General features: G+C 47.8%; 50 protein-coding genes and 2 pseudogenes (1 of these 52 running past the window's edge). 28 read left to right on the top strand and 24 right to left on the bottom strand.

The genetic code is table 11. From position 1 onward, the window contains the following. Window positions 1-234: 234 nt before the first annotated feature. Together L1285_RS23990 and L1285_RS19225 are read left to right on the top strand one after the other, a co-directional pair. Complete coding sequence (locus L1285_RS23990) at window positions 235-537, top strand: group II intron maturase-specific domain-containing protein (RefSeq protein ID WP_442960523.1); 303 nt, start codon at window positions 235-237, stop codon at window positions 535-537. Window positions 538-619: 82 nt separating this feature from the next. Continuing rightward, window positions 620-823, top strand: a pseudogene (locus L1285_RS19225) (transposase); the annotation flags it as partial. A 75-nt stretch (window positions 824-898) separates the two neighbouring features. Here L1285_RS19225 and L1285_RS19230 read toward each other — a convergent pair. Then, window positions 899-1,723, bottom strand: a complete 825-nt coding sequence (locus L1285_RS19230) for an alpha/beta fold hydrolase (protein WP_235413795.1) — start codon at window positions 1,721-1,723, stop codon at window positions 899-901. Window positions 1,724-2,119: 396 nt separating this feature from the next. Then, window positions 2,120-4,177: a S9 family peptidase gene (locus L1285_RS19235; protein WP_235413796.1), complete on the bottom strand. Its 2,058-nt coding sequence runs from the start codon at window positions 4,175-4,177 to the stop codon at window positions 2,120-2,122. A 352-nt stretch (window positions 4,178-4,529) separates the two neighbouring features. Between L1285_RS19235 and L1285_RS19240 the strand changes: the two genes are divergently transcribed. The 4 genes from L1285_RS19240 (at window position 4,530) to L1285_RS19255 (ending at window position 11,782) form a co-directional block, all read left to right on the top strand. After that, on the top strand, window positions 4,530-5,105 hold the full coding sequence (locus L1285_RS19240) for a hypothetical protein (protein WP_235413798.1): 576 nt from the start codon (window positions 4,530-4,532) through the stop codon (window positions 5,103-5,105). 150 nt (window positions 5,106-5,255) lie between these two features. After that, window positions 5,256-7,157: a S9 family peptidase gene (locus L1285_RS19245; protein ID WP_235413799.1), complete on the top strand. Its 1,902-nt coding sequence runs from the start codon at window positions 5,256-5,258 to the stop codon at window positions 7,155-7,157. Window positions 7,158-7,472: 315 nt separating this feature from the next. After that, entirely contained in the window at window positions 7,473-9,989 is a 2,517-nt protein-coding gene (locus tag L1285_RS19250) for a serine protease (RefSeq protein ID WP_235413801.1), read from the top strand. Between the two features lie 311 nt (window positions 9,990-10,300). Then, window positions 10,301-11,782 (top strand): hypothetical protein, encoded by a 1,482-nt coding sequence (locus L1285_RS19255; protein WP_235413803.1) that lies wholly within the window; start codon window positions 10,301-10,303, stop codon window positions 11,780-11,782. 80 nt (window positions 11,783-11,862) lie between these two features. Here the strand turns inward: L1285_RS19255 and aroQ are convergent, their stop codons facing one another. Next, window positions 11,863-13,101: a gamma subclass chorismate mutase AroQ gene (aroQ, locus tag L1285_RS19260; RefSeq protein ID WP_235413805.1), complete on the bottom strand. Its 1,239-nt coding sequence runs from the start codon at window positions 13,099-13,101 to the stop codon at window positions 11,863-11,865. A 148-nt stretch (window positions 13,102-13,249) separates the two neighbouring features. Here aroQ and L1285_RS19265 point away from each other — a divergent pair, with 148 nt between their 5' ends. Beyond that, on the top strand, window positions 13,250-13,879 hold the full coding sequence (locus tag L1285_RS19265; RefSeq protein WP_235413806.1) for an OmpA family protein: 630 nt from the start codon (window positions 13,250-13,252) through the stop codon (window positions 13,877-13,879). 138 nt (window positions 13,880-14,017) lie between these two features. On the opposite strand, the pseudogene L1285_RS19270 reads toward L1285_RS19265, so the two are convergent. The 5 genes and pseudogenes from L1285_RS19270 to L1285_RS19285 form a co-directional block, all read right to left on the bottom strand. Further along, window positions 14,018-14,554: pseudogene (locus L1285_RS19270) on the bottom strand (DUF21 domain-containing protein); the annotation flags it as partial. 55 nt (window positions 14,555-14,609) lie between these two features. Next, a complete protein-coding gene (locus L1285_RS23700; RefSeq protein ID WP_268836176.1) occupies window positions 14,610-14,741 on the bottom strand; it encodes a hypothetical protein in 132 nt (43 codons plus the stop codon). Window positions 14,742-15,079: 338 nt separating this feature from the next. After that, window positions 15,080-15,472: a calcium-binding protein gene (locus L1285_RS19275; protein ID WP_235413808.1), complete on the bottom strand. Its 393-nt coding sequence runs from the start codon at window positions 15,470-15,472 to the stop codon at window positions 15,080-15,082. Window positions 15,473-15,567: 95 nt separating this feature from the next. Then, window positions 15,568-16,656 carry a hypothetical protein gene (locus tag L1285_RS19280; RefSeq protein ID WP_235413810.1) on the bottom strand — a complete coding sequence of 363 codons (1,089 nt, stop codon included), beginning with the start codon at window positions 16,654-16,656 and terminating at the stop codon, window positions 15,568-15,570. Between the two features lie 346 nt (window positions 16,657-17,002). Then, the gene (locus L1285_RS19285; RefSeq protein ID WP_235413812.1) at window positions 17,003-18,640 is read right to left on the bottom strand and encodes a Na/Pi cotransporter family protein; all 1,638 of its coding nucleotides are present in this window, start codon (window positions 18,638-18,640) and stop codon (window positions 17,003-17,005) included. A gap of 304 nt (window positions 18,641-18,944) precedes the next feature. Between L1285_RS19285 and L1285_RS19290 the strand changes: the two genes are divergently transcribed. The 3 genes from L1285_RS19290 to L1285_RS19300 are packed head-to-tail and all read left to right on the top strand — an operon-like array spanning window position 18,945 to window position 22,050. Further along, window positions 18,945-19,325 (top strand): BlaI/MecI/CopY family transcriptional regulator, encoded by a 381-nt coding sequence (locus L1285_RS19290; protein ID WP_235413813.1) that lies wholly within the window; start codon window positions 18,945-18,947, stop codon window positions 19,323-19,325. A gap of 1 nt (window position 19,326) precedes the next feature. Next, window positions 19,327-20,733 (top strand): M23/M56 family metallopeptidase, encoded by a 1,407-nt coding sequence (locus tag L1285_RS19295; RefSeq protein WP_235413815.1) that lies wholly within the window; start codon window positions 19,327-19,329, stop codon window positions 20,731-20,733. Window positions 20,734-20,736: 3 nt separating this feature from the next. Further along, complete coding sequence (locus L1285_RS19300; RefSeq protein WP_235413817.1) at window positions 20,737-22,050, top strand: M23 family metallopeptidase; 1,314 nt, start codon at window positions 20,737-20,739, stop codon at window positions 22,048-22,050. A gap of 68 nt (window positions 22,051-22,118) precedes the next feature. Here the strand turns inward: L1285_RS19300 and L1285_RS19305 are convergent, their stop codons facing one another. The 6 genes from L1285_RS19305 to L1285_RS19330 all read right to left on the bottom strand — a co-directional run bounded on the left by L1285_RS19305 (window position 22,119) and on the right by L1285_RS19330 (window position 29,010). Beyond that, entirely contained in the window at window positions 22,119-23,291 is a 1,173-nt protein-coding gene (locus L1285_RS19305; protein ID WP_235413818.1) for a right-handed parallel beta-helix repeat-containing protein, read from the bottom strand. A gap of 280 nt (window positions 23,292-23,571) precedes the next feature. Next, entirely contained in the window at window positions 23,572-24,534 is a 963-nt protein-coding gene (locus L1285_RS19310) for an endonuclease/exonuclease/phosphatase family protein (RefSeq protein ID WP_235413820.1), read from the bottom strand. A gap of 166 nt (window positions 24,535-24,700) precedes the next feature. Continuing rightward, window positions 24,701-26,302: a hypothetical protein gene (locus L1285_RS19315; protein WP_235413822.1), complete on the bottom strand. Its 1,602-nt coding sequence runs from the start codon at window positions 26,300-26,302 to the stop codon at window positions 24,701-24,703. Then, window positions 26,299-27,042, bottom strand: coding sequence for a hypothetical protein (locus tag L1285_RS19320; RefSeq protein ID WP_235413824.1), 744 nt, complete (start codon window positions 27,040-27,042; stop codon window positions 26,299-26,301). Before L1285_RS19320 ends, L1285_RS19315 begins: the two co-directional genes overlap by 4 nt. Window positions 27,043-27,138: 96 nt before the next feature. Then, window positions 27,139-28,035 (bottom strand): hypothetical protein, encoded by an 897-nt coding sequence (locus tag L1285_RS19325; protein WP_235413825.1) that lies wholly within the window; start codon window positions 28,033-28,035, stop codon window positions 27,139-27,141. Between the two features lie 18 nt (window positions 28,036-28,053). Continuing rightward, window positions 28,054-29,010 (bottom strand): hypothetical protein, encoded by a 957-nt coding sequence (locus L1285_RS19330; protein ID WP_052713273.1) that lies wholly within the window; start codon window positions 29,008-29,010, stop codon window positions 28,054-28,056. Between the two features lie 677 nt (window positions 29,011-29,687). On the opposite strand from L1285_RS19330, the gene L1285_RS19335 reads away from it, so the two are divergent. The 4 genes from L1285_RS19335 to L1285_RS19350 all read left to right on the top strand — a co-directional run bounded on the left by L1285_RS19335 (window position 29,688) and on the right by L1285_RS19350 (window position 34,001). Continuing rightward, entirely contained in the window at window positions 29,688-30,155 is a 468-nt protein-coding gene (locus L1285_RS19335; protein WP_235413827.1) for a CreA family protein, read from the top strand. Between the two features lie 147 nt (window positions 30,156-30,302). Continuing rightward, a complete protein-coding gene (locus tag L1285_RS19340) occupies window positions 30,303-32,324 on the top strand; it encodes a DUF3857 domain-containing protein (RefSeq protein ID WP_235413829.1) in 2,022 nt (673 codons plus the stop codon). Further along, a complete protein-coding gene (locus L1285_RS19345; RefSeq protein WP_235413830.1) occupies window positions 32,321-33,403 on the top strand; it encodes a hypothetical protein in 1,083 nt (360 codons plus the stop codon). The genes L1285_RS19340 and L1285_RS19345 overlap by 4 nt, the downstream gene beginning before the upstream one ends. A 13-nt stretch (window positions 33,404-33,416) precedes the next feature. After that, a complete protein-coding gene (locus tag L1285_RS19350) occupies window positions 33,417-34,001 on the top strand; it encodes a GNAT family N-acetyltransferase (RefSeq protein ID WP_235413832.1) in 585 nt (194 codons plus the stop codon). Here the strand turns inward: L1285_RS19350 and L1285_RS19355 are convergent. The 4 genes from L1285_RS19355 to L1285_RS19370 all read right to left on the bottom strand — a co-directional run bounded on the left by L1285_RS19355 (window position 33,998) and on the right by L1285_RS19370 (window position 37,477). Further along, a complete protein-coding gene (locus L1285_RS19355; protein ID WP_235413833.1) occupies window positions 33,998-35,701 on the bottom strand; it encodes a DUF4153 domain-containing protein in 1,704 nt (567 codons plus the stop codon). The two genes, L1285_RS19350 and L1285_RS19355, sit on opposite strands and share 4 nt — an antisense overlap. 155 nt (window positions 35,702-35,856) lie before the next feature. Continuing rightward, a complete protein-coding gene (gene yiaA / locus L1285_RS19360; protein WP_235413835.1) occupies window positions 35,857-36,303 on the bottom strand; it encodes an inner membrane protein YiaA in 447 nt (148 codons plus the stop codon). Between the two features lie 11 nt (window positions 36,304-36,314). Further along, the gene (locus L1285_RS19365; RefSeq protein WP_235413837.1) at window positions 36,315-37,124 is read right to left on the bottom strand and encodes a DUF2145 domain-containing protein; all 810 of its coding nucleotides are present in this window, start codon (window positions 37,122-37,124) and stop codon (window positions 36,315-36,317) included. Between the two features lie 2 nt (window positions 37,125-37,126). Next, the gene (locus tag L1285_RS19370) at window positions 37,127-37,477 is read right to left on the bottom strand and encodes a hypothetical protein (RefSeq protein WP_235413838.1); all 351 of its coding nucleotides are present in this window, start codon (window positions 37,475-37,477) and stop codon (window positions 37,127-37,129) included. A gap of 133 nt (window positions 37,478-37,610) precedes the next feature. On the opposite strand from L1285_RS19370, the gene L1285_RS19375 reads away from it, so the two are divergent. From L1285_RS19375 to L1285_RS19410, 8 genes are all read left to right on the top strand, one after another. Continuing rightward, window positions 37,611-38,390 (top strand): helix-turn-helix domain-containing protein, encoded by a 780-nt coding sequence (locus tag L1285_RS19375; RefSeq protein WP_046006528.1) that lies wholly within the window; start codon window positions 37,611-37,613, stop codon window positions 38,388-38,390. Between the two features lie 76 nt (window positions 38,391-38,466). Beyond that, the gene (locus L1285_RS19380) at window positions 38,467-39,123 is read left to right on the top strand and encodes a LysE family translocator (RefSeq protein WP_235413840.1); all 657 of its coding nucleotides are present in this window, start codon (window positions 38,467-38,469) and stop codon (window positions 39,121-39,123) included. Between the two features lie 282 nt (window positions 39,124-39,405). Continuing rightward, on the top strand, window positions 39,406-40,449 hold the full coding sequence (locus L1285_RS19385) for a GGDEF domain-containing protein (RefSeq protein WP_235413842.1): 1,044 nt from the start codon (window positions 39,406-39,408) through the stop codon (window positions 40,447-40,449). Window positions 40,450-40,760: 311 nt separating this feature from the next. Next, a complete protein-coding gene (locus L1285_RS19390) occupies window positions 40,761-41,822 on the top strand; it encodes a hypothetical protein (RefSeq protein WP_235413843.1) in 1,062 nt (353 codons plus the stop codon). A gap of 11 nt (window positions 41,823-41,833) precedes the next feature. Then, window positions 41,834-42,883 carry a hypothetical protein gene (locus tag L1285_RS19395; RefSeq protein ID WP_235413844.1) on the top strand — a complete coding sequence of 350 codons (1,050 nt, stop codon included), beginning with the start codon at window positions 41,834-41,836 and terminating at the stop codon, window positions 42,881-42,883. 313 nt (window positions 42,884-43,196) lie between these two features. Further along, window positions 43,197-43,679 carry a GNAT family N-acetyltransferase gene (locus tag L1285_RS19400; RefSeq protein WP_235413845.1) on the top strand — a complete coding sequence of 161 codons (483 nt, stop codon included), beginning with the start codon at window positions 43,197-43,199 and terminating at the stop codon, window positions 43,677-43,679. A gap of 163 nt (window positions 43,680-43,842) precedes the next feature. Then, window positions 43,843-44,871 (top strand): cytochrome-c peroxidase, encoded by a 1,029-nt coding sequence (locus L1285_RS19405; RefSeq protein ID WP_235413846.1) that lies wholly within the window; start codon window positions 43,843-43,845, stop codon window positions 44,869-44,871. Continuing rightward, on the top strand, window positions 44,868-47,201 hold the full coding sequence (locus tag L1285_RS19410) for a response regulator (RefSeq protein ID WP_235413847.1): 2,334 nt from the start codon (window positions 44,868-44,870) through the stop codon (window positions 47,199-47,201). Before L1285_RS19405 ends, L1285_RS19410 begins: the two co-directional genes overlap by 4 nt. 215 nt (window positions 47,202-47,416) lie before the next feature. Here L1285_RS19410 and L1285_RS19415 read toward each other — a convergent pair whose 3' ends face one another. After that, the gene (locus L1285_RS19415; RefSeq protein WP_235413848.1) at window positions 47,417-47,773 is read right to left on the bottom strand and encodes a DUF2237 family protein; all 357 of its coding nucleotides are present in this window, start codon (window positions 47,771-47,773) and stop codon (window positions 47,417-47,419) included. A gap of 249 nt (window positions 47,774-48,022) precedes the next feature. Between L1285_RS19415 and L1285_RS19420 the strand changes: the two genes are divergently transcribed. Beyond that, on the top strand, window positions 48,023-48,676 hold the full coding sequence (locus tag L1285_RS19420) for a hypothetical protein (protein WP_235413850.1): 654 nt from the start codon (window positions 48,023-48,025) through the stop codon (window positions 48,674-48,676). 87 nt (window positions 48,677-48,763) lie between these two features. Here the strand turns inward: L1285_RS19420 and L1285_RS19425 are convergent, their stop codons facing one another. Continuing rightward, complete coding sequence (locus L1285_RS19425; RefSeq protein ID WP_235413852.1) at window positions 48,764-49,654, bottom strand: DMT family transporter; 891 nt, start codon at window positions 49,652-49,654, stop codon at window positions 48,764-48,766. A gap of 302 nt (window positions 49,655-49,956) precedes the next feature. Then, entirely contained in the window at window positions 49,957-50,571 is a 615-nt protein-coding gene (locus L1285_RS19430) for a flavin reductase family protein (RefSeq protein ID WP_235413854.1), read from the bottom strand. 104 nt (window positions 50,572-50,675) lie between these two features. Between L1285_RS19430 and L1285_RS19435 the strand changes: the two genes are divergently transcribed. The 3 genes from L1285_RS19435 (at window position 50,676) to L1285_RS19445 (ending at window position 52,728) form a co-directional block, all read left to right on the top strand. Further along, window positions 50,676-51,599, top strand: a complete 924-nt coding sequence (locus L1285_RS19435) for a histone deacetylase family protein (RefSeq protein ID WP_235413856.1) — start codon at window positions 50,676-50,678, stop codon at window positions 51,597-51,599. An 81-nt stretch (window positions 51,600-51,680) separates the two neighbouring features. Beyond that, entirely contained in the window at window positions 51,681-52,193 is a 513-nt protein-coding gene (locus tag L1285_RS19440) for a hypothetical protein (protein ID WP_235413857.1), read from the top strand. A gap of 88 nt (window positions 52,194-52,281) precedes the next feature. Beyond that, entirely contained in the window at window positions 52,282-52,728 is a 447-nt protein-coding gene (locus L1285_RS19445) for a hypothetical protein (RefSeq protein WP_235413858.1), read from the top strand. Window positions 52,729-52,884: 156 nt separating this feature from the next. Here the strand turns inward: L1285_RS19445 and L1285_RS19450 are convergent, their stop codons facing one another. Continuing rightward, window positions 52,885-53,868 carry a helix-turn-helix transcriptional regulator gene (locus tag L1285_RS19450; protein ID WP_235413859.1) on the bottom strand — a complete coding sequence of 328 codons (984 nt, stop codon included), beginning with the start codon at window positions 53,866-53,868 and terminating at the stop codon, window positions 52,885-52,887. A gap of 331 nt (window positions 53,869-54,199) precedes the next feature. Then, complete coding sequence (locus L1285_RS19455) at window positions 54,200-56,308, bottom strand: neutral/alkaline non-lysosomal ceramidase N-terminal domain-containing protein (RefSeq protein ID WP_235413860.1); 2,109 nt, start codon at window positions 56,306-56,308, stop codon at window positions 54,200-54,202. Window positions 56,309-56,608: 300 nt separating this feature from the next. Between L1285_RS19455 and L1285_RS19460 the strand changes: the two genes are divergently transcribed. Continuing rightward, complete coding sequence (locus L1285_RS19460; RefSeq protein ID WP_130243789.1) at window positions 56,609-56,839, top strand: DUF6429 family protein; 231 nt, start codon at window positions 56,609-56,611, stop codon at window positions 56,837-56,839. Between the two features lie 298 nt (window positions 56,840-57,137). After that, a complete protein-coding gene (locus L1285_RS19465; protein WP_235413861.1) occupies window positions 57,138-57,506 on the top strand; it encodes a hypothetical protein in 369 nt (122 codons plus the stop codon). A 99-nt stretch (window positions 57,507-57,605) separates the two neighbouring features. Here the strand turns inward: L1285_RS19465 and L1285_RS19470 are convergent, their stop codons facing one another. Next, window positions 57,606-57,671, bottom strand: partial view of a VOC family protein gene (locus L1285_RS19470; protein WP_235413862.1) — the 3' portion only. It continues 342 nt past the right edge of the window; 66 of the gene's 408 nt are visible here — the last part of the coding sequence; the start codon falls outside the window, past its right edge — the gene reads right to left on this strand; the stop codon is at window positions 57,606-57,608.

A 57,671-nucleotide genomic window follows, 5' to 3' on the forward strand; every position in this document is an offset into this window, starting at 1 on the left:
GCACCAATGCAGCGGCTTCCAATTTAAATTCTTGTGTAAAAGTACGACGTTTTCTGGTCATAGACACCTCTCATTGAGTGGTAATAATACCACCTAAAATAGTGTCCGGTTTTATTGAATCACAACAGTGTCTGTGATCCTTTGGACGAGTTCCCCTCCGCACGCCAGTTTGGGGTGGGTGTCTGTGATCCTGTGTGATCCTTGTGATCCTGATGCTAGTCAGCTCAGAAGGCAATGCGATTCAAGATCCGTAAGTTGAAGAGCCGAATGCGAACAGAGCTGAATATCGCGCAGATGGCGGGCAGGCTCAACCCCATGATAAATGGTTGGTTGGGTTACTATGGTCAATTCTGCCGTTCAGAAATGTACAAGGTATTCAGACAACTCAACAAAACACTGGTGCGTTGGGCAAGACGTAAGTTTAAGGCTCTGCGCAGACACAAATCCCGAGCCTCGAAGTTCCTCGAAGGGATAGCAAAGAAGAACCCGAGGTTGTTTGCTCATTGGCGGGCAGGAATGGCAGGAGCGTTTGCTTGATGGGAGCGGTATGAATTGAGAGGTTAACGTACCGTTCTGCGAGAGGCTGCGGGGGAGGTTCCCGCGGCCTACTCACCATAGTCTTCATTGGTGTTTAGATGTTGCTATGAACGAAGATGGTTGTCGCATTCGTCGAGATGGTGGAGCAGAAGTATTCGCTGGTATACGCCATATGGCGTTGAATTTATTGAAAAAAGAAATGACCTTCAAAAAGGGCGTACGCGCCAAACAAATGAAAGCAGCTAGAAGCGAGAGCTACCTTGAAAAGGTACTGAATAGCAAATGATTTTTCATGCTCTTACCCTGGGTAAAGGATAAAGCCACCCGTAATGCAGGGCTTGTTCAACACTCAGAATAGGTGTTATAAGCCATTAACCAAATTAACTGCTTGTTCAATAGCTATATTAACTAAGCTAGGTGAATCAATAGGTATATTGTGACCAGTTGAGTTTGAAACAATATGAATTGAATTAGGGTTATGCCGTATTAATGAAGAATGGAGCTCTCTCCATATTTCTTTTCCTTGCTCACTATGCCCAATCCACCAATCGCTTTCTCCTAATTTACTGGAGGTGACAATGACAGTCGGTATTTTAGTAATAGAGCCTTTATCTTTTAATTTCTCATTTTTATATATCTCTTGCAAAACTTTCCACTCTTGGCTTTTAGCCAAAAGTGAGTTTAGCTTTCTATCATCTTTACTCGCCCAAGCTTTATTTAACTGAGTTAACTTTTTAGAAAATTTCTCGTGACTTGGATCTAGCAGAACTAGGCCTATCACTTGGTCTCGATAAGAAGTGATATATTCACGAACATGAATACCTCCATATGAGTGACCTACTAAAATAATATTTTTATCAATATTTAAAAGCTTCATTAGAGCATGTAGGCGCTTATTGGATTTCTGAATGGAAACATCAGTAGCTGCTGTTGATCTGCCATTGCCAGCACGAGAATAAATAATAACTCGATGTTTAAGTGCTTTTAATTTAGTTAATAGTGGCTTCCAATAATCAACCCCCATCCCTATGCCTGACTCAATAATGATGTTAATATCTCCAGCACCTATATCAATATATTCAAGCTGTATATTTTCAGTCGTAGCAAAACTAACTTTAGAATCGGCAAGGACAGTGAAGTGGGTTAGAAAAATACTTACAAAAAATAAAAATATAGAAGACTTCAATGCTCTACCCTTAGCTTATAACGCTTTAGTATTCATGCGTACGCAGTACGCAAAATCGCTTGTTGAACTGGGCCGCTACCTGCACGCGTTTCCGGCTGGTGTGGTTTATGCTATGGGGATTTGCTTTTGATGAGTAACATTTGATTTGAACCGATTGTGGCTTAAACCGTTACAGCCTGACTCATTCCCTGCCTGAACAACCTTCATTATGGGTATCATTAAACCCATTTTTTCACGCTTTGGCAAGGTTCTGTGGCTCTGGCTCTCAAGCCAAAATAGCGCTTGGTGCAAAGGTGTCTTAGTCACTTTTTGGAGTCTGTGCGCGTAGAGCTCAGGACCTGGCACTACAGTTTGAGGTGATTAAAAGCCACCCGCCATGCGGGTGGCTGCAAAGATTTAGTCTTCTTTAGTATCAGTTCGGTACTTCTCAAACCAGGCCAGGATGTTACCCACTTTACGTGCCAGGTTGGAGGGTTTGGCGGCAATGCCATGGTAGGCGCCCTGAATGCGTACAAAGGCACTGTCTACCCCTTGTAGTTGCAGTGCGCCATAGTACTGCTCACTTTCACTCATTGGGGTGCGCACGTCGAGTTCACCGGTGAGTACCATAGTGGGCGTTTTCACATTACCAACCAGAGACAGAGGCGAGCGGTTCCAGTATTGCTGGTAGTCGTTCCAGGGCAGGTCGCTAAACCAGTATCGCGTCATAAAGGTATAGATGTCGGAAGCACCAATCATGCTGGTCCAGTTGATAACGGGCTTTGCAACCACCGAAGCCTTAAAGCGGTCTGTTTTGCCGATGATCCAAGCGGTTAATGTACCGCCGCCAGAGCCGCCGGTGACAAACAGATTGTCCTGATCTACGTAGCCTTTGGCAATCACACCGTCAACCATGTCCATCAGGTCGTTGTAATCCTCTGACGGGTAGTTTTTATCAATCTCGTTGGCAAAGTCAGCGCCCATCGAGGTGGACCCTCTAGGATTACCATAAACCACGACGTAACCGGCGGCTGCGAACAGCTGGACTTCGGTCGAAAATTCCGGGCCGTACGCGGTATGTGGGCCACCGTGGATCTCCAGGATCAGCGGGTACTTTTTATTTGGGTCAAAGTTAGGCGGGGTCACAATCCAGGCTTGCAGGCGTCTGCCGTCAACACTGCTTTTTACTTCCATCAGCTCAGGCTGGTTCAGTGTTTTATGGTCGAACACATCACTGTTCAAGTCGGTCAGTTGAGAGACTTTTCCACGCTTACTGACCACGGCCAAGTCGGCAGGACGTACGCCAGTAGATTGAGTGTAAACAATCTGACCATTGTCGGTTACATCAAAATGACCCGAGGTATAAGGACGGCCTAAGCTCATGCCACCCAGCGCATTGGTGTGGGTTTTTATCTTGCCAGATAAAGAAACGTAGGCGACGTGTTTCTTCCCTTCGTTGTCATAACTGAAATATAAGCCCTTACTGTTGTCGGCCCATTTTATGTCGCCAACGCTGCGATCCAGCTTAGGTGTCAGTCGTTTAATGTCTGAGCCATCCGGGTTCATCACATAAAGTTCTGTGATCTGGTTCGATTTACCATTGTCTTCAAAGCCAAGAAATGCCAGCTTTTTTCCGTTGGGGCTAAGCTTAGGGCTATACTCAGGGCCAGACATAGCGGTCAGTTCGGTGACTTTGGCAGTGCGTACATCAATGGCCAGTAAATCGCTGTTGAACACATCAAACTGGGCATCATCATGGGTATTGGCGGCGACAATGAGCTGCTTGCCATCGCCTGACCAGGCCAGTGAGCCTGCGTAGTCGTGTTTGCCTGAGGTCATTTGTCGCGGCGAGCCGCCAATGGCGGGCACAACATACATGTGCATATTGCCCGGGCGTTTCATGCCAGCACCATCACGCTGGAACAGGGCTTGATCTATATACTGAGCATTGTCGGCCCACTTTGCGTCTTTGGGTTTAAAGTCGAGGCTGAATAGGGGCTTTGCCTTACCCGGGGTAAACATGGAGAAAGCCAGCTGGCTGCCATCCGGCGAGAAGCTCAGGCTACTGGGTGTCATCGCAACATCTGTTACCCGTGCAGTCAGGCCCGATGCTAAGTCGCGTACGTAGATTTGAACTTTGCCTTCTTTGCTGGAAAGATAGGCCATTTTTGTGCCGTCCGGGGAGAACACCGGGCTGAAATGGTTATGTGTGTCTGACAACAGCGGCAGGTGTGTTTTGCCATCCAGTGATACGGTCCACAGGTTTCTTTTCATGCTGTCTGTCATGATATCCATACTGCGGCGCTCATAGACAACTTGTTTGCCGTTTGGCATAACCACCGGGTTCGCGGCGTATTCAATGTTAAATACATCCTGATAGGTAAGCGTATTGTTGGTGTGCGCAGACTCAGCGGCAATCGCTGAACCAGACAACGTCAGTGCAATACAAGACGTTAAAATAGAAAGTTTTTTCATTGTTTTAGTACTCTATTCATATTAGTGGTTGACCGCTTATACACCAGCACTGGGAATACAAACCGTCACTCAGTACAACCCCTATTTATGATACATTGTAACGCCTTTGGGAATAGATACGCGGTAAGTGGGCGGAATATTCAGATATGTTGCGACGGCCGTCAATCCAGACGTTTTGGTCCTGCAAGGTTATCTTTTTAAAGCAATTAATGTTGAAAAGTTGCCGTGGACGGGGGTCTATAATGGTATAAATGTACGGTGAGTATCTCTTTTTATCTACAGTTTGAAGGACTGGATACTGAGCTGAGACTGGAAACAAAACTATAAAAATTGACTTATTACGGAGACTAAGATGGCTTCAACAAATTTGGCTTGTAGCGTTGAGCAGGGATTTAACTTTCAAAAAGATGCGCAAATACCGGTAGGTTATATTACCTCATTGAAAATTGGCGACAGAGAATATAAAAAAGACTTGGCGGTCACTGTGCCCACAGACATCAGTGGCGACAAAGTCAAAGTGGTGGGGGTTATCTCACATATCTTTTGGGAAGGCGGGCACGCCGACCCGATCATTTTCGACTGTCGCATTTCTACAGGCAACAAGGAAAGCAGTGCAGTGCTGCAGCATACCTCGATGAACGATACCAGTGTGTCATTTTCCTTCGTCGTTTACGATTATGACCCGCAAGAGAAGACGTTTTATCCCAACTTCCACACTAATGAAATTGACCTGCGCGGTTTGATATCTAAAGTTGGCGGCGAGCTGGAATTTGGCGTTGATCTGGATAGGGCTGACGAAGTGACCTCGCCGAAAAACTTCAGCTTCTTCCTTGGCGTCATGCCAACAGAGGAAAAGCAGGAAGCGCACTTTGCCGTCACTACCAGTGCCAAGTTCGTTAAGAAGTGGGGGGTTGTTGTCGCTGAATAACCCATGCCGCGGGGAGTAACGTCCCCGTTCTACTCTTTATTTTCTGCTGCTAATATTTCACGCTAGGACAAGCCACTCATCGCTATCTCTTTTAAGTTTTTGCTGATTTAGGTAGTCTAGCCGGGATTCAATTTTCGGAGGTATTTCGCGATGTTGCGAATTCTTGCATATGCTGGCCTGGGGCTGGCAGTAACAACCGGCGTTGCCGCCAAAGAGGTGATGACCCCGGAAAAGCTCTGGCAGGTAAAGCGCGTAAGCGCGCTGGGGCTGAATAAAGACAAAACCCATGTCATCTACAAAGTAACCACGCCGAGTGTTGAGCAAAACAATTTTGCCAGTAAAGTATACCAGGTGCCACTTAAAGGTGGCACACCGCAGTTGCTGGATGCATACCAGGGACTGCTGGCAAACGATAAAATCTCTGTGGATGGCAGTAAAAAGCTGTTCCATGAGAAAGTTGCAGTGGAAGCGGTTCTGGCAACGGACAGACACAAGACGCTGACTCAGGCAAATGCCTATGTGTTTGATGACCTGAACTACCGTCACTGGGACACCTGGAAAGATGGCAGCTACAAGCATGTGTTTTATCAGGATCTGAAAACAGAAGAAAAAGTCGATATCATGCAGGGGCAACCCTTTGATAGTCCCACCTCGCCGTTTGGCGGTGGCAGTGATTATATCTGGGGACCAAAGGGCGAAAACATCTATTATGTAAGCAAGAAGCTGACCGGTGCTGAGTATGTATCTAGCACCAATACGGATATCTATCGCTACAATCTGGCCAGTAAAGAGACCGTTAATCTGACCCAAAGCAATCCGGGTTACGATAAGTATCCGGCTTTCTCGCCAAAAGGGCACCTTGCCTGGTTACAAATGACCACACCTGGTTATGAAGCCGATAAGAATGACATCATAATCAGAGCGAACGATTATAACGTCAACCTGACAGCGCACTGGGATGGCACAGTAAACAGTTTTAAGTGGAGCCCCGATGGTAAGCACATTTACTTTGTGGCACCAACCGATGGGACTATCCAGTTATTCCAGGTTGCAGTAACCACCAATCCAAAAGCCAGACCGCTCATTAAACAGCTTACCAAAGGTCAGTTTGATGTGAATGGTATAGTGGCTGCACTGGATAAACACCTGGTAGTAACACGTAGTAGCATGAACAAAGCGAATGAAATTTACCGCTTTGATCTGAAAAGCCAAAAGCTGATTGCGCTGACTAAGGTCAACGATGCGCTCTACGCAAATCTGGACCTGCCAACTGTTAAAAAGCAGATGGTAAAGACCAAAGATGGCCAGGATATGCTGAGCTGGGTGATTTATCCGCCAAACTTTGACGAAACGAAGAAGTACCCAACTTTGTTGTATTTGCAAGGTGGGCCACAGTCGGCGTTGTCGCAGTTTTATTCGTTCCGCTGGAATTTCCAGGTCATGGCATCACAGGGTTATATTGTGGTGGCACCAAACCGCCGTGGTATGCCGGGACATGGCGTTAAGTGGAACCAAGATATTACCCAGGACTGGGGTGGCAAGGTGATGCAAGATTACCTGGATGCCATTGATGAGGTTGCCAAGGCTCCGTACGTTGATAAATCGCGTATTGCTGCTGTTGGTGCAAGCTTTGGCGGCTATTCAGCCTTTTATTTAGCTGGCAATCATGATGGTCGCTTTAAGTCTTTTATCGCCCACTGCGGCATCTTCGACTTGCGCAGCATGTATGGCAGCACAGAAGAAATCTTCTTTGTGGATCACGAGTTTGGCGGGGCGTACTGGGAGAAAAACGCCGCAACCGACAAAACTTATTCGGCCTTTAACCCAATCAGCTATGTTGATAAATGGGATGCGCCTATGTTTGTTATCCACGGTGGTAAAGACTATCGGGTACCGTTGGAGCAGGGGATCCAGGCATTCCAGGCAGCAAAATTGCGTGGCCTGAAAAGCCGCTTCCTGTATTTCCCTGAAGAGAACCACTGGGTGCTTTCGCCACAAAATGGCATTGTCTGGCAGCGAGAGTTCTTCAAGTGGCTGGACGATACACTCTAAATAAGTGAACACAGTTCCGTTATCGCCCCGCTAACGGATCTGCAAAACCAATAGACTATCTGGGTAGAAACCTCTGCTCAGATAGCTTCTCTTTTATCCTGTCCCGCAGCACCAAATGCGCCATCTTAAATGATAACCCTTCTTTATCATCGTACGCATTCGCACAGCTTGTGCATTATCTAGCCACCAATTGTTTTGTTTTTGTAAATATTGCCGTTTGATGTATATTTTGTTTTATATTTAGGAACTTTTTGTGATAGTTTGTCTAAATCATTAGTTTTAAATGAATAAGTCTTTTTAAATCAGGACAATTGCATGGAAACAACAATAAAAAAAGCACTTTTACTTACTTTGGCAACCACCTCTTTAACGGGCGTTGCGCAAGCGAAGGAAAAACTACCGCTGCAAACTCGTGCTGCGATGGACAATGTCAGAATCGTAGGTGGGGGTGAAACAACACCCTTTGCTTATCCGTTTATGGGTAGTTTGCAAGTTTTTAATGGTGAGAAATTTGTTCACTATTGTGGCTCGTCGCTCATTGCTCCAAACAAGGTGCTGACGGCAGCGCACTGCGTTGAGGGCTGGAGTGCCAGTGATTTTGCGGTTAAATTTGGTGGCCATGACCTGACTGACGAAAGTCAGGGACAGGCCTATGAAGTGACGGACATCGTCATGCATGAAGGTTACAAGGATGAGTACGACTACAATAATGATATCGCGATATTGACCCTGGCAAATCCGGTCGAGGGTATCACGCCCATTGAGTTGGCTGACGATGAGCTGAAGCGCAGTTATGTGGCTGGTGAAAACTTCAGAGTAATGGGCTGGGGAGCACTACATGCAGGTGGTCCATCACCGGATAAGCTGCATGAAGTGGATGTGGCCTATATTCCAAATGAAGTGTGTAATGATGCCAAGCACTACGATGGCAGAATTTCCGATAGTATGCTGTGCGCCGGATTCGATGAGGGCGGCAAAGATTCCTGTCAGGGCGATAGTGGTGGCCCGCTGATTGTCAATCGCAATAATCGTTGGATCCAGGTTGGCGTGGTCAGCTGGGGATTTGGCTGTGCAAGCCCAAACAGACCAGGTGTATATGCTGATGTTGCATTTTTAAATACCTGGGCGAATAGAAACCAACAATATGCCGGGTTTGAACCTGGGCAGTTCACCATTGCTGATAAACCCAATGCAACAGTGTCTGTGAGCTTATACAACAAGTCTGCCAGCTCGGTTGAAGTTGCTGGAATTCAGTTATCTGAGGATTCTGCCGGCGCTGCCGTCGCGTCTGAAAACTGTACGGCAACGGTTCTGGAGCCAGGTCAACACTGTGAAGTGTCAGTGGCTACATCGGACAGCTCCTCAGCAGGTGAGTTCACAGTAAGTGCAGAGCTGGCAAATCAGGCGGTTCATTCGCGTGGTTATACATACAGTTATGAGAAGATCCCCGCCAGTAGGGTGATTGATGCGCATATGTCTTCCGAGCCAGTTGTACAGTGGTATACTGGCGGCGATGCACCTTGGTTTGTCAGTGAAGATGTCGCTGAAGACAACACCCGAACACCACTTTTGATCAGTGGTGACATATCTGACAGAGAGGAAAATCCTAACCTTCAGGATGCGTCACAAAAATCTATTCTGTTGGCTGAAATTGACCATGGGTTAGCACTGGGGTTTGACTTCGAGTACCTGCTGTCATCTGAGCAGAGCTATGACTTTTTTAATGTCTACATTAACGGCGAGCAAGTGCTCAGAAAGAGTGGTTTAGCCGATAAATATGAGAAGACGTCGTTTGACCTGAATAAAGGTTCAAACACAGTGGTGTTCGAATACATAAAAGATAGCTCTGTCAGTGAAGGTGACGACAATATCGTATTGAAAGCATTTGACGTGAAAATGCGTGATAATCTGAGCCCTGCTATCAAACTGGCACAAACTAACCTGAGTGTCAGAAGTGGTATGGGCATTGCCCTGGATGCAACTGGTACAGGGGATCCGGATGGAGACAACTATGCTGTGGCCTGGGCTGAAATGAGCGCGCCAGAGGTTGTATTGAGCACGGCAGAGACGTTTACACCTGTTGCACCTGTGGTAAGTGAGACAACAACTCAGACCTATGAAGTAACAGCGACTGACGAATTCGGAGCAGCGTCTAAACAACGTGTTACCGTAACTATCGACGAGAACAAGCAGCCTGTGATTAAGGTTGCCGAAGCGAATATTGAAGTGCGAGGCGGGCTGGAGTTTACATTAGATGCCAGCGGCACGGCGGATCCTGAGGGCGACACGCTGTCCTATACCTGGATAAATCGCTCAGGTGATAGCACGGCTCCTGTTGGTGAAACAGCGGTTGTAAAACTCAAAGCGGATGAAGCACAGGTTGGTAAAACGCTGGTTTATGAAGTGGTTGCACAGGATGAGTTTGGCGCTAAGGCAGGACAACTGGTGACTGTTGCTGTTGCTAAAAACAATGCGCCTCAGGTTGTGTTGACTGCGGGTTCTACTTTGGTTGCGTCGGGTCAGAATATCGAGCTGAGTGCATCGGCCTCTGTTGACCCGGAAGGAGATGAATTAACGTTTAACTGGGAGCAGGTCTCTGGTACCAGCGTGAATGTTTCGGGCAGTGGTGCACAAATGAGCGTAGCAGCGCCTACTGTTGACCAAAACGAAGTTCTTGAGTTTGCAGTGACCGTGACGGATGCCTTTGGCGCATCGTCAACTGAGAACATTAAAGTGACAGTGAAGCAGCCAGAAAAAGACAGTGGTTCGTTTGGCTCATTTGCTTTGTTGTTTATGTCTTTGGTGTTGTTTACTCGTCGTATGAAGAAGTAAACTTTAGCAATAAAGTACAATCCTAAAAGGTATTGAAACCGCTATCATTAATGTGATGGCGGTTTTTTATTGAAGATATCTAATATCAGAGATACGGCGTGTTATTTTTAATGGGAGGTATTATTCCCATTTTGTGTTTAATATTATTCGCATTGTGTTTCATCCTGTTCCTGCTTGTTTCAATTTGTATATTCACATTTATTCCATTGATTTATCCCGATTAATCCTCAATGATTTGTAGCCGTAAAGTTGGTGCGTCAAAGCTCAGGGCTATGTATTTACGTTTATTTTTTGTTTAATAGGGAAATCCAATGTTTTTTAAATTCACTTCATGCAAGTCATTTTTGACCTATGTGATTTCATTGGCCTTGATTGGCTGTGGCGGTCACCACGAGATAAAAGAAGATAACTCAAAGGTGGCGACTGAGGATCAGAAAGTGGTTGTAAAGATCCCTGAAACACGCACGATCACCGCCATTGATGGCTACCTGGTCAATGCGATTGTCTGTGATGATCAGAACGACAACCTGGTATGTGATTCGGGTGAAGAAGTAACTGTCACAGACAGCGACGGTGCATCACAGGTGTTAACAACCAATGAAAAAGGGCAGGCTGAGGTATCAACAGATGCCAATGTCATGATTAAAGTGGTTGGAGAGCAGACGTATGACAGCGATTTTGATCTTCTCGCAGGTCAGGCATACACACTACTTGCACACTCGGACACAGATATTGTTTCACCATTTTCGACGCTGGCTACGCTTAAAAATGTCGATATGGATACGCTAGCGTCTGAACTGAATCTCGATGCTGCTTTGATCAAAAGTGACTTTGTATTAGCCAAATCGGCAGACGACCCGGCAACGATAGCTAAATCAAGGCGTATTCACTTGGTTGCCCGTTCAATTGTTAAACTGCTTCCTGAGAATTTCTCCTTAGTTAAAGACGATGTGAGTTTTCCAGAGAAGTTGGTTGCCGACACCGTTGGGTTGGTGCAATACGCTCTGGAAATGGCACTCGACGATATAGACAGTCTGGTACTGGAGAAGAGCGAAGATGGCCTTAAGTGGGTTGCGCACTGGGTGACAGAAACATCTTACCCTGTACCAGATGTTTGGACCTTGAAGGATGAGTTAGAGTTGGGCGAAGGACGCTGGTACATGGGGTTATTCAGTGCCGGGGATTTCGCGCGAGATGGCGTTAAACTGTTGGTGATGCAAGATGGCGTGGCGTCAGTGGGTGACGAGTCTATTCCTTATCAAGTTGATGGCAATGTGATTGTCATGGACGGCAAGGAAATAAGTGTTTTTGAGACTTTAGAGGGACTGCTTTTGGCGACAGATAACTCCACGGGCGAATTGTTCTTCTTCAGCAGACACTATGACGTATCAGTAAATATGGCAGCGAAATTCAGCGAAAAGACGCTCATTACTGAGGCTTTATATACAGTGATTGATAACAGTGCCAATGACGCAAACCAGCGTGCAGAGCTGACTGTAATCGAGCATACGTTTAATACAGACGGTACAGGTAAACTTAAGTACATAGACAAAGACAAGAGTATGGATACTCAATGGGAAGTGACTGATGAGGGCGCATTAAAAGTGCAATTTAACTCTGCAGGCGCATTAGTGACGCAAACCTATTATCGCAGTCCAAGTGCGCATGACGTGTTCATGGTGAGAGCCGAAATCGCAGAAAACCAGGCGGTCATTGCTAGCCATGATAAAGATTCAGCGCTGCAAATTTTGAAGGCGCTTGCACGGTATTATAAGTTAATCGAATTACTGTGAGATAGATACTGTTTGGCTTTTATATCAGCCCTTTATGTTGTGCTTGCGCTAAGGGCTGATGGATAGGTTTAGGCGGATTTTTAATCGGTTGCTTGGCAGTTTTCAACCCTGCGTACGCTCTGTAGTGCCTGGTAGAGCCTTTGTTTGTCTTGTACAGTTAGGTTATCTGTATTTAGCGCAGCAAGAAAAGCAGGCTTTAGCTCCGTGGTGAGGTTGCCATGTTGTGCCAGGTGAGTGGTCAGCGTTTCGAGTATAGCCGTGCCGAGCTGATTTAGTGTGTCTCTTAGTTGCGTCAGGTCGGCTTCCTGATTAGGTACGCCCTCTGCAAGCCATTGTGCCCGATATCTGTATTGAATGGCCTTGGCAGCATCCATTTGCGCCTGGAAAAATGCCTTAACACTGGCAGTATCCAGACACTGCTGACTGGCTTGTTGCAGTGCCTTTGATAGCACGACAGCTTCACGGGATAAATCTTCGATGGGCCTGTGTTTTTGTGCTTTAAACAGCGCCACGGGCTGCATCAGGGCAAGGCGTTGGTTGATATGTAAGAACAGCGATTTAGCGGAATCTGTGCGCGTGTTTATCAGCATATTTGCCTGGTCCACAACGTGGGCCAGTGCACTGCGCGCTTCGTCCTCGCTGATTGGCTGAGGTCGTTTTTCCATTTTCATCAGGCCGAACAGGGTATGATTATCTGCGTTATCCTGAATGCCAGTTTCGCGCAAGGTTAGCTCAGGGTACACGGCTTTGAGTGCACAACTGCCCACTGCCACTGTGTTTTGGTCAAACTGGCCAGCTGCGAGTAAGCGGGCGGCTTCGTTGGTGCCTTTTGGTACTGGCTTGGTTTGGATCTGATGCGCACTGAGCCAGCGGCTGATCTGTTTTAGTGCTGCCGGATGCGAGGCAGCATGAGTGATTTTACCGGTTTTATTCAAGCCAAATACACACATCTCGATGGGCATATGTACGGCCGCGCTGAGCTCCGTGACCTGATAGCTGCGCATTGCATCCACAATGGCCGGGACCAGTTGCCCTTTAATGGTGGAGTTGGCCAGTGCACTAAAAGCCCAGGTCTGTGCCTGCGCCGCGCTGGTATAGGTATGCTCTGGGGTGCCTGAGTAAAAGCGCTGATAATCCATGTGGTTACGGGCAGCGAGTAAGTCAAGCGCGGCATGATTAAAGCTTCCGGGCCCGGCTTGTACATAGACAGGCACGGCCTGCGTTGTCAGCGTTAACAGTAATGCAGGTAACGCCAGTAAGCGAGATATAAAAGGCAATTTCAACGGCTTTTCCAAAGGTCTGACAGACAAAAAAGGCATCCTAACAGAATCGCCGCGCGCTGTCGTGCAAGCGATAGACGTCAATAGCTGCGCTTATGCGTGCTGTACGTAGCTTAGTCATCTCTTCAGTTCGAGTTAATTTTTTATTGCAATAATTGAGATAATGAAATTTAACTCAGGAATGAATATGACAATCAATAAGATACTACTGGGCGCCGCTGCACTGGCTGCTTTATCAGGATGTGAAATGAACAACACAGGTAAAGGCGCGGCGATAGGTGCAGCAACGGGTGCCGTGTTGGGTAAAGCCACGGGCAATCACAAAGACAAGCGCATTGCCATTGGTGCGGCGGTGGGCGCCATTGCTGGTGCAGCCATTGGCAATTACATGGATCAACAGGAAGCGGCTTTTAACGAAGAGCTTGCGGGCACCGGCGTAGAAGTGGTGCGCGAAGGCGATCAGATGCGCCTGGTTTTGCCTGCCAACATCACCTTTGCCACCGGCCAGTCGGCCATTAGCCCAGGTTTTAACAAAACATTGCAGGGTATTGCCCGTGTGATGCAAAAATACGACAAAACCTTTTTGACCATCATTGGCCACACCGACTCTGCCGGTTCAGCCGGGTTTAACCAAACCCTTTCAGAGCAACGGGCAAATAGCGTAAAGCAGTCTTTGCTGTCCTACCAGATAAACCCGGCACGTATAGACGCGCAGGGGATGGGGGAATCTCAGCCTGTCGCCAGTAACAACACCGAGCAGGGCAAAGCACAAAACCGCCGCGTGGAGATCAAGATTATCCCTAATCAGGCGTCGTAGCGTTCGCACTTTCATTTACAAAGGCTTGATGTGGCTGCACTCAACTTAAGCTTACGCCGTCACATCTGCGGTACCTTTTAACAGTCGGCCGAGGATATCTGCGCCGGTGATGATGCGAGGTTGTTCGGTCCAGACCAGCACCACGTCGACTTCGGCTTCTTCCGCTTCAATGTGCTTTTCGATGACGCTTTTCAGGTCGGTTTCGCGAAAGTAGTTAATGCCTTCTTTGCCGAGCCAGCTGTCGAGTAACACGGCCGAAGGTTTGGCAACCGGATAGAGCAGCCACTGATAAAACCTGAGCACGGGTGCCAGCAGCGCGCCCATGCGCATGGCGTTACGACTGAAGTAGGCCTGTGGCACAATTTCGCCAAATAAGGTGATAAACACGGTGGAAAACACAAAGGCCACCATACCAGCCATCACAGAGTCCGACAGTAAAGTAAGCAGCACATTGATGCTGACATTGCCCCACAAAATGGTTGTCAGCAGAAAATTAGAATCCTCGCGCAGTGCTAAGATGGTTTTTGCCGCCGGGTTACCCTGAGCAACTTCAACCTCAAGGCGTAACCGACTGAGACTGAAAAATGCCAGGTTTAGTCCCGAAAACATCGCCGACTGAGACAGGCAAAAGACAATGCCTGCCCAAGCCGCATAATCTCCCCAAAATGATGCCATGCCTTGCTCCTTTTACTGTGACGTTTGCCAGGCAGTGTTCCGTCGGGGGGATGACTTAAGTTCCCGTACTGCTGGTGCCTTGCTGCGGGCTCAATTGCGCTTCTATCATATATAACAATAACATGGCTTTTTGCCATTGCTGTGTCAGCTGCCACAGATCGGACAGGCCATTGATGTTGACCACCATATTGTCGATTGGCAGGGTCGCATTGGTACCGGCAAGGAGCAGATCGTCTTTAACGTCGTCATGCAGCTGCTGTAGTTGTTCAAGTGCTTGAGTTTGCGGTTACAGTGACCAATTCTTTTCAAGCATCATCAAAGTGGCAGTTAAGCAGCCAGAAAAAGGCAGTGGTTCAGTGGGTTTATTCACCCGTCGTAAAAAGCGGTGGCCCTCAGAGAAAATGTTTTACCTGTACAGAATGAAAACACCACCGTCTTTATTGTGATGGTGGTGTTTTTTGCTGCACAACGCTGTCTCAGACAAGCTGATATAAACGTCGTGTTATAACATCAAAGTAATCTGGCTCAGCGGCGTTTTTCGCATGAGTTATAATAGGGGTTGTCGCTGTTGTTATAGCAAATATCGTAACCAGAGCCACCGTAAAGGCTATCATTCAGGTTGTCATAAGGATAACCACCACCGTATAAATAGTCGTTGCCGCTACCACCAAATAAGTTATCAGACCCCTCTTGTCCATGGAGTCTGTCATTACCATTACCACCATACAAGTTATCCCAGCCGTCTTTACCGTAAATTTCATCGTTGCCACTGTTGCCAAAGATGGTGTCCCAAGCAGAAGTGCCGATCAAAACATCATTGCCACTGGTGCCATAGATGGTATTAGCCTGAGCTGCCTGAGAGACAGACGCCATAAGGATGAATGCACCCGCGAGGGTGGAGATTTTATTAAACTTCATTATTTTTCCTTAATGTAAAATGAGTATTTCGATATCAATATCAGGGTATTTGAAGGTCTAATTTCAAATTCGTTGTAGCTATACTAAATCGCTTACTAATTTTCTTCAGAAGCTAGCTCATTCATTTTTACGCGAAGATGCGCTAATTCTTGGTGACTAAGCGAGTAGGTTGAAAGTGCTTTTAGCGCATGTTTTTTAACAGCAGTATGTTCATTTTGGTTGTTGATTGTGTGCCACAAAACTGCGCGATTGTCTTCTGATTTGAAGGTACTTTCAGCAATGGACATAATCGCTCTTGCACGCGCATTAACATCTTCTTCATGTATGGCCATGTGTCTTACAGGAGTAAGATCTGTGTCGGAAGTGGCCCATTGCGCTATCTGATAAGCACCATGGCGTCTTACGTTTTGATCTGTGGAAACAACGACGCGTGAGAGAGTTTGTTGTACGCGTTCATAATCTTCCCGAGTACCCGGAGCGGGTTTCAGAGCCATAATTGTAAACTGCTTCATATCTGAACTGGATTCTTGCTCTGAATCTATATGCTCCAGCAAGCGGTCACGAGTTTGCCCAGTAATACTGTCCATATTTGCTAGCAAGAATAATCCAGCGGCTCTGTCGTCCTCACTATTGGATAGCTCGGTTGCCAGCTCTATAGCTGCGCGTTGTGCCAGTGGATCACCCGTTTTTGAAAGAACGGCGCTCAGCTCTCTGCCAAGTAAGCTGTCAGGTGCCTGCACAAAAGCATCCACAATATGAATTATCAAAGACGGGTCTTGCTCAAGTGCCATCAGCATATCAATGCGTAGTTCTGAATATGCCTGATTAGGGCCCAATATTGCGTGCTGTAAAGACGCCGTGCTGGCAGCAACCTTTTCTTGTAGCGATGCTAAAGAGTGTATCAGTTGGTCTTCAGGTGACTGCCAGAGCATTGGTTCGGGATTTTGTTCACTTATTTTAGCCCCGGAAGGCGGTAACGCATACGGTAACGCATACGTATTGTTGTCCGAGTTTCTTGTACTGGCTGTCTTTGTGGTTGCTACCGGTAATACTTGCGGGGCCGTCTGAGTAGGCGCGATGCTTGCTGTTTTCTCTGGTTTACCAATCAGTATTAGCAAGGTAACGAAGACTACTACTATGCTTAATAATAACAAGAGCTTATTAGGCCTTAATTCAAAAATCATTGACACTGTCACTTCCTTGGTGGTGATTAAATGATCAATAAAACAATATAGGTACAATGTGACAGGCTTGTTGCGCTCTGGATTATTTTTACTAAAGCATATGCAGGGGGATTAGTTTGTTTATCTTGCACGTGTTGGGGAGGGGGTTCCCATTATATTGAGCAGTTCTCAACGGGCGAATAATGACTGATAGTGTGCCATTATTCGCAAACGAACGAGGCGATATCTCGGCTCAAAACTGCAGAGATACGCACCTATCTTAAACTCAGATGCCCACATCACTTTAATGTTACGTCGGCTTCTTGATAGCCTTATTTTTGCTATCTGAGCACTATCCAACAGTGAATTATTTGGTGCTATTACTGTTTACGCCAGGGGAAAGCTGGTGCTCTATCATATATAACAATAACATGGCTTTTTGCCATTGCTGTGTCAGCTGCCACATATCGGACAGACCATTGATGTTGACCACCATATTGTCGATAGGCAGGGTTGCATTAGTACCGGCCAGGATCAAATCATCCTTAACGTCGTCATGCAGCTGCTGTAGTTGTTCAAGTGCGGCGGTTAAGGTGCTTTCACTCATCGATTCGGCTGTCAGGCTGGTTTTCATAAAGTGCCCCAGCTGCGACTGATATTCCTGAAGCTGGGCGTGTAATTCAGGGTGATCGGCTAGTTGCTTTTGTGGCTGCAAGTGGGCTAGCTTTTCAACACAGTGACTGCAGGTGATCAGGTAGTGCTCAATGCGCATCAGCTTTGCCAGCAGACCAGTGGTTTCCTGGGACAGGGCCGACTGCTCCACGGTAACAATAAAGTTACTAATGTGCTGACAGAGCTTCTGAATAGTCTGGATCGCTTGTTCAATGGCCAGAGCGTCCAGAGGCTGGCGAGACTTTTCGTACTGCGCCAGTATTTTATCGGCCACTAATTTGGTTTCGAGCAGTAGCGCATTGGTGGCCAGTGCCGGTGTCTGGGCAATGGTTTTATCCAAAAATCGTGGCCGGGCGGCAGTCTCTTCGGCGCTGCAAAAGCGTTTCATTAAAAAGCCTGCCAATCGGTTATTGAGTGGAAAGATCAGCATCACGCCCAGTACATTAAACAGGGTATGGAATAGCGCCAGTGACAGCGCCGGGTCGGCGGTCAGATTAAAAAAGCCGGTGATCTCGGCGATCAGGTAAAACAGCACAGGTAACAGGACAAAGGCCACCAGAGCGGTGAGCGCGTTAAATACAACTTGCGCCGCGGCTACGCGTTTGGCGTTGGACGTGGCACCAATGGCAGCGAGAATTGAGGTCGAGGTAGTACCAATATTGGCTCCTATCACCATGGCGCCGGCTGCATACAGGCCAATCATGCCACTGGCTGCCGCCGTAATAGTCAGCGCGATGGACGCGCTGGATGACTGCGTCAGAGTGGTCATTACAATGCCAACCAGTAAAAACGTCAGCATGCCGGTCAATCCTTCGGCGGTGAACTGGCTCAGATCAAAAGTGGCGACAACATGTTCAAACGCGTCTTTAAGAATATCGATGCCGATGAAAAACAAGCCAAAGCCAACCAGCGCCAGGCCCGCTGACGCCAGCCGGGTTTGCGGGCGCAACAGCTTCATTAGTGCACCTATGCCAATCAGCGGCAGGGCTATGGCCTGAATATTGAATTTAAACCCAACTGCGGCAACCAGCCAGCCAGTGATGGTTGTGCCGACATTGGCACCATAGACGATCCCCAGTGCCTGATGCATAGTAATCAGGCCCGCATTAACAAAGCCCAGCGAGGCAACGGTTACTGCGCTGGACGATTGCACCAGTGCCGTCATGCAAAAGCCCGAGGCAATGCCACGTTGTGGGGTTTTGGTCCAGGTCGCCAGCACTTTGCGCAGCGACGCGCCGGCGGCGAGTTTCAAGCCATCTGTCATCATACCGATGGCGACCAAAAAAATCCCCAGGCCGCCAATCAGACTACCTATCAGTTGAAGTGTATCCATAGTTACTCAACCCCATTGTGGTGGCACAGCGTGCTCGGTCCACCTTATTTTACCGCCGTCAAAACTACCATGATTGCTAAAAAGGGCGTTGTCTGAGGTCAACTTTTTGAACGGTCACATATATTTAGGGATATAAGCAGAAGCTGGGAAAGTCAAGGCACCTGGCTTGAACGAGATGCAAGGTTAACGGAAGATTTAGCGGTCATGTTGCGCTGATTTGTGCCGTCATTTTAAAAGTGTGACTTGTGTCGCACTTTTTTAACTGTTAAAGTGCGACATATGTCACATTAAAACAACAACAGATATGAAACCTAATACCACCGAATTAGAGATCCTCAAGCTGCTGTGGCAACAGGAGCCGCGCACCGCCAAAGAAATTCACGATGCCATTGCTGCGCGTTTTAACTGGTCGTATTCCTCAACACGCAAAACACTTGAGCGCATGGGAGACAAAGGGTTGCTGAGCATTGGTGAACAGGGCAGTAAAAAGTCGTACACGGCCCGCGTTGAAAAAGTGCCGACTTTGGCCGCCTACGCCCAGGAATTTGCTAAAAATGTGCTGGAACTGGACGGCCCGTTGCCGGTTGCCATGTTTGCTGATAGTCGTTTGATAGAGTCGCAGGAGCTGGAGGAGCTGGAGCACCTGCTGGCATCTTTGTCTGAGCAGGATAAGCGAGGCCAGTAGTATGAGTCTGGCAACCTTACTTGCAATGTTGGGGTCTGTGCTGATCTGGTGTCTGCTGAGTGCTGCTCTGATGCGGGTGGGCCGTTTTCTGAGTCGCTACCATCCTGCGTCTCCCGGCTTATGTTGGGCTCTGCTGGCACTGAGTTTTGTGCCCTTTATTCCGCTGCCTGACATGACGCCAAACGGCCCTGTCCCCTTGATACTCTATGATTTTGCTGAGCAGACGGACAAGTTCCAAGTAAATACGGAGATTTTACTGACCGCGAACACGCAGTGGGACTGGTTGTGGGTGTTTATAGCGCTAACTTCGCTGGTTGCGCTGCAAAGTGTTCGCCACGGCGCGCGGTTACTGAACAAGCTCACCAGCCTGCGTGCCTTAATGGCCAGCGCTGAGCCACTGGAGGAAAGCCTTTATAAATCGCTCGCACCTTTTACACGTGTTAATGGTCGCCATAATGGATACCATAATGGCTATCAGGTACCTGTGTATGTTCTACCCCTCGATTGCACGGCTTTTGCAGCGGGTGTGCGTCACCCCGTGATTGTCATGCCCCGCTATTTTACTACCTTACCTCAGCACAAACAGCAAACCTTACTGCTGCACGAAATGACGCACCTGGTCCACAAAGACCATATTGCGATTATGATTTGGCAGTTAGTGCGGTGTTTATTTTGGTTTAATCCGGCGATTGCCAAAATGGAAGCGGCATTTATCAATGCCATGGAAGCGCGCTGCGATGCACAAACCATAGGCCGTTATGGGATTAACCGGCAGCAGTACGCGGCGACTTTGTTAGACGCACTGAAATACAGCACACTAAACAAGACACCCAATGCCGTCGCAGGGTTTGCCTCAGAAGCCTTATCGCTGGCTGATTACAAAAGTCGCCTGGTGCAGATCATGAAGCCGGTTAAGGCGCGACATCATTTTGTGCTCTTTAACTTGCTGATGATAGGCGTGTGCTGCGCATTTATCTCTTTTCAGGTGAAGCCTCTGCTGAGCCCTCAGACTCCAAACTGGCAGTGGCCAATGACTGAATATGAGATCAGTGCACACTTTGGTCATGTTTCGGCATTTCGTAACCACAAGCCTCATGGCGGGGTCGATTTGGTGGCTGCAAAAGGCTCTCCATTGAATGCTGTAGCCACTGGCAAAGTGTTGGTTGCCGATGATACCACGTTGTCCAAAAACTACGGAAAGGTGGTACTTATCCAGCATAGTAATGGCTATCAAAGCTTATATGCACATCTGGATAACATTACCGTGTCGCCCGGTGACTGGGTATCGGCCGGTGATGTGATTGGCACTTTAGGTGACAGTGGCCGGGTTACCGGCGCCCATCTGCACCTCGAAATTCTGGCTGACGGAGCGCGTCTTGACCCGCTGAGCATTTTCTCAAAGGACTAATTCATGAAATACCATCTGATGATCGCCATCCCTGTGGGTATGGTGCTAAGTACGCTTGTGTCTGATTTACCTGAGCAGACAGCGGCGAAAAGTGGCCCTGTGTGCAAGCCTGCTGTTGCACAGGCTGGACTAAGCTCAGAGCAAACAAGCGAAAAAGTAGCGTCTTTTCAGGCGCCTATTGAGCCTGAGCAGACGCCGCAGGTTGAACACAAACTGCTAACCCTGTCAGCGGGTCAGTCATTTATTGCCTTACTGAAACCCTTCGGCCTGAGTGACCGTCAGGCGTATAAGTTGCAAAAGTTGATGGCCCCTGAGGTGGATCTCAGCAAGCTGCCGGTTGGACAAAAAGTAAAAATAGAGGTCTTTGAGGGTCAATTACGTTTAGTCACTGTAGCGACCGGCTTTGCGCAGCGGCTGAGCATCTCAATGACGGGCGAGTGGCAAAAACGCCGCTATCAACTCGATACGCGCCCGGCTCAGGCGGTGCACGATGTTGCCATTACTCAAAGCCTTTACGAGTCGCTGATTGCCGACTCGGCGCCGCTGGATGTGGTCAATCAGAGTATCACGGTGTTTTCTCATTTTGTTGATTTTCAGCGGGAAATACATCGAGGCGATGCACTGACTCTGATGTATGACAAAGCCATTTTAATGACCAAAGACGGCCTGGAGCAGCAGCTGGAACAGGCTGGCCAGTTGCGCTTTGCCCGGCTTCAGAATCAGGGAGAAGACCTGGCGGTATATCACCATGATGCAGAGGGCGCGCAAAGCGGCTTTTACTTTGCCGACGGGCGTCCTGCGCAGAGTTTTTTGCTAAAAACCCCGTTAAATGGCGCGCGTTTATCGTCTAAATTCGGCAACCGAAAGCATCCTATTCTCGGTTATACACGGCTACACGCTGGACTGGATTTTGGTGCGCCCGTTGGCACACCTATCTTTGCCGCGGGTAATGGCACCATTAAAAAAGCAGGCTGGGGGGGTGGCTTTGGTAACCGGGTTGTGATCCGACACGGCAATGGCTACGAGACTCTATACGCGCACCTGAACGGGTTTGCCAAGGGCATGAAACCGGGTACTCGGGTTAAGCAAGGCGAAGTAATAGGATATCTGGGTAACACCGGATTGTCGCAGGCCCGCCATTTACACTATGAGGTACATAAAAATGGTAAGCCTATTAACCCATTGTCACTGAAACATGTAAAACAGCAGCGCCTGAGCGGCAGTCAGCTTGCCAGTCTGCAACAGCGCATTGCCCGTGTGCACCAAAATCCTGAGCTGGATCAGTATGTGACGAATGCGGTTTCGCCGGGTAAGTAGTTATTCTGAAATTCAGAAAATAAACGACAGCGCCCGGTACAGGCGCTGCTGTTAACAGAGTTTTATGACTACTGCTCAACCACGTAATGGCGGTTGTTAAGCTCTTGTCTGAGCACGTTATTATTCAGATAAGAGTAAGTCATTGGGCGATTGGCCGCGTCACGCTGTCCGTGATCTTCAATGGTGTTTTCTTTGATCAGGTTAGGGATTGCGGTATTGACAGCATACAGTTTAATGCCGTAACTGGCCGGATGCACAATCAGGTTTTCACTGTAGACATGCGCTTCACCACCGCTGATGGTGCTGTTCTGCTGCGCTGGGTTACGGGCAAAAATGCCATTTTCTCCGGCGTACAGAATGCGGTTGTCATGGATGGTTAAACCGTCGCCATCGAGCATCATGCCATTTCCGCCACTGCGGTAGATCAGGTTGCCCGTGACCGTTACCTTATCGCCGCCAACCTGAATACCTGTGTTTTGGTATTTAGGGTCGAACGGGCTGACGCCGGTGCGGTAAATCTTGTTATTGCGAATGCTTGCATCACTTGCCACCGAGTTGAGCTGAATACCATCGGCACCGATATTCTCAAGAGTGTTGTTGTATACGTCAACATCAGTCAGCTTATGCGGATACACAGTGGTTGCAACACCATCACATTCCAGCTTGCGGCTCTTCCCTGTATAGCCTATGTACATGCCTTCGCCTGTTTCGGTGTCGTGTATGTAGTTGTGGTGTACTCTCAGCCCGCGCATGGTGAAGTTTTCCTGCCAGGTGGCGGGGTCGCAGGTAGGATCGGTTTTAATCAACAGGCCGGCAAAACGCGCGCGGTAGATTTCAAGATTATCAATCTCTATGTACTCGCTGAGCCCACCAATGCCAACCGTACCACCCAGGCGCATACCGTAACCTGCTTCATCCCGGCTACCGGTAATGCGTAGCTGAGAAGATTGCTCGACGGCAATACTGTACTCGTAAGGGGTTGTTGTGACTGTGCCATCTTCGTTGCGGATCACGACTGGATTGCCCGCTTCACCGTGAACGTTGCGAATTCGCAGCGGGCCGCGTTCCCCGGCTGCCAGGCAGATAGTATCACCGGCGACCACGCCCAGCGTATTACCATCGATCAAATGGTGGCTGGAAGGGATCACTAGGTTACATTGCGCAGCGAGTGCCTGCGGGATAGTACACAGCGCCAGTGCGCCAGAGATCAGAGTTAGCGTGAGGGTTTTCGTGTCTTTCATTGCTTCTTCCTTATTGAAGTCATCGTTACACTTAGTTTGGTTAACGAAGATACCACAACACAATGCGTTAAGATCCTGCCTGTCTGGGGGGAATCTGCCAAAAGCACTAAATACATCTTTCGGCACTGTATCTGTAAACAGGTACTGGCACAATTTACTGCGCCATCGACAGTATCCCACACCTCAATGCTGACAACGCAATTAAGCACACAGGTATCGTTCGTCAAAATGCATTGTGCTATTAAATGAAATACTTGTCTATTATTTAGGGAATATTTTGTTACTCGTTTTGTATGATGTTGTTAAGTATGGCTAATTCATTATTGGTATTGACTTGCACCCAAAGCGGAAAGTGGTCGCTCAGCTCATAGGTCCATTTACTTTCGGGAATGCCGGTATCATCAAATATCGCAGCCATCAGGCCTTGTGCTGCAAAGTCAATCACGCCGCCTTTGTCGGCATAACTAAACGCATGCCTGGCACGGTGCAAAATTTGGTCGTAGCGTTTATTGCCAGCGCTCGCTGCGGTGTCGTTGATCTCTGCCAGGGCCAGCGGCATCTGTAATCCGCTTGAATGAGTAAGCGCCTGATAGAAGCGATCGCCAATGCGGGGAATATTAAAGTCGCCCACCACAATCAGGTCTTCATCAAAGACCGTATCGGCGTTGTCCACCCAGCGACTCTTTATCCAGTCGCCAAAGCTGGCAAGTTCTTGCTCACGGCCAGGGCGCGTGCCCCAGCGGGCGTGCATGGCCAGCATCATAAAATCGAAACTGCCAGCCTTAAAAGAAGCCATATAAGGCGCGCGCCACCAGGATTGCTCGCTGATATACTGGTCATCGACTTTTTGCCTGTCTGGCTGCGCTTCTGCGGCCAGGCCAGTAAACTGCACCATGCGTTTGTCGTAAACAAACGCGGTGCGCTCCCAGTTACCGCCAAAATCGCTTTGCCAGTCGCTGATCACAAACTGCCAGTCTGGTCCCAGTTGCAGCATTACTCGCTTAAAGTCGGTTAAATCGTCTCTCAGCTCGGTGATAGCAATCAGGTCAAACTGATACAAAATGCGCGAGATAAGCGTAATGGCCAGCTCGCTGCGTCGTCGTTTGCCAAAGTCACGAATATTCCAGGTTGCGATATTGAGGGTTTCATCCAGCATGGAGGGGGGTATGTGGCTTTGTTCTATACGTTCAACCAGTATTTTGAGTTTTTCTGCTGTGGCTTTTGAAAGGTGTGTCAGTTCCATGGGTTACCTTGCTCAAGTGATGAATAGATTCATAAAGCTAGCTCATTGCCCAGTGAATACCAGTTTTTCAGGTCGATATGCTCGGGTGATGTGGTGCTTAGCGAAGAGCGTGAATAAAGCAACGTGCCGCTGAGTAGCTCAGGGCACGCTGTAACTTATGAAGTCATTAAAATGCGTGTTTATACACATCAAACTGATCGTGTTGTAATGGATCTAAGACCTTTTTTTGTGATTGATTAAACTGCTCGATTAACATTTCAGGTGTCAGGTATTGGTCACTCTGTGTTTGTAAATAGTTCAACGCAGACACAGCAACTGGTGTTGAGTAAGAAGAGCTGTGGAAGGGCGCATAGATGGCACCGGCAGTCAGCACTCCATACAGGGTTGACGGATAAGACCGTTTACGGGATTTAATGCCGTTTTCTTTGTATCCGCCAGTCGGGATATACACATCGGTACAACGCCACAGATTATAATCGGTTTGCGACAACTTAGCGTTATCGGTCACACCTTCAAGAGGAATGTCCTCGATGCCAAGCCTTTTCATAGAAGTAAGTGGATTGGCGACCCTCAATCTTGGCTGAATGTCAGAATCACAATCTATAGGGTAAGCTGCATCATCTTCAACCAAAGCGCGTTGTGACTTTGCGATACCCGCTTGTACAAGCAAGGTTTTACGTTGCTCGTTTTCATCCGTTGTGTATGTGAACGAAGCGAGATTTTCGATGTATCTGATCTCCAGATCCATTAACGCCGTCATAACTGAGTCATCAAGCAGCGCGCCACATTTGGCCTTTACGGTATCATTCAATACGCTCTTAGACACACCAAAAGAGGCATTGATCAGGCCTATATTGTGTTCTTCCACGGCAGCTTGCAAACCACTGATTGCTCGGTCTTGCCTGGTTCTCAAATTTGCCAGCTCAGCTTCTCTTATTGCAGTGTCGCCACTGCTGAGTGCCTCACATGAGCTATTGTCCATCCAGTGCCCATCTTCAACCAAAAGAAGCTGTGCTCTGGGGTTGTACTCAAATAAGAATGAAACGACGTGCGCACCGTGGCCATCACCCACGGCAAAAAAAGGTGCGCCTTTTTCCTTGATAAGCGGCAGGTAGTTACCGGCAAATGTCGCAGATACGTGACTGAAGTCAATTGCCGACAAACTGCGCGAGGCGCTGGCAATTTCTGTGAAAACCTGGTTCGCTTCAGATGGCATCATAATGACCGGGCGGTGCGCAACTAAATTCATATCTGCATCATAACTGAGCAAATCGAGCACCCTGTCTCTGTATGCCGATACGGCTTGCTGAGACATGCCGAAGTCAATCACCATGATGCGCTGGTTCTTGTCAAACTTAGCTGCGTTGTGTGATACTGGTGAAAAGGTGACTTCTACCATGTTGCAGTTTTGCTCCCACCCGTCGCAAGTTGAGGCATTAACGATTTCTGTTACTTTATCAATAATGGCCTGATCACTTTCTAAAACTGGAAACTTTGGAAAGATAACCCCTTGTTGCTCAACAAGTCTGTCTGCGGGCGTCGGTTTCTGATCTGGATCCGGGTCTGGTGTAGGGTCTGGATCAGGCGTTGGATCGGGTGTGGGATCAGGGTCTGGTGTCGGATCTGGGGTTGGTGTGGGATCCGGAGTCGGGTTTGGACTTGGCGTAACTGATTTATCAGGCACTACCGATGTATCACCTTGTGCATTACTGCTCCCACAGGCACTTAGTGATGTTGCAAATAGTGCAATAAAGATTGCGTTTTTCATGATTGCTCCTTAATGAGATTCAATCTATTCCTTAGTTCGACCATTTTGTCATCAGGCAAGAGTAACACTGTTTCTGATAGCGATAAACCTGTTGTAAACAAGTCGTGAGTTTTCTTGGAGTATCCAGACTTTTCAACGATTTGTTCGAAGTCTCCCATTAACTCTTCTTGCGTCAGTGTTTCTGTATATTTAAATAACAGGTCCACATAGTCGTGCTCTATTCCCTGTACCCACTCTTCCTGGTTCAACCTTTCTGAAAGTTGTCCGATTGCTTTTTCTATCGGATCTCTTTGACCATTTTGAGCCAGGTAACTCAGGTACTCGATCGCGAGCAAACGTGCCTGAGCTTGCTCGCCTTTAAACATTTCTTGTGCAAAGCCTTTTTGAGTCAAAATTGTGTTTTGCAGTTGCAGCATGTCTGTGGAGCTATCCCATTGCCCAAAGAGTGCCTTCTTTCTTTCACTACGGTCAGCATGTTGACTAAATTCTATATACGTTTTTAAGTCTGCACTTGCGGTTTGCAGTGTCGTGACTGGCGTAGATTTGTTTTGGTTTGCAACCGAGTATGTGCTCGGCTTGTTGTTATTCTCGTTCTTTATCTTAGTTGCAACAGACTGAGCTTTGGCCATGCCGCTGTCGGGGTTACGGCTTTGCTGATTGTCTTTGGGCATACTCAGTGCTATCAAAATGGCACCGGAGACAGCAAGTAATCCCAGTTTTGTATAACGACTCTTGAGCATAATGATCCTTATAAACCAGCTGCTTGCCTCGTGAAAAGCAGCTGGTTGTTAGTTTGGGTTTATTAAAGCGGCTAACCAAAGCTAGCCATCTTTGTGTTACTGTCTAACTTTGAACTTAGCCATGTCACTCATAAGAATGTTCTGCCAGTACAAGTCACCCATCACTAAACCGTTTGCAATGACCAGGTGTCCTTGCTCTTCTTCGGCTGTGGTTAACAGGTTATAAACCATCTGATTTTCCGCGCCGCTTTCAATCGCTACGATTTTGTCGGTGCTGCCATCTTCTTTTACTAAATCATCGCCAGCTTGCAGGTTGCGAGCCACAGTCATTTTACCTGATGCTAACAGCACACCGTGCTCTTCAGACAAACCGATACGGATACCTGATTCTGTGTGTACAATTACAAGAGGCTTCTCTTCCGGACCCTTCGTAGTATCTTCGATTTGCTCAAGATCGAAGTGAACGTTAGACATAGTGGCAGTTTCTGCAAAGGCAAGTACATCGAATTTCTGTTCGTTGTTGAACAGGGCTTCGACATTTACCTGAGTGATTGCGTTAGATTTGCCTTCACGCGCAGAGATTTTTGTACCAACCTCAAAACAGCCACAGCGACAAACCGCAATTAGCTTACTTGGGTCAAACTGGTTACAAATAGGCGCAAAGTTTTTTTGCACAGCGTAGTTATACTCAGTGTTGTTGATACAGTTACCACGGGCATAGTTACGGTACTCACGACATTCTGCCTGCGTCAGCTCTGTGCCGTTACAACGAGACTTAAGCTGGTCAACATAAGTTTGATCTAAAAAGCGGTTTGTTTCGGTAGGAGTTGGATCATAACCACCACCACCGCCACCGCATTCAATACGCAATTCCTGTTCCATACCTGGCTCAGGGATTTCGCAATCTACAGGGAGGCGAGCTTCTGCGCTACTTACTGCTAACAAAGTCATCAAGGCAACGGATGCCAGAAGTAGTTTTTTGATAAGAGTCATTTATTTTTCCTTAATATTTTATTTTACGAGGCGAGGTTTGTACCAGCACTTAGGACGGTAGGCGTCATTAGCATTAGGTACGTTTAGGCTATGTGAAATGCTTGCACAATGGTTGCGAGCGGCTTCGAGTTCTGCGTAAATTGACTGACGACCCAGCGTGACGTCTTTGCCTGGGATCAGGTAGTCATCATTGTCAATTTTACATAATGCACCTTCGACGTAGGTATCCAGGCGACACTGTGGCTGAGGGTGAGCTTCATATGTTTGAGAGACAACACTGGTATCCCGGTCATCAAAGCTTACTGTCTGACCACGGCCCGCTGCCAGCAAACTCGCCAGCGAGTAGCCCGCCATGGCCGTGCGGTAGCAGAGGTTTTGGTCATAGAAATTGCCATAAGTGGCATCACATTTTGCTTTAGCGGTTGCGTTTACCGTATAGCGATAGGGGGTATTGTCCTCATCTGCCCAGATTTGCTTTGCGCATGCGTGAGAAGCAAAGTAGTCCGACTGCCCCTCGCTTGATGCCCAGCGAGTGCCTTTGAATGGGAAGCCGCCAAGGTGGTGACCCAGCTCGTGACACACGACCAGAGCAAATCCATCTTCTGTCACTTCAGGGGCACGTGCGAGTCCACCAAACATAGAAACTATCCAGTTATTGCCTTGTTGCAGTGCATAGGCATTTACTGTGTTATCGTCCCAATTCCGACGCCATACCAAGTTTGCGCCATGGGAGTTTACGATGGGCTCGTAAATGACATTAATTTCATCAATGATGCGATTAAAGTCATCCTCGGTCATGTCGCCGCTCATAGCATTGTGACGAAGATGAAGATTATTCTCCGGCATAATGATTTCTGAGTACTTAGAAATTGACAGGTGATCTTTGTTTCCATCAGCCGTGCTATGTGCATGTGCGGCTCCACCAGTCGCAGCAGACATAGCTACAAGCAGAGCGGTAATTGTAAAGCTCTTCATGATTACTGTAGTTCCTTATTGTAGTATTAGTTGTTGATGCACGTTTTGGGTGCTGAATTAATCTAAATAAAAAACTCAAGTATTAAAATAGTTGGTTTATTGATAAATTTTTGTTTATTTTGAAATTGCAATATTGTTAAATTTAGGTTTTTAGAGCATTATCCCTAAATTTAATACTAAACTCGGAATTTTATTTCTAACTCTATGAAATAAATTGTTTTATTTTGATTGTCCCGATTTTTAAATCGAACTTTAGGATAGCGTTTTAGTTCGATATATGAACAAAAGTTCTATTTGTTACTCTATGTATGAAAAAATAAAATAACGAAATAAGGAACTTTTTTGAAATATATGACTTTTTACTGTTGCTCAGACACGATCATCAGCCTAGTTGGGCATGGTTTTGTCTGACAGCGACAACCGAATATGATTTTATCGCTAACTTTTTGTGCGTCGAAAGGTCAATAACGGCACGAGATAAAGGTCCGCTATACTTATAGAAATCTGCATACTGTATTTTGAAACATCTTAGGATCTGATATCTTCTAAAGTTAGGGACAGAATATTAGGTAGAAAGTCCGCTGCCCCCGATTTTATGGCAGAGGGGACTACCCACTCTAACTGCTCCACCTGTGCAGCTCGTTATAACCGAAAATAGTCAATATGAAGGGATAAGAATGAACAAAACTCTGTTAACTGCAGGCCTGGCTTTGTTTTTGCTGGGCTGCTCAGATAGTGAGGTGGGCGATGTTTCTTTGGGTCTGTTTACGCTCAAAGACATTAAATTACATTCGATGACAGATCCGATTGTTACCGGCGTGACGTGTCATGTCGCCAGCATAGAGGCCGATCTTAGCTTATCCGACCCCAGCGATAGCTCCATTGCGTGTCGTCAGACCGGCGAAATTACGCCGCAAATGATAGCGCAGATAGATAAGAGCAAGTCGGGTGAAGTGGTATTCAAGCAATCAAAAAGTGTGTTTTTTAAGGCCATGAAGGTCAGGCGCATTTTTGATGCGGAGCATCAGACACTGATGTATCTGTCCTATACAACCAAAGAAACCTCAGGCAGTTTTAAACATAGCTTGTCAACCGTTCCTTTATGGGGCACTCAGGCTTACTCTGAAAAATTAGCCAGCCAGTAGGGTAGAACAATACAGCGCTCTGGTAGTACAGCGCTCTGGTAGTGTGCAACCGGCAGTTGCCTGTCTGTATAAACTGAAGTGTTTGTGTCCACAAAATGCCTGATAGCCACTGTCAGCTGTTCAGGGAAGAGTAAAAAGTTGAGTATTATGAAGCAGCTATACATCCTATGCGCCATCGTTCTGATGGTGTGGTTTAACCCTGTCAGGGCGCTCGGTGAACGTCCTGATGTGACAATTTCTTCGGCTCCTGCATGGGCTTCAAAGCAGTCACTGCCAGCGTTACCTGAAAGTTTAAGAAAGCCACTTCATTATCGCCTGGTTGATCGTCAGGTGAGCGATGCCGCAGGCGTAACAGCGGTTTCTCACAATCGGTTTGTGTTTACCGATGCGGCCGGAGTGCAGGAGGGCAGTACGGTCAGAGTGCGCTTTAATCCGGCTTATCAGCAACTGGTATTTCACAATGTCACAGTGTGGCGAGACGGCAAAGCCGTTTACCAGTTAGCTGCGCAGGATATTAAAGTGATCAATGCTGAAGAGGACCAGAAAAACAACATGTATCTGGGCTTGTTTGATGCGTTGATCTTGCTTCAGGATATTCGGGTCGGCGATGAACTTGATTACAGCTACAGCTTATCGGGTAACAACCCGGTTTTGGGCGAGCGCTTCAGTTATTTTGATAACCTGGGCTGGGGTGTGGCGGTTGACTTACTGACCTTTAAACTGACCCTGCCAGATGATAAGCAAGTGGCGCATAAAGTATTTGGCAACCTCAATACACAGGTTCAGCATCAGCAAAGTGAGGGCACGCAAACCTTTACCGTGAAAGTTGAAAACAGCATTGCGCACACGGTTGAGAACGAACTGCCCGGCTGGTTTAGTCCTTTTCCTTATATTCAGTTCACCGAGTTTAACTCCTGGCTTGAAGTGCAATCCTGGGCAGCTGAGTTGTTTCAGGCTAAAACCGAGCACAGCCCTGAACTGACAGCCTACATTAACGAATTAAAAGCCTTACCCAAACAGCAAGCCATTGAGCAGGCGATCACGTTTGTGCAGGATGAGATCCGCTATCTCGGTCTGGAATTGGGTGTGAATTCGCATCAGCCCAACATGCCCCATCAGGTATTTGAAAAACGTTTTGGAGATTGCAAGGATAAAACATTGCTGCTCAATACATTGCTGCGCGCGCTGGATGTTGACGCTCAGCCGGCGCTGGTCTCGACGGATAAACGTGCTCATATTAGTGAGTATTTACCTACTCACAGTGCCTTTAATCATGTGATCACCCACTTTACACTGGACGGTGAGGCATACTGGGTTGACCCAACCATTAACTATCAGGGAAGCCGCCTGAGCAGCTTACATCAGCCTGACTATGGTAGTGCACTGCTGGTGGACAGCCAGTCCGGCGCCTTGACGGAAGTGGATATCAAGCCCGCCCGTCATGGTATTGATATCAATGAAATGATCGTTGCACCGGATTATGTCTCACCGGTTCAATGGCGGATTGAATCTCAGTACTCTGGCTGGCAGGCGGAGCGCCTGCGTTATCAGCTGGCCTCTTCGCAGAAAAAGGTTTTTCAGGAACATTCTTTGAACTACTACGCGCAGTTTTATCCGGGCGTGCAGGTAAAAACACCTATCTCGTTTAGTGATAATCGCCGGGATAATGTCATCACCGTGGTTGAATCTTACTGGGTGCCTGATTTTTGGCAACCGGGAGAAAACGGCGCGGCCGAGTTTTATCTCTCTGCTGGTAATGTCAGTCAATACGTTAAACTCCCTCAGACAGTGCGCCGTAAGCAGCCTTTAGCCAAGGCATATCCTTTGTCTTTGTCTCAACGCGTGACTTTACTGATGCCGGCAGATGTAGACTTTAGTGCGCTGGCTTATCAGAAATCCTTTACCGACCCTTATGTGCAAATTGATAGCGCCATGGAATACGACCGTCGTCGGGTGACTTTCCATGCCAGGTATGAAGCCTTGCAGGAATTTGTGCCTGTAGAGGCGGTACCTGCTCATCTTAGTAAGATCAAACAGGCGAATAAGTATAGTGGCTTTGGGGGCACAGTTATGGAGGTAGAGACTAACCCTAACTACACCTTATTTCAGGACTTTATTAACCAGCTTGAAAATAAAACCAAGATGAAATTTGTCGGAGAGTCACTATGAAACAGTTATTGAGCCTGCTGGTTTTTATCTGTGTTTTGTCTGGCTGTGCGTCGACCAACAAAGCCACGTTTTTGGAAACTTCAGCCACCATTTATGAAGCCAACAAAAAGCTGGAATACTTATTTAAAAACCCCGATGAAGATGTGCTGCTGGCCATGATTGACCGACACGCCAGTGAAGCTTACGTAAAAAATGAACTGGGCGGGGAAGATCCCAAGTTTGCGATGAAGAGTGCTTATATTTCAATAGGGGCAATCATTGGTCTGGCTTCTTTTGAACACATTGTATACAGTCACAGCCGGGAAGTCGGTGACTACTGGCTGAGCCGGTATATTTTCTCTCACAATAATGGCACCTTTGCACTGGTCGATATCACTTTGACAAAACAGGATTATAGACTGGTGGATGTCAACAACCTGAGTTATCGCTCCAGTTTGGTGCATTTTTTCGCTGAATATGATCAACAGGTTAAATCGGCAGGACATGAAGAAGCGATAGCGGTGGTGACAGAGCATCTGGAAAAGAAAGCATCGCAGTTAGCGCTTGAAAAGTACCAGCAGCTCCCTGGCGAGGTTAAAACCTTGCCAATTGTGCATGAAACTTTGTTCCGCGCCCTTGAAACCTGTGAGGGGGAGCAGCATCAGCTGTTCTGCGAGACTTTGCTCACAGACAGCGAGAATGTGCATCACGGGCTCCTTAAAGCAAACCTGTTTCGCAGTATGGGGCAGTACCAACAGGCACTGACAAAGTTTGAAGACCTGCCTGAAGATATTCGCTTAAGCCCACCAATTTTGATGGAAAAAGCCATGGTGCATGCGCATTTAGGCCATAAGCGCGAAGCGTTTGCTATTGCACTGGACGGACTGTATCAAAACGCGGGTAGCGCCTATGGCTATTTGATCATGTTGCAGGTTGCGCTGATCACCGACGAGCACGACTATACTGTTGAGTTGCTTAATTTTATGAAAGAGACTTTTGAGATCCAATTTTCTGAGCAGCAGCTGGCCGATATCACAAACAGTGAAAGTTTCATGAAATCAAAGCAATATGCGCAGTTTAAACAAGTCTACCAGTCATAATTGTGAGCCAACTATGTGGATAAAAAATACCCCTCTTGAAGGGCGGTACATTCGATTAGAGCTACTTTCAATGGAGCATGTTGAGGATCTGCAAGATGCTGTGGAGGATGGCCAAAGCTGGAAGCTCTGGTACGCAAACGTGCCCTCACCGGAGCAAATGCAAGGTTATGTGCAAAAGGCACTTAGCAAGAGTATGGACGATCAGGTGACTTATGTCGTCAGGTCGGTTGCCAGCGGCCATATCGTTGGCACTACGCGCTACTATGATATTAAACCTGAACATAAGCGCGCTTCAATCGGGTATACCTGGTACAGTGCGGCGGTGCGTCGTACGCCAGTTAATACCGAGGCAAAATTACTCTTGATGGAAAACCTGTTTGAGCAGTGCGGTGCGCTCTCGTTAGAGTTTAAAACACACTTTTTCAATCATGCGTCACGCAAAGCCATTGAGCGCCTGGGCGCCAAACTGGACGGGGTGCTCAGAAGCCACCAGATCCTGGCGGATGGCTCCATTCGCGATACGGCGGTCTACTCAATTCTGGCCAGTGAATGGCCGGCCGTGCGTAACCACCTCAAAGCTAAACTCACAGCCCGTTAAAACGGGCTGTTTAGTTGATAGCGTTGCCCACCCACTTTGAGCTCCTTAAATCTGGGCTCGGCCAGCTCAAAGTTGTCTGATTTGAGTGCATCGAGCAGATCCTGTGATTGCCTGTCGTATACCTTTTGCTCCATGTAGCCACTTTGCCAGCCCAGCTTGCCATCGATCACACCCAGATAAAAAACCCGTAACTCGACTCTTTGCTGGGTACTGGCGACAAACAAATACTCAGGCTCGGGTGTGTTATCCAGCTGAATGGGTTTAAGTAGCAATTCCGTGGCGTCATCAAACAAATGTGTATTGTGCTTGGCAAAATTTTCCAGTGCGTTTTGTAACGCTTGGGGCAGGGCCTGCTTTTCATCCTCAGACATGTCGATAAGTGCCAGCAGGGTTTGCGAGGTCAGGGGCTGTGTTTCCAGAGCCAGTGCAGTGTCGATCCGGCGTTTTAGTTGCCCGTCGCTGACTTCCTGTTGCAGTGCCTTGAGTGCTTGCAGCCCTTGTTTGCCGAGCTCGTTTGCCAGATAGCGAGGGTCGAAATCCGCAGGCTGAGTGATACCCGTTTTTAGGCGTTCTATCTGAGAGGCAACACTCAGGCCCCGAAAGTCGAGCAAAGGTGTTTGGGTCGCTATCAACAGTGCAAACAAAGATAAAGTCACCGGGCGGTTAACCGTGCTCAGCCGGGTGTGCCAGCTGGCTTTATGCATAATCAGTTGCCAGAAATAGCCTAAGCAAATCGTCATGCTGATAAGCGCGATAAGCACCGCCCACAGGCGAGCAAGGCTCAGTCCATACTGCTCAATTCTGAGCTGTAGCCCCCAACCACTGAGCGCCAGGTAGCAGGGCAGCAGAACCAGTCCCAGCGCGATAAAGCGCCGATACCACAGGCGCTGTGCCAGTGCGTCTTTAGCCAAATTCAGGCACAACACTATGGCGCCGACCAGCACAAAGATAAGCGCACTGCCGCCATTTTTCCACAGAGTCTCCAGCTCGCTGAATGATACCGCGATGATAAACAGCAAGGCCACGGCAACCAGCACTGGCAACAATAAGGTGGCAAAGTTACGGCAAATGGCGAACAGCTGACTGGCCAGGTTGCTGCGACTACGGGCCTGCATCACCCCAATGGCCTGGCTTAATGTGATGGCCGGGTAGTAAAACCAGGGCTCTGAAAACAGCTCGGTAAAAAAGCTGATCTCAATAACCTCAAACAGTCCGGCCCAGAGCATCAACAACATCAGCACCGACAGAGTGAATAGCTGCGCCGCTGCAAAGACCAGCAAAAAGCGCCCCATGGCGCGGCTTAAGGTGTCGTAGTCGGGCAGCCAGTTTTCTTTTGCGTTTTGGGTTATCCAGGGAACGAGCAGCACCGAGGCCAGGAAGACAATAAGCGGGTAAGGCCAGGCTTGCGAGGGCAAAGGTGCGCGCTCGGGTAACAGCTGGCTGCCAATGTAATAGCCGCACAGCGTGAACAGCAGGGCATACATGCCCAGCTGAATGTAAAAAGTGCGCTTGAGCTGGGTAAAACTCGAATAAATGAGAGTTGAGGGTAGAAACACGACTAAGGAGTAAGCCGCAAACAGCCAGTGTGGTGACTGTGCCGGCCAGAATTCGAATTCAACAGCCTGATGCAGGATGATCAGTAAAAAGCTCTGCAACAGAGCTGCGAGTAATAATTGGCGTGCGCTCAGTAAATTTTCCATAGATGTCTCACAATATCAGATCCTTGTGCCTGTCATTTAAACTTAACAGCACTTAAATGCAAGTAAAGAATGGCCAAAGTGGCTTTAGATGACGCTCGACCTGATCTGCATATGTCACTCTTTTAAGGCCGCGTTGCGCGGCCTTACTTTTTAGTTTATTCCTCACCATCCATGATGTTAGCGGTTGATGTGGGCGTGTCTTGCTCTAAGCTCTGACCATCCCGAACGTTCTTTTGAACCGCTATCGCAGCATACAGACTCATCAGATACGCGATACCATAAAAGCCCTTTTCACTGAGCAGTAACTCGGCGCGCCACAGGGCAAATACCAGTAAGACGATGGCCAGCACGGTGGAGACCAAGCTCAGTAAATAATAGATATTTGAGGTCGGGATTTGCTCCTGCCTGTCACGAATACACTTTTGTAGTGATACGGCAGAAAACAGGCCATACAGCAGGGCAATCAGGTAATAGCCTTTTTCATTTAAGGCCATTTGTGCGTTGAACAGGCCAACCAGGTAACAGGCAATGCCAATCAGCAGGGCTGCTATCGAGGCCAATCGAAATGCTTTACTTGGTGCATAAGCGGTTGAATGCGTCATAATCTGTTCTCCTAAAGTGGGTATTTCAAATCAACCGGGCCGTCCGGTGTCAGCACTGTGCTGTGCGCCAGCAACTGATTGTCGTTCAGGTATTGGGCGATAGCGCGAAAGGTCGTCGTTTTGACCTTACCCTGGTGGTCGCTACTGTCGATGCCGTCGTTAAAGAACGCGCCCAGCGAAAGTTTAAAGCGGCTGACTTTGAGTGTTTGCGGCTCAAAATAGGCCCGCGTATTCACTTTGAGCTGTGCCATGTCTGTGGTGTTATATAAAGCTGCATTGATCACATTCAGCGTATGCTCGGTGCAGTTCTGTTTTTGGTTATTAAAGGGGTTAGCCACCACCGAGTAGCGCGGATTGTGGACCTTTTCTGGCACCCCCTGTGCAATGGCGTTTAGGAGCTTTTGTTGTAATGCCCGGTTGGGTATCGCTATGGCCGCTTTAAGGTCATGTACTGACCAGAAAAAGTCCGTCGGGTAATCCACAATTAGCTGACTCGTGCCAGGGTCGTCGCTCAGCTGATATAAATTGTGAATGGCATAACCTTGTTTCTTCTCGCCATCTGTGGTTGTGAGTTCGGAATACACCGCCAGTGCGACATGGGTAAATTCGATGCCCTTAGGCAAGTCTTCCAGCGCTCGACCAACCCGGCCAATAATAAACACGTGCGCGCCCTGGGCTGCGGCATAACGCTCGACCTGTTTGGCAAACTGAGCAATCTGGTTTGCTTCAAAGCGAGCTTCGCCACCATTCTGGCTACCTGCAAAAGTGTGTGTGCTGGCACATATTGCTGCGGCCATACACAGTCCTTGTATCCATTTCATTGTTACAGCTCCCCGTTAAGCGCCTGCGCCGGTGCAGGTCCTGCAATTAATACATCGTCACAAATAGGCAAAGGTTTTGGGCTGGCGGCGTCAGATAAGTCTGCTGCGGCCTTGGTACTGGCCATACCTACTGAAATTGCACCGAACCCGACTACTGCAACGGGGATAGCAACTGCAATCATAGACACTTTTGCGCCCTCAACGGCGCTTTCACCTACGCTAAGTGCGCTGTACTTACTGGCCTGACTACCATGATGGCTGGCCTGTGATGCATGGCTGTCATTGGCCATTGTTGGTGTGCAAACCAACCCTAATAGTGCGGTACATAAAACTGAACGAAGTAAGTGAGCCATGTTTTTCCCTCCTGGTATGCAAACCATCTGGCTTGCGTTGACTTGTTTTCCAATTTAGCGCAGGGATTATATTTGTATACTAAAAATTAAGATGTATAGTAATTAGAGACTATAAGTATAGGAATGTAATACTTTGAGCCAGATCCCATTAATTACTTCAACGCTTAAACAGCTGCTAAAGCAGCACAAGCTGACCTATAAAGAGGTCGCCAGTGCGCTGGATATGAGCGAGGCCAATATTAAACGTGTGTTTGCCACCGAGCAGTTTAGCCTGCAACGACTCGAGCAGATCTGCGACCTGATGCAGTTGTCTTTGGCGGATTTGTTCGAGCTCGGCGAGCAAAAGCAGTCACTGGTGAGCCAGCTCACGCAGGATCAGGAGCAGGAGTTGATGGAAAACCCTAAACTATTTTTGGTGGCTGTGTGCGTACGTGATGGCTGGCAATTTGAAGACATTGTCTCTCAGTATCAAATTGATGCGCTCGATTGCATTCGTCTACTGGCACGATTGGATAGCCTGAACATGATCCAGCTGTTGCCCAATAATCGCTATAAATCGCTGGTTGCGCAGGATTTTCGCTGGATCCCCGGCGGTCCGCTAGAGCGCTTTATTGAACAGCAGGTGTTGACCAAATTTTTACAGGGAGATTTTAACCGTGAGGATAGCTTTCGGTTTTATTTACGCGGCAGCTATAGTGAAGCAACCATCAGTGTGGTGCGACGTCGTCTGGAGCAGCTTACTAAAGAGGTTGCTCAGCTTAATCAGCAGGACGCCCGTTTGCCGCTGAATAAGCGCCAGAGTGTTGGCCTGTTTCTGGCCATGCGTCCCTGGCAGCTGGGGCTGTTTAACGATCTCAGGCGCGAAGACAGGGCAGAAGCAACTGAACAAAGCGCAAAAACCTCGCAACCATGATTTATTTTATGTACTTAAATGGGTACACTTTAAATCATAATTTATATCTTAAAATGGCTTCGGGCCCCGGGATAGCATGATAGATGTCACCTTATTACCTCTGTTTTTCACGACCATTTTCTTTTTGGTGATAAGCCCCGGTCCCGATCTTTTGCTGTTATCCAGTTATTCTGCAACGAAAGGGTTTCGGGCTGGGGCATATATTGCGTTGGGGATCCTGCTTGCAGGCTTTGTACAAACGGCATTGGTGGCTTTTGGCCTCGGCCAGATAATGCAAACCATGCCCCTGGTTGCGTTGGCAGTTAAGTTAATTGGTGCTGTCTATCTGGCTTATCTGGGGGTGAAAATGTTACTGCATTGGTACAAACATCGCAGTATGGCCCCTTCTCAGGATAAAACAGATTTGGCCGACATGGGCCTTAAAGGCACAGAGCTGATAAAGCGAGGGTGTCTTAATAATTTACTTAACCCCAAAGCGCTGTTGTTCTTTAGTTTGTTTTTACCTCAGTTTACCACTGCGGATCATGACCTGAGCACGCAATTAATCACGCTTGGATTGATGCTCAGTGTGTTTGCATTTGTCGTTAATCTATTGTTTGCCGCTGCGTTTAGCAATCTGGCGAAAACCATAGCAACGCGCTTTAAAGGAATAAAACGTTGGGCGGTTCATCTTGACGGCGTGCTGGGCACCTTGTTTATTGCGTTATCAGCACGTCTGGCACTGAGTAAGTAAAACGTCATTGTATGGTAATAAGCAATAATTAAGATGGCCGGAATAAGGAGAGGCTGTAAGCTTTTTTAATTTTATCAATGGTCTGAATAAATTATTTTAAAACTGTCTGGGAAGGAATTTTTTATGTCCCACAGATAGCAAAGTGAATTTATTTGTAAATGACACGATATGATTGATTAATTTTTTCTAATTATTTAGTATTGCACACGTTTGGCTCCAAAAGTAGAACAATAAATAAACAATAAAACATTGCCACCAGACAATGTGACTTGATGGACCTTTATGGAATTTGATACAACACTGACTCAGTCTGCGCACTACCTTAAACAGGCGCTCCCCATTATGATCCGGAATCGGATCCCACTGACACCACTGAATTATTCAATTTGTTATTGCTATGTAGTGGGGTCGCAGCCAGAACTGAATGTTGAGTTTGATCAGATCTTGGCCCGCTATCAAAGTTGTCCACCACACCTGGCCAGAGAGTTATTTGACAAGTACCTTTCTCAGCAAGATTTGGCCTTGTTTCATGAAATTTCTCATTCTTTCCAGGGCGCCATAGATCAAGTCCAAAGTGGTATTTGTGAAACCCTGGAATCCTCACAGGACTTTTCGGCTTTTCTGTCGGAGTGCCATTATGGATTGCATAGCCTGAAAAAGCGGGGTTCGGAGCAAGATCCGCGTGCCTACGATGAAGTACTGGAATATGTGTCCCGGCTAACCCGCGAAGCCGTCGCCATGCAGCAAAATGCATTGGGCTTTCAAAATAAGTTGGAAGTCGCTTATGACGAAATCAAGCTACTCAAAGAAGCACTATTTGCCTCACAGCGAGAAGCGAATACCGATAAACTCACGGGGCTGTTAAATCGCGGTAAGTTCGATGAGGACATTGTTAGCTTCTGCGTTCACCCGCGGAGTAAGCAGAAGGTGTTGATATTTGTTGATATCGATCATTTTAAGCGCTTTAACGACGATTTTGGTCATCAAAAAGGCGATGATATTCTTCGCAAGGTGGCTGAAAAACTAGCACATCATGCCCAAGGTCGCGGCGATGCCTATCGCTATGGCGGTGAAGAATTTTGCCTGACTTTGTCACTGAGCAGTGTCAGTGAAGCGGTCAGTTTTGCCAATATGGTTCGTCAGGATATTCGCAAGCTTTCGGTTAAAGATAAAAAAACCGGTGAGCCTATCAGACAGATCACGGCCAGCTTTGGGATAGCGTTATATAAAGACGGTGCCCCTTGGCAAAGCTTGGTTGAGCTGGCTGACAGAGCCTTGTATCTGGCCAAATCTCATGGCCGAGACAGGGTTGAAGTTGCCGGCTAACCGTCGGCAATAGCCATTGCTGTGTCTTAAAACTTCGCGACTAACCCAGCCTCAAAATTTCTTCATAATTCCCATTACCCAAATTACAAACGTTAATAAAAGTTTAATTTAAATTATCTTTGTGGTTGATTTTTGATCATATACTCATTAGCTTATTATTCGCTTTAACTAAAAGGTCAGATGTCAGATGAGTGCTGTTTTTGCACAGTGATACCTAAGGGAATGTCCCTGGTACAGCAATATTGCACGGTGGTATAAATCTGAAGACTGGTCACAGAACACAATGATATTAATAGGATAAAGAGGGAATTATGCAGCACAAAATCAAATACTTTCTGCGTCTGTCTTGGCTCTTCCTGCTAAGTTCGGTGGCATTTAATACGTTTGCAAGTGGTTATAAAGTTGTTCTTATTCATGGTCTTCAGACCAGCCAAATTACGTCTGGTTACCCCATTGATGTACCCGCCGATGGCGCGTCTTACTGGTCTGAGTTTTGGGCGCAGCATGCGGATGTTCGCATTGACTGGCCGGCGCTGGAGCGCATTGAAGGCAAGATTGCCAGCAATTATGTATGGCCTAAGCTAAAGCAAATGTCACAGCAGGGCACTTGTCAGCCGGGTTGTATTTTAGTGACTCACTCTACGGGCGATTTGGTTGCGCGTTATCTGTTAGATAATCAGGCAAACTGGCTTGAAAATGCCGGCATGACACCGCTGAATATTGTCGCCACGTTTGATATCGCCGGTGCCGGTGGTGGCAGTGAGCTGGCCGATTTAGCCGTCAGTGTGGCGCAAGGCACAGCGGGCCTGAACCCATTGCTAGAGGCCGCCATTACGGTCTGGCTGGGCGGCTCTGTTGAAGGCCGCTTGGGTGTGCTTAACGACCTGAAAGTGAACAACGCCAGACAAATCGCGGCGTTACCAGAAGCAAGAACGCCCAGATTACGCTTTGTTGCAGATGGCACACTGTTTTTGGGTGCCACCAAACTTTTCCTCAAAGGCACAGACGACAGTGTTGTTGCAACCCACTCTGCGTGTGGCGCGAGCCGTGCCGATAACTTTGGCAGCTGTAGTGCCAGTATTGCAACCAGCGGCAAGCTAGCCTCTCAGAGCGATGCCGTAAGCGGGTTTATGCCACATCATTACCCTATGCTGATGAGTGATAAATACGATCACTTCTCTGTGATCAACGACCGTGCAGAAGGCAAAGTGACTGCAGCTCTGACCAGCAGACAGCTGCTTGATGGCAATGTCGTAAACTTCAACACCTACGATGAACAAACCGGTGCCTGGTTCTGGAAGAGTACCTATCGTTATGTTGAAAATTCAGCAAATAACAGTCTGTCTCGCCTGATGCTGAACGCTATGCGATAGGAGAGACAGGTATGAAGCCCCGGATGTTCATTATTTTGATGTGTGTGGCAATCGGGCTTGGTTACTGGTGGCTCAGCGATGACGCTGAGCCTACTCAGCCTGGAGTCAAAGCTAAGACGCAGGAACCCGAAGAGTATGAAAAACCAGTACTAAAGGCAGCAATCATTGCGACTCAGGCCAAACCGGATGCGCAGCGTGAGCGTCACATGCCCGTTGCCATGACGGAGGCGGCAGCGCAAGTCGCTGATTTGTATGCGCAGCAGCTGCAATATGCCCCATACTCCCAGCCGCTCACACTGGCAGATGCCGACAGACTGACCCCCAATCACTTTTATCCTGTCACTATACCGACGCAGAATATCGACGAGGTGTTGACGCTCAAAGTCAGTCAGTATCGTTTTGTTTTTCCCGAGCCAATAGAGTTAGTGCTGACGGGGAGTGATATTTACGGTGCCAGCATATCTGTCAGCGAAGTAGAGAGCAACAAAGTGCTGACTACCCAAAGCCTGATAGAGCAAGAAGGTAGCTATTTTGCCAGCATATCCGCAAAGAAAGACTTTCCCCGGGAATTGCAACTGACTGTTCGCGCGCACGTTCGGGGCGATGAAATCCCGCTGGTGGCACAAGTTCAGTATATGAAGCCCAGTGCTGAGTTGCTGAGTCTTGAGCAGGCTTGGGTGCAGGGGAGCGATCTGCTGGTTGACGCCAGGCTCAAAGTGCAGGAAGCCGGCATTTATCGGATCAGGGCAAATTTGTTTGCAGGCGATCAGCCCTTGTCGCATGTGGTTGCCAGAAAACGATTAAGTGAAGGTGTGCAGACTTTACCACTTAAAATTCACCAAAGCGTATTACCAGACCAGGCAACAGGATTAAAACTGACCACGTTTGTGGTGGAGCGCATGTCTGGCTCACCGCAGGAAAAAGCGCGTTTTGGCCGCAGTAAAGTGGATATGTATTCGCTGGAGGCAGTGGATTTGTCTGATCTGCAAAGGCAGCCCTATACACCTAGTGCACAAGAGCAACAAAAACTAGCTTTTTTGAAGCAATTAGGCAAGCAGTAGTGTAACGGGCAGGAAAGTGCAGAACGCTATGGCTGGATAACTCATTGCGTAACTCGTTTCTCTGCCTGTAACTTGAACAGGGCTCAAGCGCATTAACAAAAAGCTCTCTCCTCCAAAAATCACATATCAGTTAAGTCAGTAATTGTCTTTTTCTCTCATCTGGCCTGCTTGAACTACTTGGGATTGTTCGCTAAGGTGTTTGTTTCTAATATGGTTAATGATGAGTTGTACTCTATTTAGGTGTTGTAATGAACCCATGTAACACCACCAAGCGATCTTTTGTTGCTATGATATAACAAATTAAGGGATGAAGATGATCACAATTAACAGGCTTAGTGTCACTTATATTGACGCGGTTGAGGCGATTCAGCTTGCCCCAGAGCAGCTTCGCTTTGCCGGTACACCGCAAGAGTTTTTGAGCGAACGCTGTGAAACCACACACCTGCATGTTATTTGCAATCAAGGGACAGTGGTTGGCTATTTTAAACTGGATCTGGCCTATGCCGACAAATACACCTATTGTCCCAGCTCAGCGCTCGGCTTACGCGCCTTTGTGATCGACAAGCAGTACCAGGGACAAGGGTTGGGAAGTGCGGCGATGAGGGCCCTACTAAGTTACCTGGCGCTTCACTATGCTCAATATCGTTGGCTATATTTGGGCGTTAACTGCGAGAATCCCGGTGCCTACGCGTGTTATAAAAAAGCCGGGCTGAAAGTGCGTCAAGAAAAATACTTAGGTGGCCCTGCGGGTCCGCAATACATTATGTACAGTGAAATCTCTCTTTCACTAACTTAAATCTGAGCTTCGTCTGGCAGGTGGGAGCAGGCTAAAACCACACACAGTGATGTCATGGCAAGTTCCTTAATCACTCTGTGAGTGCGATAAGAAGTTTTTGATTTAAGTGTCTATACTTACGTTTTGTCACCGGCTTAAAAGTCGCTTCAAGGACGTCTGATGTATGAGTACCAAATATGTGGTGATTGTATTTAGCGCGCTGATAGCGGTATTTTTGCTCCTCGCCGCTCAATTTTATTTTTCTGATCCGCATCGCCACAGTTTGAGCTCTGACCCTAGCAGCATGGAGCTTGTCAGTTATGAACCTCAATGGGTTGATGCGGCTATCCAGCCGTTGCCGCAAATAAAGCAATACGAAGTAGGCTGGGTGCAGCTTGGCAAAGCCTTGTTTAAAAGCCCGCTACTTTCGGCCGACAACACCACTTCTTGTGCATCCTGTCACGATTTATATAACGGCGGAGACGATGGTTTTCCCGTTTCGGTGGGCATAGATCAGCAACTGGGAAGTCGCAATGCGCCCAGTGTTATCAATGCGGTTTTTAATTTCAGGCAATTCTGGGACGGGCGCAGCGCGGATTTAACCAGTCAGCTGCCATTGCCTATCCACAGCCCGTTAGAGATGGCGAGTAACTGGCCTCAGGTGATAGGTAAGTTGAACCAGCAGCCTTACTTTGTAAGCAGCTTTAAAGCCTTGTCGGACGACGGTATCACAGCCGAGAACATTACTAAGGCCATAGTGGCCTTTCAAATGTCACTAGTCTCTGAAAATACCCCTATTGATGCCTATCTGCTTGGGGATAAACAAGCGTTAAGCGCACAACAACAACGCGGCTATCGCAAATTCGTTGAGTTTGGCTGCGTGACCTGTCATCAGGGGCGCAATATCGGGGGCAATATTTATCAGAAAATGGGCCGTCTGGAGAGTATGCCTGGTGAGCTTCTGAACGACTTTGGCAGATATCAGCTGACCCGCAATGAGCAGGACAAGTTTGTTTTCAAAGTACCGAGTTTACGTAATGTCGCCAGTACCGGCCCGTATTTTCATAATGGCTCGGTGGCGCAATTGTCGGATGCCATTCGGCTGATGGCAAGAGGGCAGCTGGGGCTTGAGATCAGCGATGAGGATGTTGCTGATCTGGAAGCCTTACTACATGCTTTTTCCGGCGAACTTCCGAGGTCATTGAAAGAGTGAAATATCTAATTGAAGTCACAGTACTTTTGCTGATCTGGTGGGCGGGCACTCAGGTCATTGAGCAATACCAGCAGCTGCAAGATACCCAGGCAAAAATGGCACTAAAAACGCGGCTCAACCGGGCAACGACTGAGCTATCGCTCGAGACGCTCTCTGCGATGGACAGCAACATTTATCATTTTGACCGGCATGCGCAAAAGCAACTGGAGTTTGAGAGTGTATATAATGAGCTGACGTCACAGCACTTACTGAGCGATGAAATGAGTCAGGCGGTTGCGCGGTTTCACGATGCCATAGATACCTATATGCAGCTGGCCTCAATGCTTAAGACCTCTTATCGTTATATCGCAAAACAGGAGCTTGAAAAAAGCACGTTTTCGACGCAGGCACAGGCCGTGGTGAGTCACAGCGCCGCGCTGGTGTCTAATTTGCAGGTGACCAATTCGCACACTGTTATTGAGCAGGTGCGAGAGCAGCTCGAGCACACCATGGCCTCGCTTGAGCAATTTGAACAGGAAGACCGTAGCTTCAGGGTGATGCGTTTGCATATCGCCTTTATTCTGGAAAACGCGCTAACGGCTTCTAACTTGCTGGTGCCTGTGCAAAATAGCACATTATCTACCGCTATTCTGAAAGACACCCAGCAGCTTGGTGAGCAAATCGATGTTGTTTACTGGCAGATGATACAGTCAATTTTTCTCTTTTTATTGCTGGTGTTTACCCTGGTTGTAATCGTGTTATTACGCCTGATGAGCGGCCTTAAAAAAGCCAATGCGCAGGCTAACCAGGCAGCCGAAACCAAGTCGTTGTTTTTATCCAATATGTCTCATGAGATCAGAACGCCGATGAACGGGATCATGGGTCTGACAGATATTCTGCTGGCGACGGAACTGACCTCAGTCCAAAGAAATTATCTGGAGAAAGTGCGCTTTTCGGCCAATGCACTGACGACCATCATTAACGATATTCTCGATTTTTCAAAAATAGAGTCTAAGAAGCTGCACATTGAGCAAACCCCCTTTCAGTTTGAAGAATTGCTGGATAACCTGAGATCCCTGATCACACCCATAGCCAACACCAAAGGGGTGAAGCTGATTTTTGATATCGACCCTCAGCTTGGCGAATGGTATGTCGGCGATCCGGTTCGTATTAATCAGATTATGCTGAACTTTGCGTCTAACGCCGCTAAATTTACCGAAGAAGGGGCAATTACACTCGGTGTTCACCGGCAACCTAAAGATGCCACCAGTGATTGGGTTGAGATTTCGGTCAGTGACACGGGCATAGGTATTGAGCAAGACAAAGTTGCGCAGCTGTTCGAGCGCTTTACTCAAGCCGAGTCTTCGACCACACGGCGCTATGGCGGCACCGGGCTGGGCTTGACCATTTGTAAATTGCTCGCAGAGCTGATGCAAGGGGAGATCACCGTCAGCAGCGAAGTTGGTGTTGGTTCAACATTCACGGTTCGTCTACCGATGGCAACGCTCAGCCAAGCGCCGGTGGCAAACGAAGCGGCAGATAAAGTTGTACTGGCAGGCTCGATACTGATCGTTGAAGATGACCCTATATACATGGAGGTCAGCGTCAATATTGCAACTTCGGTTGGGCTGACGGTCGCGCGTGCGCACAGTGGCGCCGAAGCCGAGGCGCGGTTGTCATCCGACACCTTTGATATGCTACTGCTTGACTGGGTGCTGCCAGACTGTGAAGCCAATGAGCTGTTAGAAAAACTTGAAGCCCTTGCGATATTGCCCGACAGGGTGGTGATTTACACCGCACACTCAGAGCAAAGTATAACGCCTACGGTTGATTATCCAATTCTCTACAAGCCTTTGTTAAAAAGAGATTTGATTGGTATTTTTATCAAAAATGGAGTAGGCGATAACGCGGCAACGCAAGAGCAGATGCCTGTAGTCAGCTCTGATAAACCACCAGAGACAGCTCAGACGCCCACATATCGGGTTTTACTGGTCGAAGACAATGATATTAACCGCATAGTGGCCACCAAACTGCTTGACCGGTTTAATTTGGAGATTGTGGTGGCAGAGAATGGCCAGCAAGCCGTCGATGCAATCAAAGCCTGCGATGGCGCGTTTGATCTGGTTTTAATGGACATTCAGATGCCGGTAATGGACGGCATGGAAGCCACTCGCATTGTGCGCCAAAGCTTTGATGAGTCACAGCTTAAGATCATCGCTTTAACGGCCAATGTGATGCAAAGTGAGGTCGAAAAATACCTGGCAATTGGTATGAACGATCACCTTGGTAAGCCATTTAAAACCGATGAACTGGATAGAATTCTGAATCGGTATTTGTTTGATATGCATTAAGAGCGGTCAGTATTTGGTATTTAGAAAGGTATCAAAAGTCATTCGGATGCAAAAAGTTAAATGACTATAAGCACATGATAGTTAGGTTTTTAAACCTCCTGCATGACGCGAACCACAGGTAAGTTAGAAAACCCTGCAAGTAACCTATTGCAGGGACTGGTTTCAGTAAGCGTCAAGCATGGTCATTCAAGCCCAAGTGTGAATGGGCGTATGAACTAGTGTTGATGGGCCTGTAGCACCTTAAGTGGGATAATTTCCAGTGCATTCTCGTGCGTAGCTTCGAGATTGACGGGCGGTGCAACGCCGGCTTCGTAAGCTTCTTTCCATCTTAGTGCGCACAGACACCATCCGTCCCCCGGCTTTAAACCCGGAAAACCGTATTCCGGGTAGGGGGTGCTTAAGTCATTGCCTCTTGATTTGGTAAAGGTTAAAAAGTCTTCAGTGACCGTCGCACAAATTACATGGGTGCCAACATCCATCTGATTAGTGTTACAAAAACCATCTCTTAAAAAGCCAGTTAACGGATCCGTGCAGCAAGACTGCAGCGCTCCACCTAGTACATTTTTAGCCATGTTTAACTTCCATTCTTGATACAGTTAGGGCTTTGTACGTATGTGCTTGCAGTGGGGTTTACTGTGGGTGAAGTGTTTACTGGGGAGCGCGAACCAGGAGACAGAACACAGAGGCTGGTCTTACTTCTGAACAACGTACTTTTGTTTTACGCCAATAAGTAGTGGGGCTGGTATTTTTTAACGCCTTTTCTACGTTACTATATCCATGATATAGACAAATTATGAGTGTATTAAAAGGAATGTATCAGAATGAAAGCCAATGAATTTTACAGCCTTTCAGAAGAGCTGGGGAGCAAGTATCTATTACCTCTGGGTTTCAGGTTTAATAATGGCGGGTGGTACTTCGCCGATGACAATTACATGTTGGCTTTTGAACTGGCCAATATTTCTCATTCCCAGAGCATTTTTCTAAAATATCTGACGGTAGTTTTCTATAACTATGTTAAGTGTGAGGATTTCCAGGCGATGCAGCCGATGCAGTATGCTGATCACTATGGTCCGGTGCAGATAAACCCTATGCAGCTTCCTGCGTATGAACAATGGCAGTATACAAACGCGCACAATAGTCGTGGGGAAACATCCGCCTATTTCCCCCTCTACTACGGTGGGCTGATTGGGGCCGAGCCGATAAGGCAAGGCTTTTTTGTTAAAAAACAGTGGGAAATGCCAAAGGGGTTACTTCCTGGCTGGATCACTGAACGCGGTGCCGATATCGTTACTGAAGACGAAGCCAGAGAGTTGCTGAAAAAGGCGATGATCAACACCGCAGAGTATGTTTTTAAATGGGCAGATACACTGACACCCCATGAAATCATTCGGCAGATCGAAGAAAACGGCGATGATTGGTTTGTCGAAAAGGAGTGGGTAAAAGCTTACAAAGCGCATCTGGCAGCACAAGTCTAAGTAAGGTAGATATGAAAGCAGGTACAATGGTGCCGCTCAGGTATTTTGTTCCTGCTTCCTTACCTATCTGTTAAGTGTTATGTAGCCTCACCCCTGCAACAACAAAAACACCCCAAACAAAGCAATCGCACCGCCGCAGAGCATGGCTCTGGTAACGGCCTCTTTGCGGATCAGGCTCAGCGTCATCACCATCAAGGGGGCGGTCGCGAAAATAGTTTGCGCAATGGCCGGATCGGTGTGGTTAACGGAGATAAGCTGTAACCACAGCCCGATAAAGGTGCCAAAAAACACCGCCACGAATAGCCAGCGTTTTCCTGACAGCTGTCTGAGCGTGAGTGCTTTGTTGAGGCTGTGTGATTTCAGGCAAGCGACCAGACAGGCAACAAAGAAAGTGCCCGACGCGAGGCGGATCAAGGCGGCCCACAAACTGCCGATGGATTCATTATTTAAAGCGCCCTTGGAGAGCACCATGCCAGCGGCCTGACAGGTTGCAGCACTCAGCGCAAATGCGATGCCTAAAAAATAATGCTTTGGATTGGGAATAGGCTGCGCTTTGCCAGGTTTTATCGCCAGCATCACGCCAAAAGTGGTCACTAGAATACCCAGCCAGGCAACCGGACCCAGATAGACGCCCAGGATCAGCATATTCAGCATACCCGCAATCGCAGGTGCCAGGCTTTCTACCACTAAAGTGCGCGCCGGGCCGATATTTCTGAGCGCAGCAAAGTAGGCGCTGTCGCCAATGGCAATACCGAGTACGCCACTGGCGATAAGCCAGGCCCAGCTCGATAACTGGGCGGGATAGGCGGTATCCTGAACAAGGAGCAGACATAGCACCATCAAGGCTGAAGCAATCACGCCCTTACTGACATTCAACTCGAACGGACTCAGGTGGTGGCTAAAGCGTTTGTACAGCAAAGTTGAAAACGCCCAAACAAACGCCGCACTGATGGCTGCCCCTTCGCCTATTCCAATCATCTTATTCTTCTTCTGCTGAGTTAAAAGCGGCTAGTATACATAAACCAATTGAAAGAGACAGGGATGCAGCCTTCGTTGAATAAAAATCGTGAAAGAGTGACGTCGTGATGAACTGCGTTTATTTTCGCGGTCTTATCTTATGCACGGCTGGCCGCTTGCATAGCGTTTGTAGGCTTTTTAGTGATTGCCTAAACATGCGGGTCAGTTGAGCTTATATTGAGCAAGCGCTGTGAGGTGTCTCACTGCGCTTGCAGATCATAAAGCCTCAGCCGGTAGCCTTAAACAGTAGGCTGCTCTGCTGACTAATCAGGCCTTGCCTTAGTAAACGGTGCTGTGATCCCGCTATACTCTGCGCTGCCAAGGCGTGCCAGTGGCGCGGCTTTGTCGGCGTGCACTTTAATCCGCTGCTTGTGGTCAAGCTCAACTACTTTATCGCTCAGGTATAAACTGACTATCTTCACAAACACCAGATTTTGCGGCGTGTCGCCTATCTCCTGTACTTCATACAGCTCACACCCATAGGCGATATCGCAGTGGGCAATCCGCGGCATGGTAAAGCCGTTAAAATCAGCCAGTGCGACGTTGTTTGCTGTGACCTCAGACTCGCCATGGGGCAAAGTTGCGGCTGTTTGCGTCACTAACTCAGCATCTTGCTCAGAGGCAATGTGGATCACACAGCGCTGTGTGGCTTTGATGTTTTTCACTGTGTCTTTGATTTCTCCGCCGGGCTTTTTTCCGGCTGAAAACATCAACAAAGGCGGGGCGCTGGATACCGCCGTAAAATAAGAAAAGGGGGCCAGATTATAGTTTTGCTCGCCCGACTCGGTTAACACCCAGGCAATGGGCCTGGGGATCACGGTTTGAGTCATCAGGTGATAAATCTGGATTGGCGAAAAATCGGCAAAGTTCAGTTCCATAAGGCAAATCAGGCAAAGTAAAGGGACAGATATGGTGCCACACTAACTATCAGCTGGAAAGATGCGTTACACTCACGCCATCCGTGTTTTGGTTTGTTTTGGATATGTATATAAATCGCCAACCCCTTAATACCCGTTTGCCTTTGGTGTATCACCCCAACTATTCATTTAGTTTTGACCCAAATCATCGCTTTGTGATGAGTAAATTCGCCAATTTATATCAGCAGGTGAAGGCACTGGGGTTAATTGGCGACAATCTATATCAGCCTCCACTGGGCTCACCTGAAGCACTGGAAACGGTGCACTGCGATACCTACCTGTGGGACTTATGGCGCAATCAGCTGGATGATAAAGCCATGCGCCGCATTGGTCTGCCCTGGTCAGAGCAACTGATGGCACGCACCTTTACCGCCCCGCTTGGCACACTTAAAACAGCCGAACTGGCGCTGCAAAATGGCATTGCCTGCCACCTTGCGGGGGGCACCCACCATGCGCATTATGACTTTGGTTCTGGCTATTGCATGGTGAACGACTTAGCGTTTACTTCCACAACCTTGATAGAGCAAGGTAAGGTAAACAATGTGCTCATCTTTGATTTGGATGTTCATCAGGGGGATGGCACGGCGGCCATGCTTAAACACAATCCCTACGTGTTTACCTGCTCCATCCATTGCGAAAAGAATTTTCCGTTTCGTAAACACCAAAGCGACCTGGATATGGGCCTGGCGAACAACCTCAAAGATGCCCAGTACCTGAGTATTGTTGAAGACACACTAAAAGGGCTGCTGAGTGATGTAAACCCGGATCTGGTACTGTACGATGCCGGTGTGGATATCTGGGAGCACGATGGCCTGGGCAAACTGGATATCAGTTGGCGCGGCCTGGAGCAGCGCGATGCCCTGGTGCTCAAAACCTGCCAGCAAGCCGGCATTCCAGTTGCCACTGTGATTGGCGGTGGCTACGACAAAGATCACCTGCGCCTGGCTCAGCGCCATGCCATTGTGGTAGAGCAGGCAGCATTGCTTTAAACTCATGTATACGTGATTAAGGTTCAATTGGATAAATAAATGGCCTGCACTTGTTAGTGAAGAATTATAAAAGGAGAAAAAATGAGATATTTACTTGGGCTTGTGATTTTGTTTGTCTTGGGGTGTGCACAGCCACCCAAAAGTGCCGCTACTTACGCTAATGCAAATGTTGGCGAGCCGGATGGCGACAAAGCTGTTCTTGTTCTATACAGGAAAACGGTTCCGCCGTTAATCTATTCAGTAACAGCCAAAGTTAATGGTAATGACTTTGCAACGCTTCCTAACGATGCATTTTCCTGGACTTTCTTAACGCCAGGGAAGAACCGTATCGATATAAGCTGGCCTCTGCTCGCTTTGACTCCAGGTAAGACGATTACGCTCGATGTATCACCCGGCAAGTACTATTTTGTTGAGTTCGGTGGAGATATTCATATGGCCGGTGTTGGGGCTGTTGCATATAATACTCACGATGTTTCTGTTATCAGCTATGAGGCTGGTCTTGCTGATGTGAGGGAATGTTGCCTGTATATGCCTAGTAAACTACCTCTTGGTTTGAATAACAAGCGAGCTGAATCACAGCAGAGTAATGAATAAATAACAGGCGATGTGTTAACTGCCGGGCAAAAAATTTCGAGCTGATTTTCAGCCGTATACGCATCGTTTTACAAATAAAAGGAATAATATGAAGTATATTTTGGCAATCATCTTGCTTGTGACTTCAATGCAAGGTGCTGCACAAACTGAAAACAGGCAGTCATCGCTAGTATGTATTCAGCTGATCCAAATAGTAGATTCTGCATTTTCACACAAAAGCCAAGGGAAAACCAAACAACAAATGCTAGCTCCCTTACCATCAAAAGAAGTATTAGCAGGTTATCCAAAGAATATGACTGCACAGCGGCTATTGGGTGAACAAATGCTCGAGGTGATTGCGGACATTTATTCTCATGAAGCGCTCCCTAAAGTGGCATATTCAGCTTACCGCGCAGAGAGTTGTCATCGCAGCACCACTGGTCAGCCTGTCGTTAAAGATTTTGCAAAGGTAATCGCTCAACTATCACAGTGTGGCAGTTTAGAAAAAGAGGCGCAGTACAAATGTGGGTTTGAACTTGCAAAGCCAGTGCTTTAATTGATACGCCACCCTTGTCATCCCGGGCGCTTGCGACCCGGGATCTGCTTAACGCCACTCGGCTCTCTAACCGGGCGGATTGAGGCCAGCGCGATAAGTGCAGGGTGTATCCATACCCCGCGGCTAGCGTTGATACAGCCCAGGACCCAACTCACTTCACCCAGCGCGCTGGCTATCCACCAGTTGTGCCAGTTCACTGCGGCTGTTTATCCCTACCTTGTCGTAAATTCGGTATAAATGATTAGACACGGTTGAAGGGGCCACATTCAGCTGTTTGGCAACCTCCTTAAAAGCCAGGCCTTTACACACCCATTCAACAATTTGGCGTTCGCGCGGGCTCAGGGTGTCGAGCGGACCGGGCAGTCTGAGCGTAACCATAAACAGCTCACCAAGCGCGCGAAACGAAACCGCCAGATTATTAATCTCCACGGTGGTTTGGTCTTTACCTATCGCAAAGGGCAGAGTCACCCCAGTGCGATTGGGAAAATACTCATTCAATAACGCGACAAAGCGCGGCTGCACCTGATGGAAACACCCGTTACTGTCGCAAATGGCAGACGTAGCCTGATCCTGGGTTTGTTGCAGCGCACTGCCAACGCGCAAGTGCAGAAAAAAGGCATGAGAGACTGCGTTGACCAGGTGGAATACCAGCCGCTCCTGCAACTGGCGCTCCTGCTCGGTAAACACCTGTTGGCGGTCGAAGCGATATAAACTGATCAGTGAATACAGACCATTGTCCTGGTCAAAATGACCCGCAGCCAGAATGCGTTCAATGCCATAGGGTTTAAACAATTTTTGATATAACTCAGACTGGTAAAAGGCATCATCGGCGATGACATCCTGCATATTGACTGGCTTACCGAGGTTGCTGATCACCGCTTCTTTTATCGGATTAATGGCTAATGTTTGTTGCAAGTGATGGGCATATTGCTCGTCTAAACCAAGATGACAAACATAGTGAAAGTGAATATCTGCACTGTTGCCGCTGCCCCAAAATGCGGCGTCAAAGTCGATGACTCTGGATAGTTGCTCGAGCGCCCAGACCCGGTAATTTTCCGGGGCAATGCGCGTGGCCTCTCGATATAAGGTGCTGATAAAGGCTTCTGAGTCTGAAGCCGCACGGTTTAAATGGGTTGTCATAATGTTATTTTGTCCGTGTTGTTATTCTTTGTTGCGCACGGGCTGTGAGCGGGTAGAGGTCAGATTATCAGACGCGTTTAGGTTAAATCTACTATTGGCCAACGTCGCCCGGCTGTTCCTGATTTTAGATAATAAGTGCAACAGTCATGAATTTGCAGGGGCCAATATGAAACCCAATTATCAGCTTTGATGTGTTTTGATTTGCCCAATGCGGATTATGTGTCACCGCTGGGGTTGCGCTGAGGACTTGATATCGTGGCCAGATATGGCCAAATGGATAACCAGGCCATGCAGAGATGGCCTGGTTGGTCAGCTTGTTTATGTTGCCAGCTTATTTGACGGTAAAGGTTCGGCTTTTGCCTGAGTAACTCTTTATGTTTCCACCCCAGCCGCTTTTCCAGTGGCCATTGTGTTTTATGCGATAGGTACCGGCGGGCATATCTGCATCTATGGTCCATTCCAGCTGTGCGAACGAGCAGGCCATGCAATCCGCTGCGGTATCGCGAGCCCAGGTAAATTTGGTGCTCAGATCATTATCGGTTAAGACGGTAGACCAGCCACCATTTTCATAGCGCTGTACTTCCATAAAGCTCGACATGGTTTTAAAGTTATTCTGAGGGTGGCCGGAGCGAAACTTCACCTTAACCGTATTACCACGCACGTAACTGCTGTTGGCATCATTCCAGGTTTGCCCGAAAGACTCCCACAGGCGTTTATCATCGTAAACCACCCCAATGGCATACACTTTTTGTTTGTTTGACCAATCCAGCGGGCTGGGACCACCCGCGACAGGTTGATTGTTTACCATAGCGCTGGCGAGCCCGGCAAAAATCTGACGGTAAGCCGCCAGGCTGTATTGGCCAAACAAAGTATGTGCGCCCTCGTAATACTGGATCTGATATTCTTCTTTGGTGGTGATATAGCCACCATAAGCATTGGCGAGTCCGGCAAATACCACAGTCGTGATGCCGCGAGGTGCAAGGGCTGCCTGCAAGTCATTGCGCAGGCGGCGTGCGGCCATGGTGGTCATTTCTCCCGGAGTACCCACAAGCGCCATATTGCCAATCTGGAAGAGCTGAAACGGCAGTGTGTCGGTATAGAGGTCTGCGCTGCTGCCCAGCTGAGTCGGCAAAAAGGTAGGTTTGGGATACTGACATACCTCATGTGTTTTGCTGCCCAGTACATTTTTATCGAACCCGAGCAGGCCACCAAAATCGTTAATGAACTTAAACGCCCCGCCTACTGCGCCGATCACTGTGGTGCGATCCCAGCTTGACCCTTCGTTGTCCTGGGTCATGCCTTCAAATACACCCGACTGACCAGACGGCCCGTCATAGGTGGCACCCGCGGTCATCGAAAAACCAATCGCGCCTTCACACAAAGACTGCGAACCGTTGCCGGTGTAGTGCCCCGAGATGCTCAGCCCGGGCAATTTAACGTACTGAAAGCGTACGTCTAAAGCACCACTGAGCGTGTCTGTTGCGTTGTTATACAGGCTCAGTGCTTTGTTATATTGCTTATTTGCCGATAGCGCGACATTGGCTTCATTGTTACCGGCACAGCCGTTTTCAGGGCCGCACACATTGGGCGAAACATCGCCTTCTTCACTGTTGGCAAAGGCAGCAACAAATTGACCCGACAGCGGCCAGTTAGCGCCTTTTTGCTTTTCAAACAATTGTGCTGCAACACCTTTGTTGTCGCCCGTAATAAGCCGCTGGCTTTGATTGCTCGAGACATTGTGCACACCAAACCAGTTGATCATGCCAATCTCCTGGCCATTGCTTCGTACCAGTTTTAACAGCGTCATGGTTTCGTTGACATTGGTTGCGTAGTCTCCCGCATCCGGGTTCTGGTTATAGGCGGTGGGGTTGCGGTTAACCGCCGTATTCGATAACTGGCCCTGATTAATATGAATGCTGCCAGCATCGCGGCTTAAAAAGGCATTACGGATAGACAGGTAGATACCGTTGACTATGGTGTTGTAATTGTCTTCATCATAGCCAAGGGCACTCATGTTCAGCATTATGTTGTGATCATAACCGCCTGGCCCTACGTGGACATGGGTTGCACTGAGCATCACATTATTCTGATTGAAAAAAGGTGCCAGTAAAGGATCGCTGGCCACCTTTTTGAGCACACCCTGATGCACCCCTTGCGTGATGCTTTGTAGGTCGGCACTGACAAAGGAGATAAATTGACTGGTGCCCGGTTTGCCAATCACAAACGCACGCGACCACAATCGTGTATGTATGCCTTTTGTGGTTTGTCCAACGTCACCATATCCCACCATGCCACGGTCGGCGGCAGGTCCGGTAATATCGTAGATCCCAGAGCCAATGAGCCAGTCATTGTTTGCATTGCTTCCCAGGCTAATAAGTATTAGCGCTAAGCCACTGAATTTAATCAGCCATGTTTTATATCTTGCGTGTAAAGTAGCCATACCAATCCCTCAGCCAGGCCCAAAAGCCCAGCTGTTTGCTATTTTTGTTAAGGATGTTCCCCATGTAAAAATGGGCGTATTGATACTCGCGAGATCAAGAGATATTAAAACCTCTTTGATAATTTAACGAAATAGTAATATTGACCTAACAACTCGATTGGTTTCTTGCTTTGAGCTGTGTTTGAACGGTTTGGCAACTAAAATGAAGATGGTGTTTGGTTTTCTGGGGCTGTCGGTAAAAAGGGTGGGAGTTTTTAGTGACGGCTGTTGATAAGCCACGGGTTCCGGATGGAGGTTTCAATGAACATAGATGAGCATAAAATTGATGACGCGGCGCTGGCGATACTGTCTTTGACACTGAACGAAGATGGCCGTGCCTGGAAGCAAATTGACTGGGTAGTGATGAGCAGGCTTTACGAAAAAGGCTTAATCCACGACCCCAGGGGAAAGCAAAAATCGGTTCAGTTTACAGAGCAAGGCGTGAAGCTTTCACGGCAATTGCTTGAACAGCTTTTTGCTGCAAAGGAATAGCTTTGCTAATGGGGTTGCGTCCCAGCTCTGAGGTCCGGGAGCCTAACTGCACATGCAAGCCTCAGAGTTGGCTGCAACCTCGTTAAGGCCATTTTCAGCCAGACTGTGCAATGATTAAAGCGTTTTGAGCCTATTATTCATGCGAGAAACTTATGTTTAGCGCTGAATAATGACCGTCATTGTCGAGGTATTGGAATCGTATTATGAGCCTATCTAAACAAGTTGTAACAGAGCATCTTAAGCGGTCTTTTTCACTGGTATTTGCGTTAATTTTTTATTACTTGCACTCGCTATCGTTGTGTCTTTGATCAGTAATATCTATGCCTCCTTCCTGGCAGGTGAAGAAGTGATGCAGATTTTCCTTAACTCAATCAATACCGGCATTATTGGTTTGGCAGTGTTTGAGCTGGCAACCATAATCAATGCTGAATACGCAGAAGTGCGCGAAACCAGCTCTGAAGAAGTGTCGGGCATTCAGCGTGCACTACCAAAGTTTGTTGGTATGGTTTGTGTAGCGCTTTCGCTGGAAGGGTTGATCATGGTGATTAAATACAGTCAGCTTGAGCTGGCAGGCAATTTATATTACCCGGTGGCAATTATTACCAGTACCGCCATGTTATTGGCTGCCCTGGGTTTGTTTATCTATCTCACCAAAAAGTCGTCCTAGTTGGGTACTTTGAAATTGCGCCTTCAGCAATTTGTCACTAGCGGATGGGCTTTATAACGCGGCCCATCGGCTAATTACTGTCGTTCATTTATCGCTCAGCTATCGCTGGACTAGGCTGAACCAGTTCCCTGAGTTGTCTACACCCATTGCTTCAATGCCGTATAG

Source organism: Pseudoalteromonas sp. DL2-H2.2 (assembly GCF_021532535.1).
GTDB lineage: Bacteria > Pseudomonadota > Gammaproteobacteria > Enterobacterales > Alteromonadaceae > Pseudoalteromonas > Pseudoalteromonas rubra_A.

Bases quoted from the DNA above. Each gene is read 5' to 3' on its own strand.
- L1285_RS23990 (WP_442960523.1), top strand. From the start codon at position 235: ATGCGATTCAAGATCCGTAAGTTGAAGAGCCGAATGCGAACAGAGCTG.
- L1285_RS19235 (WP_235413796.1), bottom strand. From the start codon at position 4,177: ATGAAAAAACTTTCTATTTTAACGTCTTGTATTGCACTGACGTTGTCT.
- L1285_RS19240 (WP_235413798.1), top strand. From the start codon at position 4,530: ATGGCTTCAACAAATTTGGCTTGTAGCGTTGAGCAGGGATTTAACTTT.
- L1285_RS19245 (WP_235413799.1), top strand. From the start codon at position 5,256: ATGTTGCGAATTCTTGCATATGCTGGCCTGGGGCTGGCAGTAACAACC.
- L1285_RS19250 (WP_235413801.1), top strand. From the start codon at position 7,473: ATGGAAACAACAATAAAAAAAGCACTTTTACTTACTTTGGCAACCACC.
- L1285_RS19255 (WP_235413803.1), top strand. From the start codon at position 10,301: ATGTTTTTTAAATTCACTTCATGCAAGTCATTTTTGACCTATGTGATT.
- aroQ (WP_235413805.1), bottom strand. From the start codon at position 13,101: ATGCCTTTTTTGTCTGTCAGACCTTTGGAAAAGCCGTTGAAATTGCCT.
- L1285_RS19265 (WP_235413806.1), top strand. From the start codon at position 13,250: ATGACAATCAATAAGATACTACTGGGCGCCGCTGCACTGGCTGCTTTA.
- L1285_RS23700 (WP_268836176.1), bottom strand. From the start codon at position 14,741: ATGGTGGTCAACATCAATGGCCTGTCCGATCTGTGGCAGCTGACACAG.
- L1285_RS19275 (WP_235413808.1), bottom strand. From the start codon at position 15,472: ATGAAGTTTAATAAAATCTCCACCCTCGCGGGTGCATTCATCCTTATG.
- L1285_RS19280 (WP_235413810.1), bottom strand. From the start codon at position 16,656: ATGATTTTTGAATTAAGGCCTAATAAGCTCTTGTTATTATTAAGCATA.
- L1285_RS19285 (WP_235413812.1), bottom strand. From the start codon at position 18,640: ATGGATACACTTCAACTGATAGGTAGTCTGATTGGCGGCCTGGGGATT.
- L1285_RS19290 (WP_235413813.1), top strand. From the start codon at position 18,945: ATGAAACCTAATACCACCGAATTAGAGATCCTCAAGCTGCTGTGGCAA.
- L1285_RS19295 (WP_235413815.1), top strand. From the start codon at position 19,327: ATGAGTCTGGCAACCTTACTTGCAATGTTGGGGTCTGTGCTGATCTGG.
- L1285_RS19300 (WP_235413817.1), top strand. From the start codon at position 20,737: ATGAAATACCATCTGATGATCGCCATCCCTGTGGGTATGGTGCTAAGT.
- L1285_RS19305 (WP_235413818.1), bottom strand. From the start codon at position 23,291: ATGAAAGACACGAAAACCCTCACGCTAACTCTGATCTCTGGCGCACTG.
- L1285_RS19310 (WP_235413820.1), bottom strand. From the start codon at position 24,534: ATGGAACTGACACACCTTTCAAAAGCCACAGCAGAAAAACTCAAAATA.
- L1285_RS19315 (WP_235413822.1), bottom strand. From the start codon at position 26,302: ATGAAAAACGCAATCTTTATTGCACTATTTGCAACATCACTAAGTGCC.
- L1285_RS19320 (WP_235413824.1), bottom strand. From the start codon at position 27,042: ATGCTCAAGAGTCGTTATACAAAACTGGGATTACTTGCTGTCTCCGGT.
- L1285_RS19325 (WP_235413825.1), bottom strand. From the start codon at position 28,035: ATGACTCTTATCAAAAAACTACTTCTGGCATCCGTTGCCTTGATGACT.
- L1285_RS19330 (WP_052713273.1), bottom strand. From the start codon at position 29,010: ATGAAGAGCTTTACAATTACCGCTCTGCTTGTAGCTATGTCTGCTGCG.
- L1285_RS19335 (WP_235413827.1), top strand. From the start codon at position 29,688: ATGAACAAAACTCTGTTAACTGCAGGCCTGGCTTTGTTTTTGCTGGGC.
- L1285_RS19340 (WP_235413829.1), top strand. From the start codon at position 30,303: ATGAAGCAGCTATACATCCTATGCGCCATCGTTCTGATGGTGTGGTTT.
- L1285_RS19345 (WP_235413830.1), top strand. From the start codon at position 32,321: ATGAAACAGTTATTGAGCCTGCTGGTTTTTATCTGTGTTTTGTCTGGC.
- L1285_RS19350 (WP_235413832.1), top strand. From the start codon at position 33,417: ATGTGGATAAAAAATACCCCTCTTGAAGGGCGGTACATTCGATTAGAG.
- L1285_RS19355 (WP_235413833.1), bottom strand. From the start codon at position 35,701: ATGGAAAATTTACTGAGCGCACGCCAATTATTACTCGCAGCTCTGTTG.
- yiaA (WP_235413835.1), bottom strand. From the start codon at position 36,303: ATGACGCATTCAACCGCTTATGCACCAAGTAAAGCATTTCGATTGGCC.
- L1285_RS19365 (WP_235413837.1), bottom strand. From the start codon at position 37,124: ATGAAATGGATACAAGGACTGTGTATGGCCGCAGCAATATGTGCCAGC.
- L1285_RS19370 (WP_235413838.1), bottom strand. From the start codon at position 37,477: ATGGCTCACTTACTTCGTTCAGTTTTATGTACCGCACTATTAGGGTTG.
- L1285_RS19380 (WP_235413840.1), top strand. From the start codon at position 38,467: ATGATAGATGTCACCTTATTACCTCTGTTTTTCACGACCATTTTCTTT.
- L1285_RS19385 (WP_235413842.1), top strand. From the start codon at position 39,406: ATGGAATTTGATACAACACTGACTCAGTCTGCGCACTACCTTAAACAG.
- L1285_RS19390 (WP_235413843.1), top strand. From the start codon at position 40,761: ATGCAGCACAAAATCAAATACTTTCTGCGTCTGTCTTGGCTCTTCCTG.
- L1285_RS19395 (WP_235413844.1), top strand. From the start codon at position 41,834: ATGAAGCCCCGGATGTTCATTATTTTGATGTGTGTGGCAATCGGGCTT.
- L1285_RS19400 (WP_235413845.1), top strand. From the start codon at position 43,197: ATGATCACAATTAACAGGCTTAGTGTCACTTATATTGACGCGGTTGAG.
- L1285_RS19405 (WP_235413846.1), top strand. From the start codon at position 43,843: ATGAGTACCAAATATGTGGTGATTGTATTTAGCGCGCTGATAGCGGTA.
- L1285_RS19415 (WP_235413848.1), bottom strand. From the start codon at position 47,773: ATGGCTAAAAATGTACTAGGTGGAGCGCTGCAGTCTTGCTGCACGGAT.
- L1285_RS19420 (WP_235413850.1), top strand. From the start codon at position 48,023: ATGAAAGCCAATGAATTTTACAGCCTTTCAGAAGAGCTGGGGAGCAAG.
- L1285_RS19425 (WP_235413852.1), bottom strand. From the start codon at position 49,654: ATGATTGGAATAGGCGAAGGGGCAGCCATCAGTGCGGCGTTTGTTTGG.
- L1285_RS19430 (WP_235413854.1), bottom strand. From the start codon at position 50,571: ATGGAACTGAACTTTGCCGATTTTTCGCCAATCCAGATTTATCACCTG.
- L1285_RS19435 (WP_235413856.1), top strand. From the start codon at position 50,676: ATGTATATAAATCGCCAACCCCTTAATACCCGTTTGCCTTTGGTGTAT.
- L1285_RS19440 (WP_235413857.1), top strand. From the start codon at position 51,681: ATGAGATATTTACTTGGGCTTGTGATTTTGTTTGTCTTGGGGTGTGCA.
- L1285_RS19445 (WP_235413858.1), top strand. From the start codon at position 52,282: ATGAAGTATATTTTGGCAATCATCTTGCTTGTGACTTCAATGCAAGGT.
- L1285_RS19450 (WP_235413859.1), bottom strand. From the start codon at position 53,868: ATGACAACCCATTTAAACCGTGCGGCTTCAGACTCAGAAGCCTTTATC.
- L1285_RS19455 (WP_235413860.1), bottom strand. From the start codon at position 56,308: ATGGCTACTTTACACGCAAGATATAAAACATGGCTGATTAAATTCAGT.
- L1285_RS19460 (WP_130243789.1), top strand. From the start codon at position 56,609: ATGAACATAGATGAGCATAAAATTGATGACGCGGCGCTGGCGATACTG.